The organism is Nostoc sp. DSM 114161 (assembly GCF_052692665.1).
The window spans coordinates 3,464,816-3,522,486 of the sequence record NZ_CP195141.1; the positions used below are offsets into that span (position 1 = coordinate 3,464,816).

At 40.9% G+C, this 57,671-nt stretch carries 39 protein-coding genes and 1 pseudogene (2 of these 40 running past the window's edge); 19 read left to right on the top strand and 21 right to left on the bottom strand.

Annotation, left to right across the window (positions count from 1 at the left end; all coding sequences use genetic code 11):
• From NSTC745_RS15190 to NSTC745_RS15215, 6 genes and pseudogenes are all read right to left on the bottom strand, one after another.
• Positions 1-3,261 (bottom strand): annotated as a pseudogene (locus tag NSTC745_RS15190) (trifunctional serine/threonine-protein kinase/ATP-binding protein/sensor histidine kinase); it reaches 2,460 nt to the left of the window's first position.
• A gap of 676 nt (positions 3,262-3,937) precedes the next feature.
• On the bottom strand, positions 3,938-4,273 hold the full coding sequence (gene petJ / locus NSTC745_RS15195) for a cytochrome c6 PetJ (RefSeq protein WP_096542438.1): 336 nt from the start codon (positions 4,271-4,273) through the stop codon (positions 3,938-3,940).
• Between the two features lie 193 nt (positions 4,274-4,466).
• Positions 4,467-4,739 carry a XisI protein gene (locus NSTC745_RS15200; RefSeq protein ID WP_445638610.1) on the bottom strand — a complete coding sequence of 91 codons (273 nt, stop codon included), beginning with the start codon at positions 4,737-4,739 and terminating at the stop codon, positions 4,467-4,469.
• Between the two features lie 56 nt (positions 4,740-4,795).
• On the bottom strand, positions 4,796-5,206 hold the full coding sequence (locus NSTC745_RS15205; RefSeq protein ID WP_445637878.1) for a XisH family protein: 411 nt from the start codon (positions 5,204-5,206) through the stop codon (positions 4,796-4,798).
• 177 nt (positions 5,207-5,383) lie between these two features.
• On the bottom strand, positions 5,384-5,875 hold the full coding sequence (locus NSTC745_RS15210; protein WP_445637879.1) for a GNAT family N-acetyltransferase: 492 nt from the start codon (positions 5,873-5,875) through the stop codon (positions 5,384-5,386).
• Between the two features lie 280 nt (positions 5,876-6,155).
• Positions 6,156-7,328, bottom strand: coding sequence for an RpoD/SigA family RNA polymerase sigma factor (locus NSTC745_RS15215; RefSeq protein ID WP_445637880.1), 1,173 nt, complete (start codon positions 7,326-7,328; stop codon positions 6,156-6,158).
• Between the two features lie 784 nt (positions 7,329-8,112).
• Here NSTC745_RS15215 and priA point away from each other — a divergent pair.
• A complete protein-coding gene (priA, locus tag NSTC745_RS15220) occupies positions 8,113-10,863 on the top strand; it encodes a primosomal protein N' (RefSeq protein WP_445637881.1) in 2,751 nt (916 codons plus the stop codon).
• Positions 10,864-10,929: 66 nt separating this feature from the next.
• On the opposite strand, the gene NSTC745_RS15225 is transcribed toward priA, so the two are convergent.
• From NSTC745_RS15225 to NSTC745_RS15250, 6 genes are all read right to left on the bottom strand, one after another.
• Positions 10,930-16,338, bottom strand: coding sequence for a Calx-beta domain-containing protein (locus NSTC745_RS15225; RefSeq protein WP_445637882.1), 5,409 nt, complete (start codon positions 16,336-16,338; stop codon positions 10,930-10,932).
• Positions 16,339-17,185: 847 nt separating this feature from the next.
• Positions 17,186-20,896, bottom strand: a complete 3,711-nt coding sequence (locus NSTC745_RS15230; protein WP_445637883.1) for a beta strand repeat-containing protein — start codon at positions 20,894-20,896, stop codon at positions 17,186-17,188.
• 557 nt (positions 20,897-21,453) lie between these two features.
• Positions 21,454-22,128 carry a response regulator transcription factor gene (locus NSTC745_RS15235; protein ID WP_096540584.1) on the bottom strand — a complete coding sequence of 225 codons (675 nt, stop codon included), beginning with the start codon at positions 22,126-22,128 and terminating at the stop codon, positions 21,454-21,456.
• A 149-nt stretch (positions 22,129-22,277) separates the two neighbouring features.
• Complete coding sequence (locus NSTC745_RS15240; RefSeq protein WP_445637884.1) at positions 22,278-23,363, bottom strand: sensor histidine kinase; 1,086 nt, start codon at positions 23,361-23,363, stop codon at positions 22,278-22,280.
• Between the two features lie 356 nt (positions 23,364-23,719).
• Positions 23,720-24,007, bottom strand: a complete 288-nt coding sequence (locus NSTC745_RS15245) for a hypothetical protein (RefSeq protein ID WP_445637885.1) — start codon at positions 24,005-24,007, stop codon at positions 23,720-23,722.
• 205 nt (positions 24,008-24,212) lie between these two features.
• Positions 24,213-25,052: a prephenate/arogenate dehydrogenase gene (locus NSTC745_RS15250; protein WP_445637886.1), complete on the bottom strand. Its 840-nt coding sequence runs from the start codon at positions 25,050-25,052 to the stop codon at positions 24,213-24,215.
• A gap of 72 nt (positions 25,053-25,124) precedes the next feature.
• Here NSTC745_RS15250 and NSTC745_RS15255 point away from each other — a divergent pair, with 72 nt between their 5' ends.
• The 3 genes from NSTC745_RS15255 (at position 25,125) to NSTC745_RS15265 (ending at position 28,414) form a co-directional block, all read left to right on the top strand.
• Complete coding sequence (locus tag NSTC745_RS15255) at positions 25,125-26,699, top strand: pentapeptide repeat-containing protein (protein ID WP_445637887.1); 1,575 nt, start codon at positions 25,125-25,127, stop codon at positions 26,697-26,699.
• Between the two features lie 169 nt (positions 26,700-26,868).
• Complete coding sequence (locus tag NSTC745_RS15260) at positions 26,869-27,462, top strand: DUF1517 domain-containing protein (protein WP_445638611.1); 594 nt, start codon at positions 26,869-26,871, stop codon at positions 27,460-27,462.
• Positions 27,463-27,538: 76 nt separating this feature from the next.
• Entirely contained in the window at positions 27,539-28,414 is an 876-nt protein-coding gene (locus NSTC745_RS15265) for a hypothetical protein (protein WP_445637888.1), read from the top strand.
• Between the two features lie 1,496 nt (positions 28,415-29,910).
• Here the strand turns inward: NSTC745_RS15265 and NSTC745_RS15270 are convergent.
• The 6 genes from NSTC745_RS15270 to NSTC745_RS15295 form a co-directional block, all read right to left on the bottom strand.
• The gene (locus NSTC745_RS15270; protein WP_445637889.1) at positions 29,911-30,999 is read right to left on the bottom strand and encodes a sensor histidine kinase; all 1,089 of its coding nucleotides are present in this window, start codon (positions 30,997-30,999) and stop codon (positions 29,911-29,913) included.
• 5 nt (positions 31,000-31,004) lie between these two features.
• Complete coding sequence (locus tag NSTC745_RS15275; protein ID WP_096540566.1) at positions 31,005-31,715, bottom strand: response regulator; 711 nt, start codon at positions 31,713-31,715, stop codon at positions 31,005-31,007.
• Positions 31,716-31,852: 137 nt separating this feature from the next.
• Entirely contained in the window at positions 31,853-32,548 is a 696-nt protein-coding gene (locus NSTC745_RS15280; RefSeq protein ID WP_445637890.1) for a LabA-like NYN domain-containing protein, read from the bottom strand.
• A 601-nt stretch (positions 32,549-33,149) separates the two neighbouring features.
• Positions 33,150-34,229: a fatty acid desaturase gene (locus NSTC745_RS15285; RefSeq protein ID WP_445637891.1), complete on the bottom strand. Its 1,080-nt coding sequence runs from the start codon at positions 34,227-34,229 to the stop codon at positions 33,150-33,152.
• 305 nt (positions 34,230-34,534) lie between these two features.
• Complete coding sequence (locus NSTC745_RS15290) at positions 34,535-35,587, bottom strand: fatty acid desaturase (protein ID WP_445637892.1); 1,053 nt, start codon at positions 35,585-35,587, stop codon at positions 34,535-34,537.
• A gap of 264 nt (positions 35,588-35,851) precedes the next feature.
• Entirely contained in the window at positions 35,852-36,670 is an 819-nt protein-coding gene (locus tag NSTC745_RS15295; RefSeq protein WP_445637893.1) for an acyl-CoA desaturase, read from the bottom strand.
• 85 nt (positions 36,671-36,755) lie between these two features.
• Between NSTC745_RS15295 and NSTC745_RS15300 the strand changes: the two genes are divergently transcribed.
• A complete protein-coding gene (locus tag NSTC745_RS15300; RefSeq protein ID WP_445637894.1) occupies positions 36,756-37,988 on the top strand; it encodes a methionine gamma-lyase family protein in 1,233 nt (410 codons plus the stop codon).
• Between the two features lie 42 nt (positions 37,989-38,030).
• Complete coding sequence (locus NSTC745_RS15305; protein WP_445637895.1) at positions 38,031-38,435, top strand: GxxExxY protein; 405 nt, start codon at positions 38,031-38,033, stop codon at positions 38,433-38,435.
• A 34-nt stretch (positions 38,436-38,469) separates the two neighbouring features.
• On the opposite strand, the gene NSTC745_RS15310 is transcribed toward NSTC745_RS15305, so the two are convergent.
• The gene (locus NSTC745_RS15310) at positions 38,470-39,669 is read right to left on the bottom strand and encodes a Coenzyme F420 hydrogenase/dehydrogenase, beta subunit C-terminal domain (protein ID WP_445637896.1); all 1,200 of its coding nucleotides are present in this window, start codon (positions 39,667-39,669) and stop codon (positions 38,470-38,472) included.
• 54 nt (positions 39,670-39,723) lie between these two features.
• On the opposite strand from NSTC745_RS15310, the gene NSTC745_RS15315 reads away from it, so the two are divergent.
• The 8 genes from NSTC745_RS15315 (at position 39,724) to NSTC745_RS15350 (ending at position 46,954) form a co-directional block, all read left to right on the top strand.
• The gene (locus NSTC745_RS15315) at positions 39,724-39,930 is read left to right on the top strand and encodes a type II toxin-antitoxin system HicB family antitoxin (protein ID WP_445637897.1); all 207 of its coding nucleotides are present in this window, start codon (positions 39,724-39,726) and stop codon (positions 39,928-39,930) included.
• Positions 39,927-40,139 carry a type II toxin-antitoxin system HicA family toxin gene (locus NSTC745_RS15320; RefSeq protein ID WP_445637898.1) on the top strand — a complete coding sequence of 71 codons (213 nt, stop codon included), beginning with the start codon at positions 39,927-39,929 and terminating at the stop codon, positions 40,137-40,139. The genes NSTC745_RS15315 and NSTC745_RS15320 overlap by 4 nt, the downstream gene beginning before the upstream one ends.
• A 164-nt stretch (positions 40,140-40,303) precedes the next feature.
• Positions 40,304-40,513 (top strand): hypothetical protein, encoded by a 210-nt coding sequence (locus NSTC745_RS15325; RefSeq protein WP_445637899.1) that lies wholly within the window; start codon positions 40,304-40,306, stop codon positions 40,511-40,513.
• 20 nt (positions 40,514-40,533) lie between these two features.
• Entirely contained in the window at positions 40,534-40,665 is a 132-nt protein-coding gene (locus NSTC745_RS15330; RefSeq protein ID WP_445637900.1) for an HNH endonuclease, read from the top strand.
• Between the two features lie 164 nt (positions 40,666-40,829).
• Positions 40,830-42,614, top strand: a complete 1,785-nt coding sequence (locus NSTC745_RS15335) for a DnaJ domain-containing protein (protein WP_445637901.1) — start codon at positions 40,830-40,832, stop codon at positions 42,612-42,614.
• Positions 42,615-43,277: 663 nt separating this feature from the next.
• Positions 43,278-44,732 (top strand): glycoside hydrolase 100 family protein, encoded by a 1,455-nt coding sequence (locus NSTC745_RS15340; RefSeq protein ID WP_445638612.1) that lies wholly within the window; start codon positions 43,278-43,280, stop codon positions 44,730-44,732.
• Between the two features lie 305 nt (positions 44,733-45,037).
• Positions 45,038-46,474, top strand: a complete 1,437-nt coding sequence (locus NSTC745_RS15345) for a 16S rRNA (cytosine(967)-C(5))-methyltransferase (RefSeq protein WP_445637902.1) — start codon at positions 45,038-45,040, stop codon at positions 46,472-46,474.
• A 57-nt stretch (positions 46,475-46,531) separates the two neighbouring features.
• A complete protein-coding gene (locus tag NSTC745_RS15350; protein WP_445637903.1) occupies positions 46,532-46,954 on the top strand; it encodes a tellurite resistance TerB family protein in 423 nt (140 codons plus the stop codon).
• A 145-nt stretch (positions 46,955-47,099) separates the two neighbouring features.
• Here NSTC745_RS15350 and psb35 read toward each other — a convergent pair whose 3' ends face one another.
• Both psb35 and NSTC745_RS15360 read right to left on the bottom strand, forming a co-directional pair.
• Positions 47,100-47,327: a photosystem II assembly protein Psb35 gene (gene psb35 / locus NSTC745_RS15355; RefSeq protein WP_096540538.1), complete on the bottom strand. Its 228-nt coding sequence runs from the start codon at positions 47,325-47,327 to the stop codon at positions 47,100-47,102.
• Positions 47,328-47,554: 227 nt separating this feature from the next.
• Positions 47,555-49,819 carry a transglycosylase domain-containing protein gene (locus tag NSTC745_RS15360; protein WP_445638613.1) on the bottom strand — a complete coding sequence of 755 codons (2,265 nt, stop codon included), beginning with the start codon at positions 49,817-49,819 and terminating at the stop codon, positions 47,555-47,557.
• Between the two features lie 809 nt (positions 49,820-50,628).
• On the opposite strand from NSTC745_RS15360, the gene folK reads away from it, so the two are divergent.
• The 5 genes from folK to NSTC745_RS15385 form a co-directional block, all read left to right on the top strand.
• Entirely contained in the window at positions 50,629-51,099 is a 471-nt protein-coding gene (gene folK / locus NSTC745_RS15365; protein ID WP_445638614.1) for a 2-amino-4-hydroxy-6-hydroxymethyldihydropteridine diphosphokinase, read from the top strand.
• A 451-nt stretch (positions 51,100-51,550) separates the two neighbouring features.
• Positions 51,551-52,099 carry an NUDIX hydrolase gene (locus NSTC745_RS15370; protein ID WP_445637904.1) on the top strand — a complete coding sequence of 183 codons (549 nt, stop codon included), beginning with the start codon at positions 51,551-51,553 and terminating at the stop codon, positions 52,097-52,099.
• A gap of 7 nt (positions 52,100-52,106) precedes the next feature.
• Entirely contained in the window at positions 52,107-52,940 is an 834-nt protein-coding gene (locus NSTC745_RS15375; RefSeq protein ID WP_445637905.1) for an ADP-ribosylglycohydrolase family protein, read from the top strand.
• Between the two features lie 196 nt (positions 52,941-53,136).
• Positions 53,137-53,946 (top strand): prohibitin family protein, encoded by an 810-nt coding sequence (locus NSTC745_RS15380; RefSeq protein WP_445637906.1) that lies wholly within the window; start codon positions 53,137-53,139, stop codon positions 53,944-53,946.
• Positions 53,947-54,711: 765 nt separating this feature from the next.
• A protein-coding gene (locus tag NSTC745_RS15385) for a PAS domain S-box protein (RefSeq protein WP_445637907.1) crosses the window boundary here: on the top strand, positions 54,712-57,671 show its 5' portion. It continues 1,993 nt past the right edge of the window; only the first 2,960 of its 4,953 coding nucleotides appear in the window; the start codon lies at positions 54,712-54,714; its stop codon lies beyond the right edge, outside the window.

Sequence of the window (57,671 nt, forward strand, 5' to 3'; positions counted from 1 at the left end):
GTAGGATTCTAATAAAGGTTTTAATGTTTCTTTAACATGTTTACGCCAAATCTCAATTAGAGAATAAAATCCTTGCATAACTCTAGCTTTTATCTCTTTAGCACCAGATTTAGCCAATAAATTTAAAGCTAGCCTGCCAAATTGATAACCAGATTCAAAATCTTTTAGGACTCCACAAAGTACTACTCCATAAACAACATAAGCATAAGCAGACAAGGAAGAGTTACCATATTTTATTGATAAATTTATTTGCTTGAGACAAATAAGTAAGAACAACTCAGCAGCAACTTGATAAGCAACCGGAGCAGTACTAGACAAAATACGCATAGCTGCTAATATTTCAGGCTGCTTCATCTCTGGGAGATTAATTAATTCCTGAATTTGCTTTCCAGCTAGATTAGATGTTATTTCTTCCATCGCTAATTGCACATCAAGCTGGTTTGGGGAATCCGGAAATTCCACTCCCAATAATTTCAAAAAGCTTAGGGAAGTATTAACAGATGCTAATGCTTTGTTTTGCGCTCCATCAGCTTGAATTTTTATTTCATAAACCTTTACTTTTTCCAGTAGTGTTTTTGCTTGTGCTAATACTACCTCTATTAATTCCTCCATTTTTTCAAAGTTACCGCTAAGGTATGCAGCCTCCGCGGCTGTTTCATACAAAGCAATACTTAGCTCATATTTTGTCTGCCAAGTATCATTCGCTAGTAGTTCTATACCAGTACTTAAATACTTAGTTGCAGCAAGATAAGCAGTGGAGGCTATGGCTTTACGTCCAGCAACTAAGTTCATCTGAGCTAGTTCATCGCGTTGAGTTCTATCTGTGATAATTTCAACTGCAATATTAAACTGATTTACTAACTGAAAAATCTTTTCTTCTCGTTCTGCAACTGAGATATTTTTTAATAGTAGTTGCCCAATTCGCAAATGAATTTGCTTTTTTTGGTCTTGAGGAATGAGAGAATAAGCAGCTTGCTGCACTCGATCGTGGATAAATTTGTATCGAGGGTACAGAAAGTTATTCAGCGGTAATTTTTGCGGTTTTTGACTATCATAATATTCTACTGAAAAGCTAGCATTTTGAAATAATTTATAAGCTTCAGTTTGAGGTAAAACTAGCCCTTCATATAAAGCTTTCCATATTTCAGATGCTGTATCTACCGCAGATCTTTCGTTGATTATGGCAAGAGTTTTTAAATCAAATTCATTGCCAATACAAGCTGCAAATTTTAAAACATCTTGTGTTCTTCTGGGTAGCTTATCTATTTGAAGCGCCATAAATTCGACGACATCATCTGTGAGGGCTAATATTTGTAAGTCAGCAAGGTTATATTCCCAACAGCCAACATTATAATTAAATTTAATAATATTATCTTTGTGTAAAGACTTCACAAATTGAATTCCAAAGAAGGGATTACCTTTAGTTTTCGCAAAGACCATTTGGGTGAGAGGAACAGCTACATCTTGTTGGCAAAATAAAGTATCAGCTATTAAATAATTTAAATTACTTTGAGTTAAAGGTTTGAGGATAATATAATTAATAGATATTCCTGCTTTTTCAATTTCCTGTATTGTCAAATAAAGCGGATGTGCCTGAGAAACTTCATTATCACGATATGCACCAATCAATAATAAGCTACTTTCACTATTATCGAGATTTTGGGTGCGATCGCCTTCCCACTTTTCTCCATCAAAGTTAGGAATCCATAGATTTTCTTGACTTTCAATAGAAGATAAAATAGATTTTTTAGTTTCTACATTATTTTGGCTCATTAATAATTGAATAAACTTCAAAGATGTTGTATCTGCCCATTGCAAATCATCCATAAAAATTACCAAAGGATGTTCTTTGCTAATGAATACCTGAATGAATCTCTTAAATAATAAATTGAAGCGATTTTGGGCAGCATTACCAGAGAGTTCGGCAAATTTTGGTTGTTTGCCAATAATCTGTTCTAGTGCAGGAATCACATCAGTAATTATCTGAGCTTGTTCGCCTAGTGCTGCAAGTATTTTCACCTTCCAACCTTGAATTTCAGCCTCAGTTTCTATCAAAATTTGCCCGATTAAGTCGCTAAAAGCTTGTACTAATGCCGATAAGGGAATTTCTCGCTGAAACTGGTCAAATTTACCTTTAATAAAGTAACTACGTTGTCGCGCAATCGGTTTGTGAACTTCGTTAATTACGGCAGTTTTGCCAATACCAGAAAAGCCTGCGACCAAAACCATTTCTGTTTTTCCCTGTGTCACACGGTCAAAAGCTGCAAGAAGATTTGCTACTTCTTCTTGACGACCATAGAGTTTTTCAGGAATCACAAAACGGTCGGAAATATCTTTAACTCCTAACTGAAAAAGTGGAATATTGCCAATTTCTTCCCAGTGCTTGTAACACATCTCTAAATCATGCTTAAGTCCGTAGGTGCTTTGATAGCGGTCTTCGGCATTTTTGGACATTAATTTAATTACAATATCGCAAATTACTTGTGGAATCTCCTCATTTGTGAATTTGGAATTTTTAATTTTCAATTTGTCTGGTTGTTTAGCAATATGAGAATGGACTAACTCCATTGGATCGTTACTAGTGAATGGTAATTGTCCGCTAAGAAGTTCAAAAAATGTGACTCCTAAAGAATAGAAATCGCTACGGTAATCAATACCACGATTCATTCTTCCAGTTTGTTCGGGGGAAATATAAGCTAATGTTCCTTCTAAGACGTTAGGATTAGTAAGAAATTGAATTTCTCTTGGTAGTAGGGTAGCGATGCTGAAGTCAATAAGTTTGACTTCGAGAGTACTAGGATTAATCAGAATATTCGCGGGTTTGATGTCTTTGTGAATAATGCGTAGGCTTTGCCCGCCGCAGGCATCGCGATGTAATTCCTCTAGAATAGATACTATCTGTATGGCAATCTGAAAAAACTCTCCTAAACTGACAATATTTTTTTCTTTCCTCTTTGCCCAATCTTTGAGGGATATGCCGCTAAAGTCTTCCATCACTAGGGCATAAGAATTACGGTAATTCTCTAAGCTCAGAGGCTTAACTATCCCCTTCAAATTGAGGTTTTTAGTGATTGTATATTGATTGCGGAATTGGGCAATTTCATGGATCGTAGGATACTCATTCCGCATCAGTTTGATGACCACTGGCTTTTGGTCTTGTTTTCTGATAGCTCGATAAACTAAGGTTTTACTACCTGAATAAATTTGCTCTGTGATGCGATATCCAGAAAGCGGAAGTATATCATTGGATAATACAATCATTGCAGTGCTATTTATAATATTGTGATTTAGCCTTAGTATTCCCCTGTACGTATTCTTAATATCAGTTTTCGTAGATATAGTTATGAATTTGCTCGAAAACTCAATTATTTACCTATAACAGGCAACAATCTGGAAAATCTGTTAATGTCAGGGTTTATTCGATTAGTTTATGTCCTAAACTATGCTTAAACTGCTATACCAGAGATTTTACTTAATTAAATCTCAATCTAAGTTAAAATCTGCGTATAAATATCACAGCATAGTCAGTAATACTGATATTCATCTCAAATAAAAGTACGACAGATATTTAGAGGTTGTTTGAAAAGTGGTTGGGTGTGATTTTTGGCACTTATCGATCCCCCCTAACCCCACTTAAAAAGGGGGGAACAAGAATCAAAGTCCCTCTTTTTAAGAGGGATTTAGGGAGATCTAGAACGTTCTGCTACCTACAAGAGGACTTTTCAAACATGCTCTTGAATAGGTGCGTACATCTGTATGCTCCTACTAGGATAGATGATATGAAAATTTCAGCAGCAATAAAATTAGCGAGGCAATAAGACTCGCTAATTGATAATTCTTGAAGTTAGAGTAGTTTGCAATTAAATTAACTACAAAATCTCAGATTCCAAGCCAGGTATAAAGACTATTTTACTTCTGAATTCTGATGAGATCGCTTCTACTTCCAGTCTTTATCTGCTTGTGAAAGCACATAAGCAGCAACATCTTCAATTTTTTCAGCTTTTAAACGTCCGCCAAAAGCAGGCATAGCATTTTTACCGTTTGTAACTTGAGCAATAATCGCTTCTTGTGAGTACAAACCATACTTTTCCAAAGCGTCCTTCTTCAGGCTCTTTTCAGCTTTAACTAAATTTTTACCGCCTGCATGACAAGAAGCACAATTAGCACTAAATACTTTGGCTCCACTAACAGTATCTGCGGCAAAAGCTGGACTACTGAAGGCAAAGGTGAAGATTGCTATGCCTAGCAGCATGACTTTAATAATTTTTTTCATTTCGCGTTCCCTCTGCAATAACAGTTGATTCGATGAAATATCCTCCATAATTGTCAGTTGAGATGCTGCTATAGTCAAATGACAAGCTGTCAAACTAGCCTTAAAATTTTTGGAATTATTTTTTGAATTAAAAATTATTAGCTAGCATACCATCAATCTTTAGATAATATATTTTTGAATTCTACAATATTTCTTAAGTTCCAAATCCAGTAAACTGACGTATGTAGGGTTCGTGAAACGCTAAAATAATGTCTTGTTTGGGTACTCCCATTTCAACCAATCGATTGGCAATTCCTTCTTCTGTACCATCGTGTTGAATCCATATTTTGCCATCTTTAATATCAAGATGTAAGATACACCCAAAATCGCGTTTATTTCCACGCCAGCCAACATAAAGTAATTGATAGTGGTCTTGCTGTTCGTCAAAAATTGTTTGCACCTCATACTCTTCGGCATTTCGTGACATTGAGGCTCGCTTTTGCCGTTCGGAGAGAAGATGTCGAATATATTGCCGATATTTTTCTATAGCCATTGACTAATAACCTCCTCTTGTACGTCATAAATCATCAATCGTAATTGATATTTAGCAATTGCCGATGTAATAAATTTACGTTGAAAAAAAGTTTGAAAAATCGGTAACCGAACAGCTAAATAAAGTTGACGCTCTGGTTCAATTTTTTCTAATGCATCTCGATAGTTTAAAAACTGTCCCAAGGCTGTATGAAATTCTGAAACATTCGATGGACTGATAAAGCTTTTAATTTCTACTGCTATTTTTTGTCCTTCTCGCTCTGCTCCTAAAAGTTGCTCTGCTGCCAAATCAATCTCAAAATCTACATCATCGACATTGATTTCATAAGGATCGGCAGTAATTTTCCAGCCGTCTTTTTCTAAAGCATTTCTGACAATATTATGAAATCTATCTTTTGCCATAGAATTTTAATATACTAAAAATTAAGCTGGTTAAAAGTAAATAATAAATATTAGCTAATCAATGTTTTTATAATTTTTTTAAATCTCGCTCCGTTCAACATGCCGTTCTTAAGTTTGGTTCACCCTTGACAATGGCTTTGCGATTACCAAGAGCAAACGAACTCGTCTGTTGAATTATTACACAGCACCTAACTTATTGAGTGCATCTTCTGTAACGCGACAAATTCGCCAATCATCTAATATCGCAGCTCCCATGCTACGATAAAAGGCTTGGGCTGATTCATTCCAATCCAACACGCTCCATTCTAACCGTCCACAATTGCGTTCTACGGCTATCTGAGCTACTTTCGTCAGGATAGCTTTACCAATACCTTGCCGACGATATTCTGGCAAAACAAATAAGTCTTCTAGATATATTCCTGGCTTGGTTAAAAAAGTTGAATAATTATGAAAAAATAGGGCGAAACCAACAGCTTGACCGTCAGATTCTGCTAATATTGCTTCTATATATCTGTGCGAACCAAATAAATGTTCCTTGAGTTCAAGAGCATTGCCAGTGACTGCATGAGATAACTTTTCATACTCCGCAAGCCCTTCAATTAATTTAAACAGTACGCTGTAATCAGCTGGCTCGGCAAAACGCACAATCAAATTGCTACTCGAAGTCATGAGTTTATAGTCTATAGTCCATAGTCCATAGTCTATAGTTAACTGTGCAATTTTTGCGATTAATGACTAGACCAAAGCTGAAAAAAGGTACAAAACACCCGGTTTTTGTAGTTGGCGATCGCCCCCATCAATAAATGTTTCGTTATCAGAGATAATTAGGTCAGGTATCATACCAATTTGGGATTTTAGATTTGGGATTTTAAGCCTGTAATAAAGGCTTTTCCAAGAATCTTTATATATCCTAAATTTGGTATTAGGTCTTGATTGCCGAGTTAAATATTTAGATCAACCAACCTTTTAAGCGTTTGGCTATGTGAGGACGCCGCAATTTTCGCATGGCTTTACTTTGAATTTGTCGCACTCGCTCGCGCGAAAGATTGAACATATTGCCAACTTCTTCCAAAGTACAGGGTTCGCTAGTTGTCAAACCATAGCGCAAAGAAATAACATCTTTCTCTCGTGGAGTCAACACGTCACCCAATACCTCCCAAATCTCCTGACGCATCATGTTTTCGTTCATTTTTGCTTCTGGAGACAAGTTATCTTCATCTTCTAATAAATCCATTAACTCCGTGTCTTCTTCTTTACCAACACGGTGATTTAAAGAAAGTGCTTGACGACGTAATTGTTGCAGCTGGCGTAGTTGTTGGACGCTAATTTCCAACGCTTGGGCCATTTCCGCTTCGGAAGGATTTCGAGAGAGTTTTTGCTTGAGTTCTCGTTGTGCTTTTTTGAGTTTATTAAGTTTTTCAACAATATGAATTGGTAGCCGGATGGTTCGCGCATCATTAGCGATCGCTCTAGTAATCGCTTGTCTAATCCACCAATAGGCATAGGTAGAAAACTTATATCCTTTATCTGGATCGAATTTTTCTGTAGCGCGATTTAAACCCATTGCTCCTTCCTGAATCAAATCCAGAAAAGGCACTCCCCGATTTAGATATCGCTTCGCAATCGAAACTACTAATCTCAAATTCGAGCGAATCATTTTACGTTTCGCTACCCTACCTTGATACAAGCGACTTTCTAATTGCTTTTCCGTCATTTCTAGTTCAGAAGCCACTTCTAATTTGCTAGGTTCATGCCCCAGTTTTATCTGCAAATTAGCTTGTAATTCCCTAATTTCTTCAATAAACCTAACTCGCCGCGCTAACTCCACTTCTTCATCTGGCTTTAGCAGCGGATAACGCGCCATTTCCTTAAAAAATGCCCCTACAGCATCATCGTGTTCGGTCTTATTGTATCCCGAAGGACGAGCCGCAGCCATTTCATCTCCATCCCGTTCGTCCGATTCCAGATTTTCTACTAAAATTGGAGACTCTTCATCAACTACCGCATCTAAATTTTCCAGCAATAGTTCTTCACTATCACCAGTATTCTCCAGTATTTCCATTTTTCCCAATTCAACAATATTCATAGTTTCCTTTAGGGATTGTTGCTTTGTTTGGTACATAATTTACTTACAGCTACTCCTTTGAGGCTTGGTAGTTTTCCCTAAGGGACGAATGCACCCGTTTATATAGCCAAATACAAGCTTATGCTAATTTCTCTTGCCGAATAAAAATTGCCATGTACCTACAAACTAAGGGTTACAGTTAGATACAAGCTATAACGTAAGTGACCTTCGCACCCAACAAGACTTACTTTTCAGGTTTACAACACATATATTCTTCATTTTTTTCTTAATTCCCAAATATGTCAAACCCCCTCAAACTTTCTCAACTTAAACAAATATAAAAATCTCAACTAATTATCCAGATTTCTTAAATCTTCATATATCTTTCTAAATATTTTTAATGTTTAGCTAGCGTAAGTCACTGGATAAAAAGAAAACTTGGTGTTGGGGTTATGCATTCCCGAGCGCAACTTACCCTGATAATACAATTTACAATGATGGGAGCCTAATTTCGGGATATTCTTATTTGTATAAAAGCATCTCATAAGCACAAAGGGTTGAATATCTATCAATAGGCGGAAAAAGGCTACTCCCTATTTAGTAGATAGAGCCACTTTTACAGTGATAGCCAAAATGCTTTTATTTGTATAGAGAACACCCAATATTTATTGCATGTAAAGTTGATACGAATTTGTCTAGTAGATTACATAAGAGGAAACTTATCAAGTATTATGAAGAATAACAGTATTGAGAAATACCATTTATGTTTAAGAAAACAAAAACTAAAGTTGAGTTAGCAGCGGTTAAGTGAGTAAAATATCTAACTATTAAGTCAGCAACTATGTATATTAATAACCTACATTTATCTCCTTTAGTGGTAGCAGAACCAGGAGAATCTTATCAGTCAGGCGCAACTCTTAATCGTTGGGTTGAAGTACTGGTAGACTGTCCAGGAACTGCAACAGAAACAGAAAAAGGCCCAAATCTTTACCTTTATCGGCTGCCAACCGGGTTAGAAGTAAAACCTGGAGATATTTTGAATGTACCATTTGGCGCACAACATCTAACGGGAGTAGCTATTAGATTGCTTTTCAAACCTCCAGCAGACTTACCGCTAGAAAAAATTCGGGATGTGGAAGATGTTATTCAAAAGAATTTTTTCCGCGATAGTTACTGGACTCTAATGGAACGAGTATCGCAGTATTACTACACACAAATAATTCAGGTAATACGTACAGCACTACCACCAGGATTGTTGGGGCGATCGCAACGTCGTATCCGCTTAACTGTAGCTGGCGCAGCAGTATCTACTAACACTAATATTAATGCTTTATTAGATACACCTTTGATGCGTGTTGTTCGCCAATCTTATTCTTGCCTAGTTAGGTTTTATTTACTTAATGCAATTGAAAATAATTATTTGATTAAAATTTTGGCTTTATTAAACTTTCAAAGTTTAGTAGCCAAAGTGAACAATAAAGATGCTCATAAAATTTTGCAACTCCTACAGCAACAATCAGACGGTGACTATAGCTTTCGGTACTTACAGAATCAAGTCCCACGAGCTTACCAAGCAGTGCGCGAACTGTTGCGACGAGGTTTAGTAGAAAGTTACTTAGAACCGCCCCAACTGACTAAACCGAAATTTGAAAAAGCAGTGACGCTAGTGGCGAGTACATTTGAACGTGACTTAACAACTCGCCAACGAGAAATTTTGGAAGTGCTGCGGCGGCGTGGTGGAGAGTTGTGGCAAAGTGAATTATTGCAAATTTGCAATGCCAGTTCCTCAATTGTGAAGACACTGGCGCAAAAGGGTTACATCGTTGTTGAAGAACGGGAAGTATTGCGAACAGAACAAAGCCCAGCATTAGCTCAAGATCGACCAAAGACATTAAATGCAGCCCAAGCTAGCGCCCTAGAAACAATTCAGACATTAAATGGATTTGCTCAAGTTTTGTTGCACGGCGTCACAGGTTCCGGAAAAACCGAAGTATATTTGCAAGCGATCGCCCCTCTACTCCAAGTCGGCAAATCTGCCCTGGTTTTAGTCCCAGAAATTGGACTCACGCCCCAACTAACCGACCGTTTTCGCGCCCGCTTTGGCAATAAAGTTAGTGTATATCACAGTGCCCTCTCAGAGGGCGAACGTTACGACACCTGGCGACAAATGCTTGCAGGAGATCCCCAAGTTGTCATAGGTACGCGCAGCGCCATTTTCGCTCCTTTGCCCAACTTGGGTTTAATAATCTTAGATGAAGAACACGACAGCAGCTTCAAGCAAGACTCACCGATCCCCACCTACCACGCCCGCACCGTCGCCCAATGGCGAGCCGAATTAGAAAATTGCCCCCTGGTTTTAGGTTCCGCTACCCCTTCGTTGGAAAGTTGGCTCAGTGTTGGGGAGCAGAGGAGCAGGGGAGCAGGGGAGCAGGGGAGCAGGGGAGCAGGGGAGCGGGGGAGCAGGGTAGCAGGGGAAGAATTCCTAACTCCTCACTCCTCACTCCCCACTCATTACCTCCCCCTCCCCGAACGCATCAACTCGCGCCCACTACCGCCAGTAGAAATAGTGGACATGCGCGAAGAATTGCAGCAGGGAAATCGTTCTATATTTAGTAGATCCTTGCAAGAAGCTTTGCAACAGCTCAAAGAAAGACAGCAGCAAGGAATTTTATTTATCCATCGCCGGGGACACAGTACGTTTGTATCTTGTCGCAGCTGCGGCTATGTGTTGGAATGTCCCTACTGTGATGTGTCGCTGGCATATCACCACACCGAACAAGGTGCGCCAGAATTATTGCGGTGTCATTACTGTAACTATACGCGATCGCATCCCAAATTCTGCCCCGATTGCAGTTCCCCTTACTTGAAATTCTTCGGTAGCGGTACTCAGAAAGTCACCCAGGAACTAGCGCGACAGTTCCCGCAATTACGTTTAATTCGGTTTGATAGCGATACCACCCGCAACAAAGGCGCACACCGTACCTTACTTACGCAGTTTGCCAATGGGGAAGCAGATTTATTAGTAGGTACGCAAATGCTCACCAAAGGTTTAGATTTACCGCAGGTGACACTTGTGGGCGTCGTCGCCGCCGATGGTTTGCTAAATTTATCAGATTATCGCGCCAGCGAACGCGCATTTCAAACCTTGACTCAAGTCGCTGGACGTGCTGGGAGAGGCGACGATCCGGGGAGAGTTATCGTACAAACTTATACCTCAGAACATCCAGTAATTCAAGCAGTGCGATCGCATGATTATCAGTCCTTTTCTCAGGCAGAATTAGAGCAGCGCCAAGACCTTAATTATCCCCCCTACGGAAGGTTAATTTTGTTGCGCTTAAGTAGTCTCGATCCCATTCAAGTGGAGAATACAGCCCAAATCATCGCTACAGCTTTAAGTGATAATGAAGAATTAGAGATATTGGGGCCAGCACCAGCAGGTATTTTACGAGTTGCGAATCGTTATCGCTGGCAAATATTAATTAAATTTGCTGCTGATGAATTGCCGCAATTACCAGATTGGGAACAAGTGCGATCGCTTTGTCCTCAATCTGTTAGTTTGACAATAGATGTAGACCCATTAAATATTATGTAGTCAATTGCCCGAAAATATCTTTCTGTGCATCAGCTTTTCATATTTTGAAATCAGCAACACCAGATTTCAAGAAAAAGCGTTAATATCATCATTTATGATAGTACCGACTCCTTGATGATTAGCAAACGTAGCATTTGCCGCACCATAGAGATTGACAAAAAATGTTTCGTTGGTTTCAACTTTACTATCACCTCTGACACCAATACTAATAACTTTGCTGGTTTCGCCAGGGTTAAAAATAGTTGTCCCCAGTCCAGAATTATAATCGGAGTCAGAAACTTTAGCAGTGCCATCACTTGTACTATAATTTACAATCACTGGTTGATAAAATTTACTGGAGAGAGTGACAACAAAATTAGCATTAGTTATCATCCCTGTGATGCCTTCTTTAAGCGATACATCTGCAATACTAATAGAGGGAGGTAAGTCATCATTGATGATAGTAGCAACTCCCAAGCTATCAGCGATCGCAGCGTTTGTAGCACTCAATAAATTAACAAAAAATGTCTCGTTGGTTTCAGCTTTATCATCGCCAATAATACCAATACTAAGAGTTTTACTAGTTTCACCAGCATTAAAAGTAATCGTTCCGGAAGCAGAATTGTAATCAGAATCAGAAACAACAGCAGTACCATCACTCGTGTTGTAATTTACAGTTACTGGGTGATAGCTGGCATTAGAGAGAGTGACGGTAAAGTTAGCATTAGTTGTTGTGCCTGTGTTACCTTCAGCAACGAAGACATCAGAAATGCTGACAGTTACTTGGTTGTCATCATCAATGATGCTAGCAACTCCTAAATTATGTGCAATTGTCGCATTTGTAGCACCTAAAAGATTAACAAAAAATGTTTCGTTGCTTTCAATATTATCATCGCTGATGACACCAATACTAAGGGTTTTACTAGTTTCACCAGGATTAAAAGTAATCGTTCCTGAAGCAGAATTGTAATCAGAATCAGAAACAACAGCAGTACCATCACTCGTGTTGTAATTTACAGTTACTGGCTGATAGCTGGCATTGGAGAGAGTAACGGTAAAGTTAGCATTAGTTGTTGTGCCTGCGTTACCTTCAGCAACTGAAACATCAGAAATGCTGATAGTTGGTTGGTTGTCATCATTAATGATAGTACCAACTCCTAAACTATCTGAAATTGTCGCATTTGTCGCACCCAAAAGATTGACAGAAAATGTCTCGTCAATTTCAAATGTGTTATCGCCGATGACGCCAATACTAATAACTTTGCTAGTTTCGCCAGGATTAAAAGTAATCGTCCCCAAAGCAGAGTTGTAATCTGAATCAGAAACAACAGCAGTACCATCACTCGTGTTGTAATTTATAGTAACTTGCTGGGAAGTAGGATTGGAGAGAGTTATAGTAAAATTAGCATTAGTTGTTGTGCCTGCGTTACCTTCAGTAACAGAGACATCTGAGATACTGATAGTTGATTGGCTATCATCATTAATGATAGTGCCAAGTCCTAAACTATCTGCAATGGTGGCGTTTGTTGCGCCTAAAAGATTGACAGAAAATGTCTCGTCGCCTTCAGTTTGGTTATCGCCTATGACGCCAATACTAATAACTTTGCTAGTTTCGCCAGGATTAAAAGTAATCGTCCCATTAGCAGAATTGTAATCCGAATCAGCAACAGTAGCAGTACCATCACTTATGTTGTAATTGACATTAATTTGCTGATAACTAGGATTGGAGAGAGTTATAGTAAAATTAGCATTAGTTGTTGTGCCTGCGTTACCTTCAGTAACAGAAACATCAGAAATGGTGATAGTTGGTTGGGTATCATCATTGATGATAGTAGCGACTCCTAAACTATCTGCAATGGTCGCATTTGTCGCACCTAAAAGATTGACAGAAAATGTTTCGTCAGTTTCAAAGTTATTGTCGCCAATGATGCCAATACTAATAACTTTACTAGTTTCGCCAGGATTAAAAGTAATCGTTTCTGCACCAGAATTGTAATCGGAATCAGCAACAGTAGCAGTGCCATCACTCGTGTTGTAATTGACAGTAACTTGCTGATAACTAGGATTGGAAAGAGTAACAGTAAAGTTGGCATTAGTTGTTGTGCCTGTATTGCCTTCATTGAAGAAGACATCCGAAATGCTGATACCTGGTTGAGTGTCATCATTGATGATGCTAGCAACTCCCAAACTATCTGCAATGGTCGCATTTGTCGCACCTAAAAGATTGACAGAAAATCCTTCGTCAGTTTCAAACTTGTTATCGCCGATGACGCCAATACTAATAACTTTGCTAGTTTCACCAGGATTAAAAGTAATCGTCCCAAAAGCAGAATTGTAATCGGAATCAGCAATTTGAGCAGTACCATCGCTAGTGTTGTAATTTACAGTAACCGACTGATAACTAGGATTGGAAAGAGTAACAGTAAAATTAGCATTACTTGTTGTGCCTGGATTGCCTTCAGTAAGTGAGACATCCGAAATACTAATAGTTGGTTGATTGTCATCGTTGATAATGTTTACTGTCGCCGAACTGTTAGTAATTGTGGAATTTTCCGGCGCAGCTGTGAGATTTGGGTTACTCAGAGTAAGAATAATATCTTCATTGATTTCAAATATGTTGTCGCCCAAAACATCGACTGTAATTATCTTTGTCTTTTCCCCAACAGCAAAGTTTAAAGTTCCAGATGGAGTAGTTCCTCCATTTGTAACTTGAATATTGTTATAGTCACTGCCAAAACTTGCCGCACCACTAAAAGCATAATTTATGGTACTAGCCACCCCAATACCACCGCTACGAGTAACCGTGAAGGTAACAGCTTGAGTACCGCTATTACCTTCGGTTAAAGTTGAGGTGGCGCTAGATACTGTATATAAGATCGAATCATTAGCAGCAATATTTAGAGTAGTTTCAGTTATTGTTCCTAAATCAGCCCCTGTTAGCGTGCCGAAGTTGAGTACAACTGTTTCAGCGTTCTCAGGTAAATCGTCTGGATTAATAGTAAAAGTAATTAGCTGTGTTAAATTTGAGCCTGTTGCACCAGCAGCAAAAGAGATAGTAGTAGGGGAAAAACTGTAATCGTTGCCATTACTAGCCGTGCTACTACTTTTAATAACAATAGGAACTGTAACAGTCGTTTCAGGAGAAGCATCTAAGGTAACAGCAATACTTACTATAGTGGCAGCACTATCTTCTGTTGTATTGTACGTAGCAGCACCAAAGCTAACTTTGGGAAGCATATATTCAAATGCTCCAATGTCAAGTCTGCCACTTTCAATACGGTTAAAGCCTGTGCCCCGTTGGTCGGTAGTTAAGCCCCCGCTATAAGTGGGATTGCCAGCATTCCTGGCAGGACTGTTAGAGTTTAGGGCGTGAGTTTGTGTAGAACCACCATAATTTCCTAGCGGTTTAAGTCCAGGGTTGGGATTAATGATATCTGTACCTGTGCCCAAAGTCCCGGATAATTTACCAGCAATTTTGCCAATTAGGTTGTAAGCATTACCATTTAAGCTGTTACCATAGACATCAGCTCCTTGATTACCTGAGTCAATATTGCCAGCAATAATGCTATTGCTGATGTTCACGGTACCGCTAGATCTATAAATCCCACCACCATTACCTGTATTATTATTATCACTATCAGCAGTATTGCCAAAAATAGTGCTATTGCTGATTGTGGCATTGGTGCTGTGAATGCCACCACCGTTACCGATCGCAGTATTGCTAGAAATAGTGCTATTGCTTAAGCTGACATTACTAGTGCTGTAAATGCCGCCGCCGTTAGTGTTTGCTGTGTTGCCAGAAAGAGTACTATCGCTAACTGTGATATTGCTGCTGTAGATGGCGCCGCCGTTAGTGTTTGCTGTGTTGCTAGAAAGAGTACTATTGCTGAGTGTGACACTACTGGTGCTATAGATGCCGCCGCCGATGTTCGCACTGTTGTTGGAAATGATGCTATTGCTGAGTGTGACACTACTGGTGCTGTAGATGCCCCCACCGTTGTTACTTCCTGCATTTCCTCCAGTTATCTTCAATCCATCAATAGTAAGGGACGCACTAGCATTAAAAATCCGAGAAGTATTGTTACCACTAATGGTAAGTTTATTAGCCCCAGTTCCTTGAATTATCACTCCTTGAGTAATATTCAACTCCCCAGAAGTCAAGGTAATGGTATCGGGGGTAGCATCACCGAATATCCCAGTCACATCAAAGACGATTGTCTCAATCCCTGGATCGTTATTGGCATTGATAATAGCTTGTCTTAAAGAGCCAGCACCGCTGTCATTAGTGTTAGTTACTGTATAGGTGGTGTTATCTACTTTGACAGATACATCGTCGATCGCTAAACCATGATCGTTGTTGCTATCATCTATGTCTTCCCAACGCAATATAATCTCTTCACCGTCAGCTATTGGGGTAGCTAGGGTAATTGTTAGAGGTGTAATGACAACTCGATTGGCGCTTTGATTGCCATTTAAGGCAGCTGTGGTTGTAGTTGCAATTGGACTGGTGAAATTTAGCAATGTGACAGGCGTCCATGTTCCTGTTGTTAAACTTGTGAGAGTTGACCCAGTTTGATAACTAAATTTCAACTGTTGCGGCGATGTATTACCGCCATTACGCCATTGTTCTCCTGTGTAACCTACTTGCAACTGAGTAATTGATGAACCTGTGTTGTTTTGGAGGCGCAACCCATAATAAATAGTTCCTGTAGTACCAGAAGCGACAGAACCAAGCGCCCGATCGCTGACAGTATTACCAAAACTGTACAATCCACCCGTATTATTAGTGCCAGTACCAGGGTTGTAACTTGTTCTTGTGGTATACCAGCCGGAAATGGTTGAATCATCAACCCAAGAAATCGATGTTCCAGAACTTAATAATGAGTTAAAGTTTTGAGAGTATGTACCAGTAAAACTAGCAGGCAAAATAGACTGGTAAGCTTGTATGACTTCAGGTTGAAATGCCAGAGAAGTTTCGATTTTCCCTGTCTGCACCTCAAAATTCCAGTCGCCACCTAAAGCTGCACTTCCTGTTTTATTAGTGGAAGCGGCAACATCTGTCCCAGTAATTCGGCTAAGAACCTGCACAAATTCCATGCCCGAACCGCTGGCTACATCACACCCATAAAGTAGGATGTCAGCTTTATCAGTTAAAACACTGCCCCACTTTCGTAACTGATTTGCATAGCTATTGAGGTTGCTGAGGCTAAGGTAAGTCGATCCCAATTGCAAACTCCCCTCACTGCCGTGGGAGACAATATGAATCGATTGAACTGAGTTAGATTTACATCCTGCAAGAAACTCGCTAATTTGTGTTAAACCATCTTTATTGGGGTCAAGGATAACAACTTCACTACCAAGTGCTATCCCAGCTATCAAGCTTTGGTAATCAATAACTGCTGTATCTATAAAAACAATATTTCTGCTTGCTTCTAGTAAGTGTTTAACAAAATTATTTTGGTTTTCCATATGGCTATTTTTTGGTTGTTTAGTCATAATTTTTCTCCTTTTATAAAGCTTTTGGTTGATTTAGATATTTATCAGAAACTTGAATTACAAACTTATTTGTCATTCATTAATTTAAATATTGATATAAGCTGTGGTAAAGCTGATTAAAATTGCATAAGTTTTGTGATTGTCTGATGCCTAAATTTTTAATTATTCTTCAAGCAATTTTCTGTTAATCAACAATTAAGAAACCCGATTTATCTAGATAAACCGGGTATAGTTGTTCTATTAACGCTGGGCTGTATTAGTGAATTATAAAATGGCTAGCGTTCATAGAGCAGGATATCAGGATTATCTATTAAAACACTTGCCCTTATATAAGAAATAAATGCTTAGACATACGTTTTCATAGGTAAATAAAATGGGCAGTTTAACCTCTTTTTATTGAGGTACAACAAAAAAGTTTAAGATCGTAACTCAGTACAAAATTATGCTAAAAATATCGTAATTACGACAGTATTTTTACGTAAATAAACAAGATGTCCTGAAAATGGTATTAATGTGCTAAAAATAAAAGGCTTGGTTCTCATCATTTCTGATTGTGGCAATCTTTCGACTATGAGCGATCGCAACATTCATCGCACTATATAGATTGAAAAAAATTGTTATCAGAATCGAGTTTCGCTTGGCTAGCGGATGTTATGCGTAGATTGTTTCTCTGGAAAGATACGCTCAACCAAACCTAAAAAATTGTGAAGGTATAGCAGTTGCCAGCTAGATTAGGACATAAATCAATCGTAAAACTCCCACACTAAGAGAATTTTAAGCCTGTTGCCTACTATGTGTTGGGAGCAAAAATTTACTAACCCGATTTATTGAGATCAACCGGATATTGTTAGTAAACAATGAAATTACTAGCATTTAAAGTTGATGCCGTAATTCCAGTTAAAGAAGCAAGATTTTGGTTATTAGAAATATCCTTAATTAAGGTATTGCTGCCACTTTGAGTAATAGACAAACCAGAGTAGGTTAAACCACCTGATAAGGCAATCAAATCTTCACTAGTATTGAAGTCTTTGATCGTATCTGTACCTTCACCCTTAGCAAGCACAAAGATATCATTACCTGCACCGCCTGTGAGATTATCACTACCTACACCGCCGTAAAGTCGATCGTTTCCTAACCCACCCACAATTACATCATTACCAGCAAAGCCAAAAATCAGATCGTCTGAGCTAGTTCCCTGCAATGAGGTATCACCTTTGGATGAACCTGTGATAATACTATTAACTTGATTGCCATTTTGAATGTTAACGACATCTATATCGCTAGGATTGAGATTGTTATATTTAACATCACTACTAATTGCTGCACTAGTAATGATTTGGTAAGCAATATTATCGTCTGCAACACTATCATCAACACCTGTAACTGTGACTGTTTGAGGGGTATTCCAGTTAGCTGCGGTAAATGTGACGCTAGAAACTGAGACAGTGCCTTCACTGATTTTGGAACTACTCAAATTGAAGGTGACATCAGCAGTGGGTTGACTAGTAAGTTGAATACTGAAATTAGCTGTGCCACCGGCTTCGGTAGTTACTAGTCCATTGGTAGCAGAGATCGTGAAACCTGCTGTATCATTGTCAGTAATATTACCATTAGCTTGGTTATCAGAAATAGTAGCATTGGTAGGGTTTGTGAGATTGACAAAAAAGCTCTCACTGCTTTCGGCAACGAAATCGTCAAGAATTGGTACGGTGATTGTCTGAGTCGTAATTCCAGGATTGAAAGTCACCGTTCCTGTGACAGGGGTGTAATCAACTCCAGCGATCGCAGTATTATTGCTGGTATTGTAATTAACTGTGATGATATCACTGCTGGGGTTGGAGAGTTTGACGGTGAAAACAAAATTACCACTATTTTCGCTACCGCTTTTATCTACGATGGAGATAGTGGGTATGTTGTCATCATCAACTACGGTAATTGTACTAGGAGCGATCGCTGCTGTTTGGTTGGGGTAACTCAGGTTCAGATTAATGGTTTCATCAGCTTCAGCCACCTTCTCACCCAGAACGTTGAGTGAAATAGTCTTTGTTGTTTCCCCTGCGGCAAATTTTAAAGTCCCGGATGTAGTAGCTGTTGTAGCTCCAATTTTAATGGTGTTGTAATCGCTGTTAAAGGTTGCTGTACCATCAAGAGCATAATTTACAGTCGTGGCAATGGCAGTATTACCACTGCGAGTTACCGTGAAACTAACAGTTTTGCTACCACTATTACCCTCAATTACAGTTGGTGTAGCAGTTGAAATTGTGTAATTAAGATCGGCACTAGGAATAAAGTTAATATCACCAATGTGATTCAATGGTTGTTCGGCAAAGCTTCCAGGTGAGGTGTTAGCAGCAATACCTAATGTAAAATTTGGCGCTGTCCCAGCAATTACACTTCCTACCCAATCCGAGGCTGTTGAACCTGTGGTGTCACCCGAACGTCCTACATATCCAGGGGTAAACGAGGTATTAACAACTGTGGCATTCGTTGGAACTGAACCGCTGGTAGAACCTTTTCTAAATACAATCGACCCATAAGCTCTGTCTGTAGTAGATGTCCCATCTAAAACCGAAACTGAATCCAGTACACTCCAATTTAAGTAAGTACTACCATCAGCAATACCATCATTATTTGAGTCAATATCATTGGCCAAAGTGGGTGCAGTACCAGTTTGAATCAACAAAAAGCTAACAGACCCATTTTCGATATCAGTTGCGTTTCCCTGGCCAATGTGACCGATTGAACTTGAAGTTCCAGTTCCCCATCCGGCTCCAGTTCCAGTATTACTTACTACATTTGCATTTGGGTTGACTGCATAAGTATTACCTTTTTGCAGAAGAACCAGCAACCCATTGCTACCAAACTGCTTACCAGACAAATCAAAAATATCTTGAACATTACCAGGATTAGAATTGGAATTACCCTCAATACCAACTAAATAAGTTCCAACTGGTATGGTCGTGCCGGGAGTACCACGCAGTTCGATGTATTCTCTGGGGCTATCTGTACTTGGGGGATCGAACAAAATTTCGTTGATGAGTGCCGATATAGGGATAACGGGATTATTGGAATTATTGAGATTATTAAATAGCAATGAGACATTTTTAGATTGGCTATTTGCCACTGCCAAATCAGATTTACCATCTTTGTCGAAGTCGCTTGCAGTGACAGAATAAGGTGTTGTCCCTACGTTAAAGTTAGTGGCATTTCCAAAGCCACCGGTGCCATTTCCCAGCAGCACTGAAACTGTGTTGGAGTCTGCATTCGCCACTGCTAGGTCAGAGTTACCGTCTTGATTAAAATCGACCGCTGTCACCGATACAGGATTTAATCCCACATTAAAGTTGGTGGCAACCCCAAACCCCCCACTACCATTGCCTAACAGCACGGAGACATTATTAGAGCCTGAATTCGCCACTGCCAAATCTAATTTGCTGTCTTTATTGAAGTCGCCTACGATGACAGAATTAGGATTTGTTCCCACATCAAATTGAGTGGCTGAGTTAAAAGTGCCGTCACCATTTCCCAAGAGTATTGAGACGTTATTGAAGTAAGAACTCGTTACCGCTAAGTCAGATTTACCATCCTTGTTGAAGTCACCTACACTAACAGAAGTCGGACGGCTAGGGACTTTAAAATTTTTGGCAGTTGCAAAACTACCAGTACCATCTCCCAACAGCACTGAAATATTTTGAGAGGCATTGTTTACCGTTACTATGTCAGATTTTCCATCCCCGTTAAAATCTTTGACTGCAACAGATACTGGGCCTGACCCCGACCCTAAACCAAAATTGACAGCAGTCTGAAAGGTGCCATCACCTTTACCCAACAACACGGAAATGTTATTTGAAGTATTGTTTGCCGTTACCAAATCTAATTTGCCGTCTTTGTTGAAGTCGGCTACAGCGAGAGAATAGGGACTTAATCCATTGAACCCAACCGTACTAAAGTTACTAGCAGGCTTAAAACTACCATCACCCTTCCCCAAAAGTACCGAAACAGTTTGAGAAGACTTGTTTGCGGTTACTAAATCCGTATTTCCATCTTTGTTAAAGTCGCCGACAACGATGGAATAGGGGCTTAATCCTACAAGAGGTAAAATTGAAATACTAGCAGTCTCCGTAGCAGTACTGTAGGCTGTTGTGCCACCACCAACACCAGAGTTTACGCCAGTAGTGCCACTGGTTAGACCGTCTGAAGTATCCCAAGCGCGGAAGGTGATATTAGCCGTACCGTTATAGCCAGGTTTAGGGACAAAACGAACTTTTTCTGTATCTCTAAGCAAGGTTGCAGAAGTGTCAGATACAGCAAAATTAAGCCAATTGTTACCGCCATTTATAGAGTATTGCCAAGTGCCGTTGATATTATCTACGCCAATGACGGCAATTCCTTTCACTGCACCTGTATCTACATCTGTAATGGGATTGCCACCTGCACCTGTGGCAATGATGTCAGAAACTAGAGTGCCAAGATTGTCGGCATCCGTTATATCTTGAGTAATAGCAGCCAATGTGGGATTGCCTGTGTTGTCCAATGTTGGCGCTGTATTAGTTGGCATTTACAATTCCTCTACAAAATTAGGTTAGGTATAAGAAGCTTTGTTTTCTTGCAGTTGCACTTTGATTATTGTTAGTAAATAAAATTTGGCAACTTGTAACTGTTAACTCGAATCGATGATTTTATAAATACAGCACTAAATAGGAAGCTAATACTTAGATATACGCTTCCGTGCCTAACGTAAATGAGTAATTAGAACCTCATTTTTTGAAGAAAAACACAAAAATAATATGATAATTCAGTACAAAATTATGCTAAAAATATCAAACGTACTACTGTATTAATACTGTAATAATTCAGCTATACTAAAAGTTTAAATTTGCAATTGATTTATGAAGTAAATCTGAAGGAGCCAGATGATGCGATTTTCTTGGCAAAAAACTGAGAAACCCGATTGATTTAGCGATCGCTACATTCACAACGCCATAAAGATTGATAAAAAATATCTTCTAAGCTTCAAATTTTCAATCGTATGTGATACAGAAGCAAATAATTTCCAAAGTTTCGCCAGAAGTCAAAATGGCTGACTAATATCAAGATACTATTTACATATTTTTACTATTTGATTAATAATTCTGGTGCTACCAATCCTTTTTGGATAGCTAAGACTGCGGCTTGAGTGCGATCGCGTACTTCTAATTTCTGTAAAATTGCATGGACATGAACCCGGACTGTACCAGGGGCAATGTAGAGAATTTCCGCAATTTCTTGATTGCTTTTGCCAGCTGCTACCAGTGCTAAAATTTCTTGTTCGCGCTTTGTTAAGGGATTTTCTATAGTTTCTTCAGTTTTTGTGGGTGGCATCGTCGTAGAATTACCCTCAAAAGCTGCCCTAATTTCTGTTGTTGCCGTTTGATCCCACCAAGAAGCCCCTGCTGCAACCGATCGCACTGCTAAAATCAGAGACTCAGCGGGAATACCTTTAAGGCAGTAGCCTTGTGCCCCGGCAGCAATTAACCGCGAAACAAGAGGTTTTTCCGAACGAGAGGTTAAAACGAGAATGGGCAAAGTTGGGTGGTTCTGCTTGATTTGACGGCAGGCTTCAATCCCGCCAATTCCCGGTAAACCAATATCCAGCAAAACCAAATCCAGAGGATATTGATTGGCTAATTCTACAGCTTGTTCTCCGTCTTCTGCCTCTGCAACAATCTCCAAACTAGCTTCTTGTTGCAACCGCATCCGCAAACCAAGCCGAAATAATTCATCATCTTCAACAAGTAAGATTTTTGTCATTTGTCATTTGTCATTGGTCATTGGGCATGGATCGTGGGGAAAGGGGTAAGGGGAAAAGGGGAAAGATTAAATTTATTCCTTTTCCCTTTTCCCTTTAACCTTTTCCCCTGCTCCCCCTGCCTCCCCTGCCCCCCTGCCCCCTTTGCCCGTCAACTCGGCGGCGGACAAGCAGGGAGTCGGAAACCAAACACAGCGCCTCGTAGTAAGCGATTCTCTGCCCAAATTGTACCTCCATGAGCTGTAATAATTTGTCTGGTTAAATAAAGCCCTAGTCCCGATCCAGAGACGTGGCGATCGCTATCTCCTTGATAAAATCTCTCAAATAAGTGGGGTAACTCTTCTTCGGTAAAGCCGGAACCTGTGTCGAGTATTTTTACCACTTGCTCGCTAGAATAACTTTCAAATACTACTTCCACTTTACCGCCACGGGGAGTATGGTTAATGCCATTACTCAATAGATTGGTAAAAACTCGCCCCAGTTGCAATGAATCACCGTTTACCCAAACAAAGCTGCGAAAATCTGATTCGCCATAGTGCAGAGAAATATAAACCTGGCGTGTTTTTGCTAATTCCATCAGAGTCGCTATTACTTCTTCTGCCACAGTTACTAAGTTGATAGGCGATCTCTGTAGTTTCAGCCCTTCGGCATCGTTGCGATAAACATCTAAAAGAGTTTGGACTAATTGCAGCGTACTGCGATGACTACGAGCCATTGTTTGCAAGACTTTTGCTTGCATTGGGGTGACTTCACCAAATTGCTCGTTTTGAAAATATTGCAGCGTTTCAATTGCTCCAAGTAGAGGAGTTTTCAAGTCATGAGTGAGGGTAGAGATAAAATCTTCACGCATTGCAGCTAGTTGTTCTTGGGAGCGTAGTTGTGCTTGAGTATGAGCGATCGCTTCTTCATTGCGACGGTTGCGTTCGCTTAAAGTTGCAGTTACCACTAACGCTAATACTGCAATTAACCTATTTGCCAAGGTTGGAAGATTAATGATTTCTCTTCCTGGGACAAACAAATTTAATAATGTTAATCCTGTTGCCGCAAGAGTCACACCAAGTACTGCTCGTCGATTTAATCTCGAATCTGCTAATAAAATAGTTGCTGTGTAGAGGTAGCCGAATACGTACTCAGGCGGTGTTATGTATTCTAAAACTATGACTATGATAAAGGCGATCGCTATTAGCAAATATGTCTCAGTACGTTCTTTAATCGATTTAACATAATTTTTAATCATCGCCAGTAATGCTAAAAAATAATTTATAAATTAAACTTTTATATTATTAATAAATTGCTAAATCGAATTTTAGTTAATTCATCACTCACAACCATTTTTTCAACTATTATTGATTGCTTAAAAAAATAAATTATGTATGTCTAAGAAGCTGATTTTATATTCGCGTACAGGCACGATTAATCGCGTTTTTAGTTTTTGGAGAAAATTTCAAAATTAAAAGAGTATTACTATATTGTATCTCCTGGATTATAACTATTAATTAGGTAGTTATGTTTCCACGTTTAAAAACTTAGAAACATAGCTACCTTTTGCTTTCAAGATAACTACCTTTCTTTTGGCGAGGAGTGGACAAAAGCTTAACTTTCAGATTCCTCTGAGATAGGCTCAGATTCGGTTTCCACTTCTTTTTGGACTTTAGCTGGAGGTTTAACGGGTTTTGGGCCGCGCATTAATGCAGGATTAACAGGTGGCCTATTTTCATCCGCAAACGATCCTTTTTTCCCTTTACCAGACGAGCGATTGCGATCGGGTTTTGAGCTTTTGGGGTTGGATTCAACAGGAGGTGTGGAATCCAATTTTTCCAAATTGTTGTCAGTATTTGCTTGGGCCTGACGTTCTGATTTTTTGATTGGGCGTTCTACCATTGTTTATTTTGATAAATTTACCGAAGAAGAATTCAGAATTCAGGAGCCAGAATTCAGCTTGGGATTTAAATTTACCAATTCTGTCTTCTGACTCCTTCTCATAGAATTCATCAACTACTGAAAAAGCATTCACAACAAATCAGCAATAATTTTACTAAATGTAGTAATGAGTGCGTTATTAATAGCGTAACGTACTCTATTACCACTACTCAACAAAATTAGGTCGTGCCTGTTGTGTTGATTTCAACTTTGACTCTAAAACTGCCCAATTTTCCTGCTCAATTAAGTTAGTCAACTCATCGAGATTGTGGCGATACTGGTGCAGGGATCGCAGCAATGCTTGACGATTATACCGCGCCATCATAATCCCCAACTCTGGATTCCCGCCACCCACACGGCTGGTATCCCGAAAACCCGAACTAGCTAGGTTTTGGGCTAATTGCAGAACCTCTGGATCGGTTTCACTCAAACAAGCAGCAATTAACGAGGAACTAACCATCACAGGTAAATGAGAAATCCAACTCACAGCGCGGTCATGTTGTTCTGGTTGACAATGGTAGATATTCGCCCCCAGCGATCGCACTATTTCTTCGACAATTGTAATTGCAGTGGTTGGTGTTGTGGTAAGGGGTGTAAGTACATAAGGTTTATGGGCAAATAAATTCCGTTGTGCGGCTTCTATGCCACTGTCTGTTGTTCCCGCCATTGGATGACCCCCGATAAAATTCTCCCAAAGCGGAAAGATCGCTTCGACTATTTGTGCTTTGGCTGAACCTACATCAGTCACAACTGTAGTAGGAGACAAATAAGGGATTAATTGTGTCAATTGGGGCACAATAAGCGCTAAGGGCGTACAAATAAATACAACTTCTGCGGCACTTAAGAGGCTCAAATCAACTGACGCGCGATCGACACTGCCAATGGCAACTGCCTTTTGGCAGGTGGATTCGCGGCGACTCACACCTAAAATGTGATGTCCTTGCGATCGCAAATCAAAACCCAAAGATCCGCCAATTAGTCCCAGTCCTAAAATCCCAATATTCATTCTTTAAATTTTGACATTTTATTTTTTCCGACTTTACAACTATATAAATTTGGCATCCCAGAGGTAGCATCGATGAATGTAGAGGAATTGCTGGAACAGTACGCGGTAGGAGTCTTAAACTTTGGTGGTATTGAACTGTCTGAAGCCAATCTGAGTGGGGCTAAACTCAGTGGCGTGAATCTGAGCGATGCTAATTTGAGTATTGTTAACTTGAGCGGTGCCAATCTCAGCGAAGCTAACTTGAGCAATGCCAAGTTGAATGTAGCAAGATTGAGTGGTGTGAATCTATGCAGCGCCGTCCTCAACAACGCCAGTCTCAATGTAGCTAATTTGATTAGAGCAGATCTCAGCCGCGCTCAACTTAGAGGAGCTTCCCTCATCCGTGCCGAATTAATTCGCGCCGATCTCAGTCGTGCTGACTTGTCCCAGGCTAACCTCACCAGCGCCGATCTGCGAGAGGGGACTCTGCGCCAAGCGAATCTCCGTAACGCTAACTTGGGCGAGGCTGTGTTGAGAGGCGCTTCCCTCACAGGAGCCAACTTAGAAACCGCTAACTTAAACGCCGCCGATGTGAGTCGTTGTGACATCACCGGCGCGAATTTGCGAGATGCTGAACTCAGACAGGCAAATCTTAGCCATGCTAACCTCAGCGGTGCAGATTTGAGCGGGGCAAACCTGAGGTGGGCGGATTTGAGCGGGGCGAACCTGAGGTGGGCAGATTTGAGCGGGGCAAAATTGAGCGGTGCAAATTTAATTGGTGCAGATTTAAGCAATGCCAATTTAACGAATACGAGTTTAGTACACGCGAATTTAACTCAAGCAAAATTAATTAGGGCGGAATGGATTGGTGCTGACTTAACCGGAGCAACTTTAACCGGTGCAAAACTTTATGCTACTTCTAGATTTGGTTTAAAAACCGAAGGTATGACTTGTGAATGGGTAGACCTCAGCCCCACAGGCGATCGCTCAATTATCCAAAAATTTCATTCCGACGATTCACGAGATTTTTTTAATGAAACGCCCCCAACAATTCGGATTATTATTGATGCAGCCCTAGAACACGAAGCTAACTTTGCCCTTGCTGGAGCCTACTACCAAATTGCTCAAGAATACCGGGGACTAAAACAACCCCCAAGTATGGAAAGTGGTCGCCGCCGCACTATTTTCACCTTCCGTGTAGATAGCGACGAAGCATTATTCCCCACCGCTTATATTGCAATCCTTCCATTTCTAGATGCGGTATCTACCCAAAAGAATATTTCCCAGATGGTGGAAATGATTAATACTGAAGTTGTAGCAAACCCAGATTTAAAAGATTTTAAATCTCCAGATATGGTAAAACAATTAAATATACTTTTAGAACAAGCTATAAGTAAAGCTGCAACAATCAAAGAAATCAAAAAAAATCTTGAAGTAGCTGCTAAGTTAAATTTTTGTAAAGCTCCAAGTCAAATAATTTTAACAAATTCTAGCGCCCAAACTTTGATAGTACATGACAATCCAAACTTTGGTAAAAGATTTATTAATCGGTCTTCTATCAATAGTTCAATTTATGACGAAAAATCTAGTGAATCAACAAAATATATATTACCTTCATCAAACATGGTTATAGATTTTGTTAAAGGGTTTCACTATATTAGTCATTGAACATAGGGCATGGGGCATAGGGCATGGGGCATAGGGCATTGAATATTAAGTATTAGTTATTCGAGCAAGCGACCAATGACTAATGACTAATAACTAATAACTAATGACCAATGACCAATGACTAATGACCAATGACCAATTGACTGATGATAAAATTCTGGAGGGAAAAATGCGCGACTCATTTAATAGAATGATTGGTCGAACTCGCTATGTGGTCTTTCGCCTATTTTTACATTTAGGGGGAGGTGAAGTAGCGCCAGTGTTGGGAGTATTAAATAGTAGTGCCCGCGATGCGATCGATGCTGATGGCGAGTTAGAAGTTTTGGGAGAAGGATTGGTAGAAATCTGCGAGACTCTACTGCGATATGATGAGTATTGGCTTTCAGCTTCCAATCAAGGTGACATATTTTGGGACGAAGGTGAAGCAGCAGGGTATGTAGATGAATTATTTACTGATTCTGCCCAAAGATTTCTCAGCCAACCAGATGGAAGTTCTGCCTCTGGGTTTGATGAACCTTTATCTGTACCCGTAACTCGCAACGTTGTTGTGATGATTACAGTCGCTTATGAAGGAGAAGTACCAGACTTAGAAACTGACCTTTCTAACGTTCAGGGGCTAAAGGAAGGTTTGAAAGCCTTAATCAATTTGCATTACCAGCGTAAATTACTGGAAATTTACGTGCATTTTGCACCAGCACAGTTAGGCGATGAACTCACTAGCGATCAGATGTTGCAACATTATCCAGAATTAATTCCTTTGTAATTGGTTGGGTAGTCTCTACTTACTCCTCGCACCGAGAAATTGTTAAGCTCAGAGATAGGATAATCATGCAACGATCATGACGATAGTACGTAAATTTACAGCCTTTTTTTTAGCACTGAGTTTGTGTCTAACAACTGTTGCTTGTGGGGGTGGAGAGCAAGCTAACCCTCCAGCTAGGAACGTTAGTCAAAATTCAACTAACACCAAATTAAGCGACGGTGAGTATCAAATACAACAAGCTACCTATGACGATGCAACTGGGGAGTACAGCCTGTTTTTACTCAACAACACACCCCCAACCTTTGTAACTGAGAATTTACAAATGGCACGTCTAACTGATGACGAAATTAAACAGGGTAAAAAAAGCTATCTAAAGGTACAAAATGGACAGCCAGTTTTATATCTGACAGAAGATTTTAAAATTGCCTACGTCCACAACGTTACTGAGAACAGAACTAATCCGCAAACTGGAAGGCAAGAAACAGTCGTAGTCCGCCAAGAAAATAGCTTTTGGACGCCCTTTGCTGCGTCTGTGGCTGGTAACTTAGCGGGTCAAGCCATTGGTAGTCTATTGTTTAGACCCCAGTACTATGTGCCCCCTGTTTATCAACCAGGAGGACTGGCTGGCTTCGGTGGATATGGTAGCAACTATAACCAAGCAGTTCAAAGCTATCGAACTCGCTATAACGAACCACCCGTAGTGGAGAGAAATCGCACTGCTTTCCGCACTACAGGGACGGTTAGAAGGTCATATCCTGGTAGTTCAAGTGTACGGACTACACCGCGTCCAAATACTGGTAGTCGCTCAACTGGTTCCGGTTATGGCGGCGGCGTATTAAGACGCTCTGGTAGCTCTACTAGGACTAGAACTGCTCCTAGTAGTGGTAGTTTTGGTAGTGGGCGTAGTTCAGCACCCCGGCGCTCGACTGGCTTTGGCAGCAGACGGCGCTAAGATAGTTAGCAGTTTTGAGTGCTGAGTTTGAGCTGAATTAAATACTAGATAAAAAGGCAAAAGTGTTTTACTTTTGCCTTTTTAGCAAAAATATAGACCAATACAGTTCAGATAAGATCCCCCCGCCTGCGGCGACCGCCTTAAAAAGTGGGTAAGTAGAAGGACTAAATTAAACCTAACTCGATCTCGCCGGGTTTCGACTGCGCGGAAGTTGAGCGTAGTCGAAACTCAACCCTCTTAGAATAAGCTTACCGAGCATTGAGCGTACCCTACCCTGCGGGAACGCCAAGGGCGAACGGGATCTTGCTTGGCGTAGCGTCTCCCCTTGGGAGAAGTCGAAATGCGTCTTCTAAATTAAAGATATCTCAGCGAACTAGATTACATTTTAATTTTTATCCAAGTTTATCAAATCCAGAAAATGCCTAAGCGATCGCACTAATTTAATTTGAGAAAAGCTTTGCTATAATGAATTGAAAAAGTTTAAATTTAATACTCAAATTTCGGATTTAAAAAGGTAGGGCAAGTAAGTTTAAACCGATAAAGTTTTTACTATTAAATTCTCTAAGAAATGCTTTAATTTAATCGTAGTAAATCAGGACGAAATCTCTGTTACTAATACTAAAGATAGCTTAGATAATAAGAAATACTAAACACAAATATTGTTAAAATCACAGGAATTATTTTATTAATATCTATTTTCTTTTTATTAAACATTTCTAAACAAGACATGAAAATCATCAAAGGCCAAAAGATAATTGTTGTCAAAAACATCACAAAGGACAAAAATTTATCTTCTGGAGCAGAAGTGGGATGACGTAGGGAAAATACTAACCAATTTGTCAAAAAATAGCATGTCATTAACAGGTAAGCAATAGTTAAACTTAATTCTATCTGATTCACTCTGTGTACTCCTTGAGTTATATGAGATTCACCAAACATCGTCCGTACAATGTTATAACATACTTTTCTCAAGAGTCAGTCAGACTTTTATCTATTCTAGATTGTGTAGTAATAAGAGTTTTAACAAAATGTAAATTGTTAAAACTAATACGCTTAATTAACCGTAAGTCTTTAAAAGAAAATTTAGCGATCGCTTATGCCTTTTCCCATGACGACATATTAATCACGAGCAGTTGTATAAAAATCAAAAACAAAAAGAGAGCAAAGATACCAATATTTTGATACGTGCTCAGTCCTGAGAACGATTTTGAGGGAATAGGTAGGCGATCGCGGCGTAACCAGATACGGTGAGTAAACTAACCAAAAAAGCCGCCAGAACAATATTAGGCATACGATCCACAATGCCAAATTAACGTTATATTAAAAACAAATTCCAAATCTTGACCCACTTCAAAAACCAAGAATTTGGATACTTTCAAACTAGCAATTGGGTATGACACCGACGTGACTACCTGATGTCAATTTGTTGTATTGCAAATGTTGGGATTGGGAATTTGAGGCGCCAACCCAAAATCTAAAATCCAAAATTGCTTGCCTTAAGCCAAAGGTAGAAAAAAACGAAACGTACTGCCAACTCCCAATTTGCTTTCTACCTGAATCTCACCGCCTTGTAGTTCAATCAAACGGTGGGAAATCGTTAAGCCAATACCAGTACCTCCGGAATGGCGATCGCGTGATTGATCGGCTCGCCAGAAGCGTTCAAATACGTGGGGCAAATTTTCTGCCGCAATACCAATACCTGTATCTATGACTGCAATCCAGAGTTTAGATGCTTCAATCTCAGTACGAATAGTAATTGAACCTTCCTTGGTGTAACGCACTGCATTACCAAGGAGATTAACCAATACTTGTTCTGTGCGATCGATATCTGCCAATACAGGAGGCAGCACAGGCGGACATTCCAAGTGCAGACCCGGCCCATCTTCCAACAGCTGGTCGGTAAATTTCTCTACTAATGACTCTAACAACGGACGCAGATTTAACCGTTGTATCTTAATTGGCAAATAACCAGCTTCTGCCTTCGACAGTTCTTGTAAATCATTCACCAATCGCTCTAAGCGCCTAGTTTCTTTAGCTAAACGTCGATAAATTTCTGGAGACGCTTCAATTTCTCCATCAGCCAGTTCTTCTAAATAACCGCGCACAACTGTTAACGGTGTCCGTAGTTCGTGGGTCATATCGCCAATCACTTCTCGTCGCCGCACTTCCACCCCTTCTAAACTAGCTGCCATCCGGTTGAAACTAGCACCTAATCTATTAAGTTCTGGAATGTCATACGTTGGTAATCGTGCATCCATCTGACCAGCAGCAAATTTTTGGGTGATTTGTTCCATCTCAGTCAACCGCAGCATAATCCTTCTGGACACCCAGTAACTCAATCCTCCAGCGGCGCTGCTACCAACTAAAACTGACCAAATAGTACTTCGCTGCCAAGCAATTTCAAATCCTGTCACTAATTCAGTGCGAATATCGATTAAATCGAACCCCCGATTTTCTAGTCGTTCCAAATGCAAGACAAAGAATCGGGGAGAAGAAACTTTGCTGATAATGACTAGACTAGCTACCCCCACTATCATGACTACCAAGTGAGAAAAAAATAGTCGTCCTCTCAGCCCCATCTTCATAAAATTTACGCCATCGGGGAGTCTTCAAATTTATAGCCAACCCCAACAACAGTTTTAATAAAAGTAGGATTTGCTGGGTCAGGCTCAACCTTTTTTCGCAATCGAGCCACATGGGTATCTACCACGCGTTCATCACCAAAAAAGTTATCTCCCCAAAGTTTATCAATTAGTTGGGTGCGATTCCAGACTCGACCAGGATTGCTGACAAAGGTAGTTAGCAAATTAAATTCTAGGGTAGTTAAGTCGAGAATTTCAGGTTGCTGGGAATTCATCTGCCGGCTGGCAGTGCGCTGATCTACATCTACTATAAAGTGTTGGGTACGATTGACTTGATGTTGTCCCCCTTGCCGGAGACTACGCCGCAATAGCGCTCGTACTCTAGCTACTAACTCTCTGGGGCTAAAGGGCTTCACCATGTAATCATCAGCACCAGTAGATAAACCAATGACGCGATCGATTTCCTCGCCTTTGGCGGTGAGCATCAAAATATAAGGATCTTTTGCGCCTGGTTTTTGGCGAATTCTGGCACAAACTTCCAATCCATCCAAACCAGGAATCATCAAATCTAGAATGATTAAATCGGGTGGCTGCTCCTGAAACATCCGTAGAGCATTGATACCATCGCGGCTAATGCGACAGAAAAATCCTTCTTTCTCTAAAGAGAGTTGAATTAAATGAGCAATTTCTGGTTCATCTTCAACTATTAAAATATCCATCCAAATTAGCGCCGAGTAAAATACGCAGATTTAAAAAGACGCATGGGCATGGGGTATTGAGGTGGTGGGGAGATGGGGTGGTAGGGTGAAATTTTCTCCCCATCTCCCCATCTCCCTATCTCCCCACTCCCTCTCACTTACAGGTTTGAATTTGTTGTGGTTCGGTAAGTATAGCCAAGATTAGAGTCTTTTTGAATGTATGCTTTAATGCTATCTATGTCAATAAAACAGTCAGCAACATCAATTAAGCTTTCGCTAGTAGTTGTTTGCAGACTAACAACTTCCACTCTAACCCCCATTCTGCTGACAGCATTCACAGCATAAGCTAGATCTCCATCGCCGCTGACTAAAACCGCTGTATCATAGTAAGGGGCTAAAGTGATCATGTCTACAGCAATTTCTACGTTCAGATTTGATTTTTTAAAATTATCTTGCGACGCAACGAGGTCTTTTGCTACTACACGATAGCCATTACGACGCATCCATAGTAAAAAACCCTGTTGCTTCTCATTGGTGATATCAACCCCAGTATAGAAAAAAGCACGTAGCAGTCTCGAACCGTTGGTTAAATGACAAAGCAATTTAACGTAGTCAATTTCTATGCCGAGTTGTAAAGCTGTATGAAATAGGCTTAAGCCATCAATAAAAATGGCAACTCGACCGCGATTCAAGGTATTCAAAATGGAAGTATCAGGTGCAGTATCTCGCATCTTGGTATCTTTACCTTTGACAGCAGTATCGCTCAAGTTTTGCCCTTGCCAGTGTGGTTTAGCTTTGAGTACTTTAGATTCATTTAATTCATTTCTTTGTTTGCTAAAATTAGTTATAATCATTGATACCTCTGAATTTTAAATCTGAAAAGGGTTATTAGCTAAATTGTCTATAGTATAGTCTCTGCTGATTTATAACCCTAGCAGGAAATTGACTGAAGTCACTAGATGCAAATAAAGTTAACTCATCCTTAATAGAGCCTAAAATGCTTTTAGCAAAAGTGTTTCATTGGTTTTAGGTTGATTTAACGAGATATCATCTCTGAACATAGATATGCTAGTCTTTAGCCAATACAACTGCAACAGTCGGAAGAAAATATCTTCCTCTAAGCCTATAACCTTAAATCATGTATAGTCGGGTGTCATCGAACTATTTTTATTTTACCTCTGTATTTTAATCACCCTACAGCCAGGAAAGTTTTGAATTTTATTCTCTAGGATTTACTTGTAGCTGTGACGCTCAAATTTTAACAGAGTTTGCAGCAATAATAATGTGCGAGCGCCTCCAAAATAGAAGTTATATTAAGCTATTTCGTTAATCTTTAAATGCACCTTTTATAAAATTTTATTTTAATGACAAAGTATCTTTGATTGGTAGTCATGAATCATTAACAACTGATAATACAAGATTTGCGACTTCTTTAAGAAGTCGCAAATTTCATGCTTAGGGTTTAGCTAGCTTGTTGTTGGATGTGTAGTAAACCTTACTTCCAGTATCGGGTACAAAATGGCAGTTCGCCCAGGAATTCCATAATGATTTCCAAATTGGTTCCTCTGATTTCCGGAAGTACTCACCCATTACTGGTTTGATTGCCTCAGTGGCCTTCAGCAAATTGTAATGAGGGATGTTAAGGAATATGTGGTGAGCAACATGAGTGCCAATATCATGATGGATATGATTAATCAAACCATAATCGCGATCGATACTGGAAATTGCACCTTTTAAAAAAGTCCACTCTTCTCCACGATACCAGGGAATATCTGGTTCAGTGTGATGCAAAAATGTTACTAAATCAAGCCAAATTACGAACACAATGTAAGGTGCAGCGTAATACTTAAGCAACCACATCCAACCCCATAGATAGGTAAGGTAGCCAAGCAAACCTACCATACCAATGCAAAGAACGGTACTAGTGATGACATCCCATTTTTCTGAGGGTTTAAATAGCGGGCTGCTGGGTAAAAAGTGGGAACCTTTTTTATTGGGAGAACGCTTAAATAAGTACAAAGGATAAGCCAATAAAAAAGCATAATATCGGACTATCTTTTGTTCTAGCGGCATTCGCTTATAGTCCGATTCGTTTAGAGGATACCAGCTTTCATCATTATCGAGATGGCCGGTATTTTTGTGGTGAGTTCTATGGCTGATTCGCCAACCATGATAAGGAACAAGTATGGGTGTATGAGAAAGATGTCCAATCAAATCATTCAGCCATTTATGCTTAGAAAAAGATTGGTGTCCGCAGTCATGTCCGACTACAAACAAAGCCCAAAACATTGTTCCTTGCATTAACCAAAAAATCGGAAAGAAAAACCAAGAATCCAGGTAATAAGCAACTGCATAAAGCAGACTAATAATCAGAATGTCGCGAAAAAAGTAAAACAGTGATTTTGTTGCATTGGGCTGAAAGCATTCAGCGGGGATCGCAGCTTTTAAATCCTGAAGAGTAAAAGGCAGTTTGGTAGTCTCCCCAGATAATTCAAGATTCTGAGGCTCGTTGAGTGTGATGATATTTGATTGCACTGGCTGGATTCTTTTGTTGAAGATAAATCGGAACTTTATTTGAGGCAAGATAATCTTACCCCACATAGCAAAAGTAAACAGGAAAAAACCAAAATAAAGATGAAGTCAAGACTTATTTTTATTTTTGATTTTTTACTTCACTAGTATGCCCAGAATACTAACTCTCGTAACATCCAAGCGTAAATGTTCTGGCAATTTACCTAACAATATTTAATAAGTCAAGAATTGCCAGATTGTATTAAAACCCACGCAAAGATAAACGCTCTCGTGGAGTTCAAGAGCGTGAAGAAAGTTTGCAAAGCGGTTTATCGTTCTGCGTAATATTCGTCGAAAGTCTTATAGCCGACATCAGTTGTGTACAGTTGACATTGGTCTGTAATCTGCTTCATTAAAGACCAAGAAAACTGACATTCATCATGTAGATAAGGCCCCCAATTTTCTTTGATGCTGCTGTAAGCTAGCCGCAAATTATAAGAAGGAATGGCGGTGGAAATATGATGAGGGACATGAACATTGATGTCGTGGCAGAGGATTTCTACCCAACGGGGATAATCGCAATGAATGGTACCAAATAGTTGAGCTAGAGCTTCGTTCCACTTGTTTGCTCCTACAAAAGGAACATCTGAAGCAGTGTGGTGAACGATGGTAAAAGTACTCATCCAAAAGTGGTAGACCAACCAGGGCACTAACCAAAACTTGACAAATCCCCAGATACCTGTAGTGGCAATCAGGGCTGGGAAAGCGATCGCAGCAAATAATACCACCACAGCTACAGAAAGCTTGATGCTGGATTGGTCTTTAGTTTTGAAATTCCGCCAATCAAAATGCACAACTGCCCAATGTCCAATGGAACCTACCCACCAGAAGCGTTTGCGAATGAATAATTCAAAAGCAGACTGTCGGGTTTTATCCCACTTTTCAAACACTTCTGGTCTGATAGGATGCCAAGCATTGTCCTCATCGAGCTTGTTGGTATGAGTATGGTGATAATTATGCTTAATCCGCCAACTGTGAAACGGATAAATTAACGGCGCCATAAAAAAGTGGCCTACCACATCATTTACCCAACGACGTTTGGCAAATGACCTGTGACCACAATCATGACCAATTACAAAAAAACCTGTTAAAGCGGTACCTGTAAAAACCCAAGCTAGGGGCAAAAGAAACCAAGGAGCGATCGCCAGACTGTAGTAGCCCAAAGCAACTGCCGAGACACTGAGTATTACTTGTGTCCAAGCCTTGCGACGGCTTTGCTGAAAACATTCTCGTGGCAGGGTTTTGACAATATCTTTGAGCCTGAAGTTAGAATTGGCAGACTCGTCACTTAGTTTCTGGGTATTAATTATTGATGTAGTCATGAACACCTGAAATACAACAAACTCCTCCACCAAGTCATCAAAAAATAACTTGCCGTAAAGTTGCTTAATATTAGCGTCTCGGATTATAGCAACCTAACCTATACAAGCGCACCCGTAAATAATTTTTAAAGGCAATTTTAGAATTGGCGCACGTACTTGGTTGCACAGAAAATTCTTTGTCATTAGTCACTGGGCATGGGGCATTGGGCATTGAGTAAAGAACAATGACCAATGACTAATGACTAATGACAAAGGACAAATAACTTACTGCTTTGTTGGAGCTAGCTTCACATTAGTAGCCAGACCAACTGCTTGCAGCAATTGAATTGTCATCCAAGTTAAATCAATTTCCCACCATTCCAGCCCGTGACGAGCTGAATATTGAAAAGCATGGTGATTATTGTGCCAGCCTTCACCGAAAACTAGTATGGCTACCCACCAGCAGTTAGTTGAGCGATCGCCAGAATCATGGCTTTGATAACCAAATTTATGAGTAGCGCTGTTTACCAACCAAGTGCAGTGGTAAACCCAGACAATGCGAACAAAAATTCCCCAAATAACAAACGGCCAGCCACCTATAAGCAAAAGCAATACGCCCAGAGCAATCTGGAGCAAAATGAAATATTTTTCTAAAAACTGATAAACTGGGTCTTCGGCTATATCTTTGGTGAAACGAGGAACTTGAGCCTGAGAGGGACAAAAATGAATCAGCCAACCCATGTGGCTCCACCAAAAGCCTTTATTAGAATCATGGGGATCGGATTCAGTATCTGAGTGTAAATGATGGATACGATGCGTCCCTACCCATTCGATTGGGCCTCCTTGACAAGCGAGTGTTCCGAAGAAAACCAGGAGATACTCTAGCCACTTGGGAGTTTGAAAACTGCGGTGGGTAACGAGACGGTGAAATCCTAGAGTAATGCCTAAACCACCACTCACCCAGTAGAGCAACAAACCCACGCCAACTGCCGTCCAGCTAAAGTTACCAGGAACAAAGGCAAACAGCGCACCGATGTGCAGACCAATGAAAAACAGGGTATTAACCCAGTTGATTTGAGGTTTAGTTGAAGTAGCAATTGTCATGCAGTAACCTGAATTGGAATTGTTCGGCCGAATTTGCGCGATCTGAAAATCGGCATATTTATAATTTTTTGTGAACGAGGAACTAATGAACAGCTTGGAACAGCTGCGGCAAGCAGAACACGCACTGTTAGAAATTTTTTCTGGTATTGACACTCAGGTCAAGCATAATCTAAAACGAGTGCTAGATGCCTTTCGTAATCACCGTGTCGGCGCACACCATTTTGCTGGTGTAAGTGGTTATGGCCATGACGATCTAGGGCGAGAAACTTTAGATAAAGTTTTTGCCGAAGTTATGGGTTCCGAAGCCGCAGCAGTGCGAGTGCAATTTGTTTCGGGAACTCATGCGATCGCTTGTGCGTTGTTTGGGGTACTCCGTCCTGGAGATGAGATGTTATCAGTAGTCGGTTCTCCTTACGATACGCTTGAAGAAGTCATTGGTTTGCGGGGTCACGGTCAAGGTTCCCTTATTGAGTTTGGCATAAAATACCGCCAATTAGAGCTAACCCCAGAAGGAGGGGTGGATTGGGAAGCTTTAAGCCATGCAGTGCTTGACAAAACTCGTTTAGTCACGATTCAGCGCTCTTGTGGCTATTCTTGGCGTCCGAGTTTATCAATTGCCGATATTGAAAAAATCATCCATATAGTTAAACAGCAAAACCCCAACACAATTTGTTTTGTAGATAACTGCTATGGCGAATTTATCGAAACCAAGGAACCCACAGCCGTAGGTGCCGATTTAATGGCGGGGTCGTTGATAAAAAATCCTGGTGGCACGATTGTCGTTGCTGGCGGTTATGTCGCCGGCCGCGCTGACTTGGTGGAAGCCGCTGCTTGTCGCCTCACTGCTCCGGGTATTGGTAGTTATGGCGGTGCTACTTTTGACCAAAATCGTTTGTTGTTCCAAGGGCTATTTCTCGCGCCCCAGATGGTGGGAGAGGCGATGAAAGGGACATACTTAACTGGTTATGTATTCGATAAACTCGGTTATCCCGTGAATCCTCCCCCGTTAGCGCCGCGTGGAGATGTGATTCAGGCAATTAAACTGGGTTCTGCTAAAAAGTTAATTGCTTTCTGTAAAGCCATACAACAGTATTCTCCCATCGGTTCCTACTTAGACCCCATTCCAGATGAAATACCGGGGTATGAGAGCCAAGTGGTGATGGCTGGGGGGACGTTTATTGAGGGAAGTACTTTGGAATTGTCGGCGGACGGGCCGTTGCGCGAGCCGTATGTGGTTTATTGTCAAGGGGGGACACATTGGACTCATGTGGCGATCGCTTTGGAGGCGGCGATCGATGCTGTGGGGAGGGGGGAGTGAGGGTTATATAAAGAACATGGGTTAGGACGATCTCACGCAGAGATGCAGAGGCGCACAGAGATGAATGAGGATGAGATAAATGAGGTTTCGGGGGCGGTTGTGGATGCGGCTTATATGGTTCATACGAGTTTGGGGTCTGGTTTGCTGGAATCGGTTTATGAGACGGTGATGGATTTTGAGTTGCGGAAGCGAAAGTTACGGGTTCAAAGACAAGTGATGATTCCAGTGGTTTATGGAGGGGTAGTTTTAGAGGAAGGCTTTCGTGCTGATTTGATAGTCGAAAATCAAGTAATTGTTGAACTCAAATCAGTAGAATCTATTCATCCAGTACACAAAAAGCAACTACTAACCTACCTCCGCCTTGCCGACAAACGAGTTGGATTACTCATCAACTTCAACGTCTCACTCATCAAAGACGGTATCTCCCGCGTAGTCAATAACTTCTAAAACTCTTTGCGCCTCCGCGCCTGTGCGTGAGCTATTACTCCGGCAACTCATACTGCCCAACAATACGCTTAGCATACTCCGGAACATGCTCCTCTAACTTCTCCGGGTGATTCCGCTTCACATACAAATAATTCCGAGTAAAGTGCGAATCAATGGAAAACCGCGCATATTCCAAACCCTTAGGGCCGATTTTCTCAATCACCACACCCATCAATTTTGCAGCCCACATCGGCAGAGTCACTCCTTTATCGTAAGCGGGAATGCTTTGCTGTACAGCTTCCTTACGATTTCCTTTAGACATCACCGCCTGTGTATCTAACTGGTCTTTTACCAAATCCAGCATTTCTTTACCAGTGTCATTTCTAACTACAATCCACTGCCAGCCGAATGGTGCGCCCATGTAGCCGACGACTAAATCTGCTAGAGAATTGACGTAATCAAAGCAACTCATACAAGATGGGGCAAAGACATCTTTGAGTTTATTTGTTTTCAAACCAAAGAAAGGTACGGTTTCTGTTGAACCATCTTCGTGTTTGAAGTGAACCCGAAAGTCTTGCATGAATTCGTAATGTACAACTGTGTCAGGCGATCGGCTAGTAGTTTCTAAGAATTTTTGCAGTCCAGCGCGGTTAACATTATCTACGCAAGGCGTACCCAAAACATACAACTTTTCTAAACCAAGTTGTTTTTCTACAGCTCGTAATGCTTGAATTTGGCAACCAACACCAATTACTAATAGTCGCTTCAGTCCTGATTTTTCTATTTGTTCCAACACAGAAAGATTAGGCGAAAGTGTTGGTTTATTTACTCTGGCTGCAAGTATTTCTTCTGGGGTGCGGGCAATAATGGGCATCGGTTGAAAGCGGTCTTCTTTGGTATTTTGGACGCAGACAACACCTTCAACTAAGCCGCGATTGAGCATTTCAATGGCAATGCTGCTAACAATTCCCGTCCATTGTGCGCCTTCTATTGGTTGCTGTTTTCGCGCCGCCATCATATCTTGATGAACGCCAAAGTATAGCTCATCTGGGTTGTCGAGATTGCGCGATCGCCTATGCGCTTGTTCTTCAAGTTCGCCTATTTGCTGATTAAGAAAAGCGCAAGCTTCCTTGACATAATGAATATAGTATGTGTCGCACAGTCCGCACTCGCTACAAAGTTCTTTAGCAGGGCGACGGCTAGTAGGTTTGAGGGCTTTAGCTTTTTTATGCTTGCTAGAATCAACTGAGGTCATATAAACTTTTTGTTTTATTCAGGAATCGCTTTTATTACAATACCTTCACTCGCTATGAACTTCACGATAGAGATTGAACGAGAAGAAGATGGACGCTTCCTAGCTGAAGTGATTGGTTTTCCTGGTGTACTGACTTACGGCCAGACACGAGAAGAAGCAGTTGCTAGAGTTCAAGCATTAGCATTGCGTGTCTTGGCAGATAAGCTCGAACATGGGGAAGTAACTCCAGAGCTAGTAAGTGTTTCATTTGCCGCAAGATGAGTGAATGGTCTAGCACAAAGGCAAAGCGTGTCCTAGCTGCTTTGCTGCGTATTGGTTGGGAGATTAAACGCCAGTCAGGTTCCCATAAAATTCTGACACGCCATGATTGGCCTGATTTTGTGTTTGCCTTTCATGATGGTGAAGAAATTGGGCCTCGGATGTTAGCAAGAATTGCCAAAGTGACAGGATTAACACCTGAAGATTTGTAATAACAGTTTGAATTTTATATCAAGAAGCTTGGTGAATATAAGTATTGTCACTTTTTCTGCTTTAGGAAAACTTAATTAAAGTTTTAAGTAAAAGTACAAATGCAGTTTAGAAAAAGCTTCTGTTAGTTTTTTAATAACTAAAGTGAGTGGAAGTAAATAAGGCAATGGCTAAAAAACATAAGGAAAAGGATGCTCAAGAAGCAGCAACATTCGCAGCAGGTGGAGCAGTGGCGGGTGCGGGAGTAGCTGCAACAGTTGGAGGTATGGGTTTAGCAGTTGGAGGAACGGCTGTTGCTATTGGTGCAGCACCAGTTGTTGCAGCTGGCGCTGTTGTAGGCTTGGCAGCTTACGGTTTGAAGAAACTTTTTGAATAACGTAGAGACGATAAATATAAATGGATAAAGACGATAATAATCTTTTAGGTGCAATAGCAGGGGCGGTAGGTGCTGCTGCTGGTGCTAACGATATGAGTAACTTGCAAACGTTGTGTTTTGAGTGTAATCGTGGCAAGGGTGCGAATAGCTAAATATAAACAGTAAAACTTTCCTCCAATTTTATAAATAGCCCTGCGGTGGATTTACCAAGGGGCTTTCATTATTTAATGGTTTCAACTATTCATTTCGCATCAGCAAAAATTTACCAATTCTCAACTTTAACTAACTTAAATTCAACCATTAGCGACGAAAACCAGTGACACAAAACTCTAAAACAGGCGCAGCATTCATCGCTGGCGGAAGCATAGCAGGCGCTGGTGTTTCCGCAGCGGTAGGTGGGATGGGATTAGCTGGAGGATTTGGTGCAGTTGGTATTGGGACAACTCCTGTAGTTGGTGCTGGTGCTGTGGCTGGTGCAGCTGCTTATGGTGCATTCAAAGCGATCGCAGAAGGAGATGCTGCTGCTTTTGGTGCAATGGGAATTGGTGCAGTTGGCGGTGCTGGTGTTTATAGCGTTGTTGGTGGTATGGGTTTAGTCGCACCGAAAGTAGGGCTGGCATTTGGTATTGGCGCAGTACCGATGGCGGGAGTTGGTGCAGTGGTGGGACTCGCTGCCTATGGTATTGCCAAGCTGTTAGATGAATCTGAATTTAGGGAAACTCCAGCACAGCTTTTTGAGCGAATGGAAGAAAAAGTCTTACAGATGGACTACTATTGGGCAGCAGTAGCGGAATTAGAAGCATTTTTATGTGGTGAGGATCTCAACCAAAAATTTGCTGCTTTGGAAGTTGAAGATGAATTACAAGCACTTAAAGCTCAATTAAAGAAAGAATCAGAATTTGTTAATCCTCAAACTTCTACTGCCAATATTGAATCAAAAACAATAACTGTGACAAGTCAGCTATCTGAAACTTGGAGATGTGTACGCACGCTCAAGGGTCACTTAGCGGCGGTTAATGCGATCGCCCTGAGTCCTGATGGTACCACGTTAGTTAGTGCTAGTGATGACAAACAAGTTAATCTATGGGACTTAAAGACAGGAAACTGGCTTTACACTTTTTCTGGACAAGCAGAAGCAGTTTTATCTGTTGCTATCAGCCCTGATGGAAAAGAGATTGCAAGTGGCAGTGTTGACCGCAAAGTCAGCACTTGGCAGATGGACACAAAAAAATTTCTCCACACATTATTTTATTTAAATTCTCCCTACAGTCATAATGGCTTTGTTAATTCAGTTGCATATAGCCCTGACGGCAAAATATTAGTTAGTGCTAGTGCTGATAAAACTATTAGAATTTGGGGACGTTACACAAAAACATTAAAACGTACTTTGAATGGACACTCAGATGCAGTTTTGTCTGTCGCCATCAGTCCCGACAACACAACTCTTGCAAGTGCTAGCACTGATAAAACTATCAGACTTTGGGATTTAAAAACTTGGCAACAACGCTGTGTTCTAACTGAGCATTTGGCAGCAGTGAATACAGTTAGTATTAGTCTTGATAGTCAAACTCTTGTTAGTGGTAGCACAGACGCCACAATTAAACTCTGGAATCTTCATACTGGAAAATTAATCACTACTTTGGTTGCACACTCAACAGCAGTTTTGTCTGTTGCCATCAGCCCCAATGGTAAAATCCTTGCTAGTGCCAGCCAAGACGGTATTATTAAACTTTGGAACCTACATACTGGAAAATTACTACAAACTCTTTCTGGGTGTAGTCCCGTTAGTTTCAGTTCTGATAGCAGCACCTTGGTAAGTGGTGGTAATGGTGGGAGCATCAAATTTTGGAGTCATATGCGAAGCTTTAATAACTTGGAACTCGACACTGTACTATCAGGGGAATGGTGGGAAATATTAGGCGTAAATCAGAGTGATGATGCCAATGTTGTCAAATTTGCCTATCGTCGATTAGCCAGATTGTATCATCCTGATGTCAACACTTGTGCGATCGCAAAAGCGTCAATGCAAGCAATTAATCAAGCTTATCAAGAGTTTCACAAGCAATTGAATGCTCAAAATTATACAAACTTTGATAAATAAGCTACCAACTCAATTCAGATAACAACAGCATCTCTACGCATCTTTCCATGTCTTTCTCTACCCTCTGCGGGGGACTTAAATCTTAGTTCTGTTTACTTTCCCCCACCTCCTCAAGCACTTTATATCATCTATCAATAGGGTAAAATATATAGCCCTCCAGAAGTATTGACATATTAAATTCTTTAACCATTTGTCTTGCATATTATGACAAAACGTTATAAATTATTATGTTATAGGGGAATAATCTGACTTTTAGTGTCAAAGACTAATCCTAATTAAGTAAAAATACTGTAACCAGTTTTAACTTCACACAAACCTTAAACAGCACTGAAGATATGTTTTTGTTTGGTAAAGCAAAGATTCCGGGTACAAAAACGGAAAGGCAAATAATCTAAAAATATATCTTATGTCACTGTTTGAAAATTAAATTAGTGCTTGCAGTGAAGAACAACAATCGTAATGTACTGACAGAATAGTTGATTAGAAACAAATTAACTATTAATAAAGTTGCAAACATATCAGCAGCTTTATTGGTTTTTATTTGATGATTTGGCTTTATATTTGCTATTCAAAAATTCGTCTTTGTGATGCTGAGAATAGCAAAAGTAATCAATAAAGATGTATCTACCACAAAATCACAACCTAAATGGAGTTATTCTGGCGATGCAGTTAAACGAAATAAAAACAAGTGAAAATTCAAAAGAAGTAGCACAAGGATGGGAGGCGCTGGAAAAGTCAATTATCTACTATCAAGGACGCCCGATTGGTACGGTAGCCGCTTATGATTTCTCTGTAGAGGCTCTTAATTATGACCAATGTTTTATTCGAGATTTTGTGTCTTCGGCTATAATTTTTCTGATTAAAGGTAGAGCTGATATTGTTCGTAATTTCTTAGAAGAAACCTTAAAGTTACAGCCCAAAGACAGAGCTTTGGATGCCTATAAGCCAGGTAGAGGATTAATACCAGCTAGCTTTAAAGTATTATCTGAAAATGGACAAGAATATTTAGAAGCAGACTTTGGCGAACATGCGATCGCCAGAGTTACACCAGTCGATTCTTGTCTGTGGTGGATTATTTTGTTGCGTGCTTATGTAGTCGCCACCGAAGATTTTTCTCTAGCTCATCAACCTGAATTCCAAAATGGCATCAGGTTAATCATGGAGATTTGTTTGGCGAATCGTTTTGATATGTACCCAACGCTATTGGTTCCAGATGGCGCTTGTATGATTGACCGCCGTATGGGTATCTATGGCCATCCTTTAGAGTTGCAAGTTCTTTTTTACATGGCCTTGCGTGCAGCTCGCGAACTGCTAATTTGTCAAGGTAATCAAGATATCGCCATTGCAATTGATAACCGCTTGCCTCTTTTATGCGCTCACATTCGCCAACATTATTGGATAGATATTAATCGCCTGAATACGATTTATCGCTTCAAAAGTGAAGAGTATGGTAAAACTGCTGTCAATTTATTCAATATATATGCAGACTCAATTCCCTATTATGAATTAGATAAATGGCTGCCGAAAAAAGGCGGTTATCTTGCAGGTAATGTTGGGCCGTCGCAGTTAGATACTCGCTTCTTTGCAGTGGGAAACTTAATGGCAATTGTTTCTGACTTAGCTACCGAAGAACAATCACAAGCAATTATGACTCTCATTGAAGAACGATGGGATGACTTAGTGGGAGATATGCCCATGAAAATCTGTTTTCCAGCTTTAGAAGATGAAGAGTACAGAATTGTCACTGGATGCGACCCGAAAAATATACCTTGGTCTTATCATAATGCGGGTAGTTGGCCAGTCTTAATGTGGATGCTGACGGCGGCGGCGATAAAAACTAAGAGAACAAATATTGCACAAAGAGCAATTGAAATTGCCGAAGCACGGCTGTGTGATGATGAATGGCCGGAGTATTACGACGGTAAAAAGGGGCGATTAATTGGCAAACAAGCCAGGAAATATCAAACTTGGACAATTACAGGGTTCTTATTAGCAAAAGAGTTGATAGCAACTCCCGATTCTTTACCATTAATTACCTTCGGTAAATTACCAGCAGAAGTAGTTTCTAGAGCATGTGAATTTGAAATTGCTAGTGTAGATCCTCATATGCCTCGATAGTAAGAGACGCGATGAATCGCGTCTGTACAAGAGGGATTTAATGTAAGAATTCAGGAGTCAGGACTCAGAATGGGCTACGCCCCGCTGCGCTAACAGAATGATTGGCAAAACAAGGTTTTGATAGCTTGTGAATTTTATCCAAATTATTAAGCTTATGTTTCAAAGTATTCTCAACTCTGAATTCTGGATTCTGAATTCTTACGATTTAATTTTGGATTTTGGATTGAAGAAAAAATCCAAAATCTAAAATCGCCCAAGTGAGGAGTTAGAATACAAAAGCTTTGTAACTCCTGATTTGTGTTTACATGACAAATGCTCGTCAACTAGCTTTTATCGCCCTGCGAGATGTTCATAAGGGGGCTTATGTTGATGTTGCCCTAGATAGAGTGCTGCAAAAAGTTAATTTGGCTGATAGCGATCGCCGTCTAGTGACAGAATTAGTTTATGGCAGTGTCAGAAGGCAGCGCACCCTAGATACTCTCATTGACCAACTCGCCCAAAAGAAATCTCACCAACAACCAAAAGACCTCCGCACCATCCTACATCTAGGCTTATACCAACTCCGCTATCAAGAGCGTATTCCCGCTTCAGCTGCTGTTAACACCACCGTCCAATTAGCTAAAGAAAACGGTTTTTCTGGACTCACGGGTTTTGTTAACGGTCTATTACGCCAGTATCTCAGGAAAGCAGAGGGGCAGGGGAGCAGAGGAGCAGAGGAGCAGAGGAGCAGAGGGGCAGAGGGGAAAGATTCTTTGTTGCTCCCCCAGTCCCCAGCCCCCCATTTTGACCCGCTACAACTCCCAGAAAACCCAGTGCAACGGCTGGGGATTTTACACAGTTTTCCTGATTGGATTATTCAAGTTTGGTTAGAACAACTGGGTTTGGTTGAGACAGAACAGCTGTGTGAATGGATGAACCAGTCACCAACAATCGATTTGCGGATTAACCCACTTCGCACCTCAATTGAAGAAGTTGAGACAGCTTTGCAATCTGCTGGTGTTTTGGTGAGACGGGTTCGTCATTTGCCTCAAGCGTTACGATTAATCGGTAATGCCGGGCCCATTCAAAAATTACCTGGTTTTCAAGAAGGTTGGTGGACTGTACAAGATAGCAGCGCCCAATTGGTAAGTCATTTGCTCGACCCCCAACCAGGTGAAGTGGTAATTGATGTTTGTGCTGCACCTGGGGGGAAAACAACTCACATCGCTGAGTTAATGCAAGATAAAGGAAAAATTTGGGCTTGCGATCGGACTTCTTCTCGTCTTCGCAAACTCCAAGAAAATTCTCAACGCCTAAATTTAAAATCTATTCAAATTTGCACTGGCGATAGCCGCAATTTTACCCAATTTCACAACACCGCAGACCGCGTATTACTCGATGCTCCCTGTTCTGGCTTGGGAACTATGCACCGTCATGCTGATGCTCGTTGGCGACAGACACCGGAATCTGTCCGGGAACTTTCGATGCTCCAAAAAGAACTAGTATCACATACATCTACTTTTGTCAAGCCAGGAGGTGTATTAGTTTATGCCACCTGTACGCTGCATCCAGCCGAAAATGAACAAGCGATCGCGGCATTTTTAGCTGAGTCACCGAATTGGCAAATCGAGTCTCCCAAGAGCCTTAATTTTCTTGACTTTGGGCATATTACGCCTGAAGGTTGGTTTAAACTCTGGCCTCATCGAGAGGACATGGATGGCTTTTTTATGGTGCGCTTAAGAAAAACCAATAATTCCGAATGATTACTGTTTGGGATTGTACGATTTGGTGGAAGCCTGAATCTAGCAGAGGAGGCAACAATGGTTACCAATTCCAATGTGAAAAACTTAGTTAAAATCCTGATTGGAGCCGCTTGGCTCGATGGCAGAATTCAACCAGAAGAACGGCAATATCTACGCGAAATAGCTCAAGCAAAAGGTTTGGCTAGCGACCCAGAAATAAAACCTTGGCTGTACGAGTTAGTTCCCGTACAGCCAAAAGAGTGCTTTGAGTGGGTTAGGGAGTATTTAGGCGATCGCCCTAGCCTGGAAGAATGTGAAAATTTGATAGAAGCCATCAGTGGCTTAATTTATAGCGACGGCGATGTTGCGATCGAAGAAGCTAGACTATTGACCGAATTGCAAGATATAGCAAAGCCGAATGGGTCAGCCCAACCCGCCCACACTCAGCTTCTCAAACAAATTCAAAAACTTTACCGCCGTTGGGTTGAAGTTCAAAACTAACAGAGAATTTCGAGTTATGAGTTAGGGAGTTGGGAGTTGGGAGTTGGGAGTTGGGAGTTAGGAGTTTTTTAACTCAGCACTCATCACTCATCACTCATCACTCATCACTCATCACTCAGCACTCATCACTCATTCTCATCACTGTTTATGACTTCGGTTCGCCCAGACCCGGAGTTTCTTCTTTATTAACCTTAGGCACAAAATCAGGACGCTCTTTACTTTCCCAACCTGCGGGGCGTTTTGAGTTGTACCAAGCTATTGAACCAATGGTGACAGCGGCAATAAAACCAACGACATATACCAAGGTAAAAGCATAGGGAAAATGAGGGGCGTTTGCTGCGGCTTCTGCTGCTGTTTGCATCAATAAATGCATGGGTATGTTCTCCAAGGTCAGGTAACACTATTTTTAAGACAATATAAAACCAGCGTATCACCTAACATCCCCCTGTAGTTTGAGCAACTCGATCTTGCAGAGGGAAGAGGGGCAGAGGGGCGGAGGGGCAGAGGGGCAGAGGGGCAGAGGGGCGGAGAGGAAAGAACTTGTAAACTCTCCCCTGCTCCCCTGCTCCCCATGCCCCATGCCCCATGCCCCATTCCCAATTATTGAGAAGGTCTGAGTCTATCTCGCCACGATGGTTGTGACGATGAAGAATCTGAAGAGCCAGAACTATTGGCGGGAGATGAAGATCGCCGAGTTCTTCGAGGTGGAGGAGAATCTGATTCTACTCTTCTATAGCGCCGCCGCGGACGAGATGACTCTGAGGAGGAATTACTGGAGCTTGATTCTTCAGTACTGCGATAACGTCTTCTCCGTCTTGGGGTATAGTCACTAGTTGATTGCTGTTCTTCTTGAGAATATCTCCTCCTGCTTCTGCGCCTCCTGGATGAACCACTGTTATCTTCAGAATTTCTGTAATTTTCCCGTTCTGAGTCATCGTCATCAGAGGAAATAGAGCGATTGAGTACTTGTTTGGGCTTGATTGACTGTGCTTTGATGGTGCCTTTGCGACCTTCTAACTTTGGTCGTTTGGGAAACTTTTCTACAGGCATTCCTTCCACGGCTTTTTCCATGAACTCGTGCCAGGTGTAAGCTGCGCTGCTACTGCTGCCGTATGTGGGGCGGTTATTATCGTTACCTAGCCAGACCCCTGTTACCAGTTGGGGAATGTAACCAATAAACCACAAATCGCGGGCTTCGTCGGACGTGCCAGTCTTGCCAGCAACTGGTCTATTATCTAGTTGGGCGGCGCCACCAGTTCCGGCTTCCACAACATTGCGTAGCATCCAAGTCATGATAGCGGCGCTGTCAGCATCAAGAACCCGTTTTGATTTGAAATTAGCTGACCAAATCACTTTGCCTTGGCGGTTAACTATCCGGGTGATACCATGAGGATCTGCGTGCAATCCCTGGGTGGCAAAACTGCCGTAGGCGCTGGTCAATTCCAGTAGATTAACTTCATTCGAGCCGAGAGCTAGGGAATAAGTAGGCTTAAGTTCAGATTTAATCCCCATATCATGGGCTAGTTTAATCGTTGGTTTAAAACCTACGTCAATCAACACCTTCACCGCAACGATATTAACAGAACGGGTGAGGGCATCTCTCATGCTCATGGAGCCGCGGAAGCTTTCACTATAGTTTTTCGGTTCGTAACCGTCTACGACAAAGGGTGCATCCTCATAAGTATCGTAGGGGCTTTTACCGGTGGCGATCGCAGTGGCGTAAACAAATCCTTTAAATGTCGATCCCGGTTGCCGCTGTGCTTGGGTAACTCGATTAAACTGGTTTTTGCCGAAGTCTTTCCCCCCAACCATTGCCTTGATTTCCCCGTTGCGGGGATCGATAGCCACCATTGCCGCTTCTTTAAAGTTCTCCCAGCGTCCCTGATTTCGCAAAGTTTTAGCAACCGCTTCTTCTGCTGCTTTTTGCCAAGTGGGGTTGAGAGTAGTTTCCACTACTAAACCTCCGCCAGACAACACATCAGCAGGAACGTATTTTGGCAATTCTTTCTGGATGTAGGTAGTAAAGTAGGGTGACTCTACTTGCAGTCGCTTGGGTAAACTGGTTTTCAGGGTTAGCGGTTCTTGGGCGGCTGCCTGCCTTTGTTCTGGCGTAATAAATTTTTCTTCTTGCATCCGCATTAATACCAAGTTCCGCCGCTGTTTGGCAGCTGTTGGATTCTTGTCTGGAGCGTACAAGCTAGGTGCAGGAGCTAGTCCAGCAATGGTAGCCATTTCGGCTAGAGAAAGTTGGTCTGGGGATTTACTAAAGTATACCCAGGAGGCATCTGCAACACCGTAAGCGCCAGCTCCCAAATAAACCAGGTTGAGGTAACGCTCTAGAATTTGATCTTTAGTTAACTCTGACTCGATTTTTTGTGCTAGGCGGATTTCCTTGAGTTTGCGCCAGATTGTCTGCTCTTGTTTCAAAAACAGAATCCGGGCTAGCTGTTGGGTGATGGTGCTACCACCTTCTACTACACCTTGCGATCGCAAATTATTCAAACCCGCTCTCAGAATGCCTTGAGCATCGATTCCGTTGTGTTGCTGAAATCTTCTATCTTCTGAGGCTATAAAAGCTTTTTTTAAATTATCTGGTATTTGCTCTAGCTTTAGCTGTTCTCTAGTGGCTTCACCTTGTTGTTGTAATATAGTGCCATCCGCAGCTTTGATGGTCAGTGTTTGTTCTCTAACAACAGCATTGAGTTCGGCTTTATCGGGCAAGGTGCGATCTATTACACTGACGCCATAGAGCGAGGCAAGTATCCCACCACCCACACCCAGGCCTGCCCAAAACCAGATCCGACGATAGATTGGTTTATTCCTAGTTGCCCGTTCGGGCTTCATTCTTGATGGTAAAATTTTCATTTTGCTCAGTAACTGCCTCGCCTGTGGCACATGTGCTGGTGGTAAGCTTTCATTTGTTGCGGATTCCTCGTGTCGATGATGATTACCAGGTGGCAATCGTGGTTCTTTGTTAGAGCCACTCAAATTAGTTGGTCTTGGTTTGAACCAGGAGGTCAGCTTCCCCACGTCAGTTCCTCGATCGAAGTAGTAGTAACTACTTAACCACCATCAATAAGCTTTGGGGTTATAGCACCACATTGTGTTAGTATACTATCCTATTAATAATTAACTTAATTCACTATTAAGAAGAATTCAAAACTCAGACTAAAGAAGTATTTTATTATACCAATAAATAATTGTAACTGGGTAAGCCGAAGGGCTGGGATATTAGACCTCTTGCAAAAATAACTTTTGCAAGAGGGGAAAAGGGAAAAGGTTAAAGGGAAAAGGGTTTTTATGAGCCGCTTTCCCCTTTACCCCTTACTCTTTTCCCCAATAAAAGCAAGAAGTCTATTGAAGCTTATATAAAAAATATCCAATTGTTCCTGTGGGGTGCAGATCTTGTCTGCCCTTTGTTACAGGCGGGCGAGACGCCCATCCCACAAATACTGGTAATTTATTGCTAATCGGTGAGCGTTGGCGGCCGACTTATGAATTATTGTTGAAAAATAATGTTTTTTCGATTCAATGAATTGGATTTTGGCAAAATACTGCAAGATTCAAAAGTCTTCGGAATATCTAAACTCTTGAAATTTAGCAATGGTGCGGGGGAGTATCCGCAAAAACAATTCCAAAACGATCGCCAAACGGTAAAGCGTGCTAAAACGGCCATTGCCCTTGGTAGTAATATGGGAGATTCCCAGGCAATTTTAGAAGCAGCGATCGCAACTTTAGCTCAAACCCCAGGCATTTTTTTAGAAGCAAGATCCAATTGGTATAAAACCAAAGCCGTGGGGCCGCCACAACCAGACTACTTAAACGGTTGCGTCACATTGCAAGTCGAAATGCTACCCCAGGAGTTATTAGAAAATTTACTCAAAATCGAACGGCAATTTGGGCGCGTGCGTCAAGAACGGTGGGGGTCGCGAACCCTGGACTTGGATTTGTTATTATTTGATGACTTGATTGTGGATACACCAAATCTCCAAATCCCTCATCCTGGAATGCGGGATCGCGCTTTTGTATTAGTACCACTTGCGGAAATCGCCCCAGATTGGGTAGAACCAGTTTCTGGACGTGTCATTAAAGAACTGCTCAAAGAGGTAGACTGTTCAGATGTACATTTATTGGCGGGCAATTAAAATTACCACCTATAAACGTCAGCGATTAGCTTTAAAATTGCACAGTTACTCATGCTATTGAGTGTTGACGGTTGACAGCCAACACAAAAAAACGTGCTGCGTTAAATGTTATCGGCAGCTTACAACAGTGCTAGTTTTAGCTCTTTATTGCAAAACTTTGCGGATTGTATAGCCAGAAGTTGTAAAATATAGATATATTCCCACAGCTAATCACTTAATCTAGTTTGCAAAAAGTACGAGTTCTGTAGCTTCTTCCTTCATTAACCTCTAGTCTAAAAATAGCGAGGTAATCAAACCAGGAATTTGTCAACAACAGTAGTTTTGAATGCATTCTTGATATGGGATAGAAGTTGTTTAGTTCAGCTATGAAACTAAAACTTCTAAGCTAATGAAATTGGATATTTGTCCATATAATCTTCAACTATTTACTGAATAATTCAGATTTTTTACTATGCCATTAGGTAGAGAATTACCACAACTGTTGAAACAACGCTTGTTTCATAAAGGACGCAAGTTTGATTTTGAAGTCAATCGCTTACGCTTACCCAACAAATCAGAAGGAGAATGGGAGTGTATTCGCCATCCCGGCGGCGCTTTAGCTGTGCCTGTGACACCAGAAGGTAAACTTGTACTCGTGCGCCAGTATCGTTTTGCAATTCAAGGACGGATATTGGAATTTCCTGCGGGAACTCTAGAACACAATGAAGATCCTTTAGCAACGGTACAACGGGAAATTCAGGAAGAAACTGGCTATAGTGCCCAAAAATGGCGAAAACTAGGAGAATTTTTTCTAGCGCCTGGTTATTCTGATGAAATTATTTATGCTTTTCTGGCTCAAGATTTAGAAAAGCTGGAAACTCCACCACCTCAAGATGGAGACGAGGATATGGAAACTGTATTATTGACTCCGGAAGAATTAGAAAAAGCTATTCTGGATGGAGAGCCGGTAGACGCTAAATCAATTTCTAGCTTTTTTCTGGCGCGTCCATTTTTAGTGTAGTACCAATATGCTGCTAGAGTTAGCAATCGCAGATGCCTACGGTGCAGGCTTTGAATATGCTGACGAAATGCTCGTTAACAACGATTTGAGTCGATACGTGCAACACCCACGTTTTCGACTCATTCCTGGTAACTACACCGATGACACCCAAATGAGCATTGCCATTGCTGAAGTAATTGTTGCTCAAGCACCGTGGACGCCAGAAGTTTTAGCCGAAAGCTTCGTTAGAGCTTTTAAACGCGATCCCAGACTAGGATATGCAAGAAACTTCTATAATTTTCTCTTAGAAATCCAAAATGGGGAAGAATTAATCGCAAAAATTCGCCCTGACAGCGACAAAAGCGGTGCGGCGATGCGTGCAGCACCCATTGGTATTTATTCCACACCAGAAAAAGTCATCGAAGCGGCAACAATTCAAGCTGCAATTACTCACAATACACCAGATGGAATCAACGCCGCTGTTGCCGCAGCCTTGATGTCGCATTACTTTATCTATCGGCTGGGGCCAAAACGCAAATTAGGCAAGTTTTTAGAAGCTTATGTATCTGGGCAGTGGTCTAAACCTTGGCAAGGTGAAGTAAAATCCAAAGGCTGGATGAGCGTCAGAGCAGCCATCACTGCCGTCATGGGAAATGATAGCATGAGCCAACTTTTACAAGATTGTATAGCTTTTAGTGGTGATGTGGATACGGTGGCAGCCATCGCACTAGCCGCCGGTTCTTGCAGCGAAGAAATTACCCAAGACATTCCCAACCATCTCATCGCAGGTTTAGAAAATGGGACTTACGGTCGAGATTACCTCATTGGGCTAGATCGACAGTTGATGAGTTTAGTCATTTAAAGGCAAATTTAGCTTTTCAAATACTACGGCTTTTCGATAATATTACAGTATTTTAAATAGACTAAAGCTACCTAGTCCTGTTAAAGTAACTTATAAAATCTTAGTTCTGGCTATAAAATCTCTGCGTTCTCTGCGCTGTGGTTAGAGGATATTTGAAAAATCCTCTTGATGCAAGATGCATAAATGTTTCAGACAAATGACAAAAAATACAAATTTTAACCGTGCAGGCAAACTGACTGCTCTTTTGTTCTTGATAACTCTCTTGCTCACGCCTTGCATAATTGTCAATGCAGGAGAACGTGGCGTTTTAATGAAATTTGGCGAAGTCCAAAACCAGATATTAGGAGAAGGAATACACTTCATTATTCCTGTATACAATACTGTTAAAAAATTGAGCGTGAGAGTCCAAAAGCAGGAAATTTCTGCGGAAGCTTCTTCCAAAGACTTACAAAATGTTTTTACAGACGTAGCTCTAAATTGGCATATTATTCCTCAGGAAGTAAATGCCATTTTCCAAGAGATTGGAGACGAACAAAATGTTATTGACCGAATCATTAATCCAGCAGTTGAAGAAGTATTAAAAGCCGTTATGGCAAAGTATACTGCTGAAGAAATAATTACTAAACGAGGAGAAGTTAAAGCTGAAGTAGATGATGCTTTAACTACACGCTTGAATAGTTATCACGTTTCAGTCGATGATATTTCTCTTGTTCACATCCAGTTTTCAGAAAGATTTAGCGAGGCTGTAGAGGCAAAACAAATTGCCGAGCAAGAAGCAAAAAGAGCAGAGTTTATTGCATTAAAAGCAACAAAAGAAGCCGAAGCACAAGTTAATTTAGCAATAGGAGAAGCTGAGGCACATAGATTATTACGCGATGGTCTAACTCCACAAATATTACAAAGGCAAGCAATACAAAAATGGGATGGGAAGCTGCCGTTAATTGTCAGTAAAGATGCTCCAAAATTAATGAATATAGGTGAATTTTTAAAACTCAATCAAAATTGAAATTACTTTTGACGGAAAAATATTATAATTTCGGAATTTAAAACCAATCCAGTATTATTGGTATATCAGATCTAGCTTGAAAATAGGGACTGGAGACACTTCGTTGAGCTTCAGTGCATCGCTGGGGACTGGGAAAGCAAAATTTCGTTTAATTTGTTGTGTTATTTATTACATGAGTGTTTAAATTAAAAATGAGATATTGCTGGCTGGCGGTAGGGCTTAATTGATGTTCGTGTTATTATTGTGTCATTTATTACCTTGTTCTATGCTGAAAATAGAGAAAGGTTATATAGCGGTTCCCAATCACATGAAGTACAGAAATTTGTAGGGGCGCATAGCTATCATACGTGTCAACTTAAGCTCGAACGCTTAATTTACCGTGGTTTTAGATCCCCCAACCCCGATAAATTGGGGGCAAAAGGCGCCCCTACCTTGTACCTCACGCTTATCGAGAAATGCTATAAACGCGCTTAATCGTATGCGTGGCGGAATAAGCTATTACGCTTTTAAATTGCACGCTTACTCATGCTGTTGGTGGTTGATAGTTAGCTGTCAACCGTCAACAGCCAACACGAAAATATGTGCTGCGTTAAATGCGCGACTTAGATATTCTTATCTTCGTTGTCCTTTTCTTGAGTACAGTTAGCGCTGATTTGTTTATTTTTTATGTGAGATAAATATTTTTTATCTAACGTTTAATTGTTGATTTATTATTAAGTTTGATTAAAAAATTATTTTTAATTAATAATTAATTTAATCCCTAATATGGATGCTCCAAAAATCAGAATTTTATTAGTTGATGATAACTTAGATAATTTAGATTTTTTATCAGATATCCTTCAAAATCAAGGTTATCAAGTGCAAAGTCTTCTTTCTGGAAAATTAGCGGTCGATAAGGCGATCGCTTCTCCTCCCGATTTGATTTTGCTAAATGTTATCTTACCAGACATGGATGGTTATGAAGTTTACCATGACTTGAAAAATTACCAAAAAACCGAAAATATTGCCATAATTTTTTTTGGCGCTTCAGATGAATTATTTGCCAAAGCCAAGGTCTATGATTTTTCCGATTTTGATTGTATTATTCAACCATTGAAAAATCAAGAAGTGTTATTACGCGTACAAAATCAACTGACTATCAAAAGGCTAAAAAAACAGTTAAAAGAAGAGATTCAAGAACGCCAACGTCTGAAATTTGAGTTAAATATTCGCCAGAGGCAAACACAAGATATCTTACCAGAAATTAGCTTTAACAAAGATTTAACAACAAATTTTAGAATAGTAGAAGAAAGTGCGATTAAGCTCCGCACTCATAATTTAGTACTAACGCGATTAGCGCAAAATCAAACCCTTTACCAGGGTGACTTAAAAGCAGCGTTGAGCGCAATTACAGAAACTGCTACCCAAAATATTGGGGTGGAACGAGCCAGTGTTTGGCTATATGACGATAAAAGGACGAAAATCCAATGTTTTGATTTATTTCAGGCGAGTCTGAATCGACATAGCGAAGGAATTTCCTTATCAGCAGCAGACTATCCAGCTTATTTTGCAGCTTTGCAGCAAGACCAGATAATTGCCGCTGATAATGCCCACATCGATCCCAGAACGAAAGAATTTTCGGCGTCTTACTCAAAATTAAATATCACTTCCGTACTTGATACACCAATCAGGCTGGAGGGAAAAACAGTAGGAGTTTTATGTCTGGAAGCGGTGGGTGGCGTTCATTCTTGGACATTAGAAGACCAAAATTTTGCTCGTTCTTTGGGTAATTTAGTTTCTTTAGTACTGGAAGTACGCTCTCGCCAACGTGCAGAAGCGGCGCGACGCGCTTCTGAAAAAAAGTTAGCATCGGCTTTTCGGTCATCTCCTGACCCCATTGCTTTAATTACTGTTCCTGATAAACGCTATATCGAAGTTAACGACAGTTTTTGTCGGTTTTTTGGTTATTGTCGCTCTCAAGTTATCGATCGCACCGATCAAGAATTGAATATTTGGGTGAATCCAGAAGAATATAATTTGGTTACTCACACCCTGCGACAAACTAAAGCTATTCGCAACCACGAAGTTGATTTTCGCATTTGTTCTGGAGAAATCAGGACGACCTTATTTAGTGCGGAAATGATCGACATCGACGGACAATGGTATGTACTGGGCACCGCCAAAGATATCACTGAACGCAAACAAGCAGAAAATGAAAGCCGTTTGCTGCTGTTGACAACCCAAGCCATCACTCGCGCCAGTGATGTTAACAACGCCTTAAGAGTGGTTTTGCGTTTAATTTGTCAGACCATTAGCTGGGATTTTGGCGAGGCTTGGATACCCAATGAAAATAACATTGTTTTAGAACACAGTCTGGGTTGGTATGCAGAAGAAGACAGCTTAGAAGAATTCTGCCGTCAAAGCAAAACTGTTACATTTGGTTTCGGAGCGGGACTACCAGGGCGAGTTTGGCAGAATCAGGAGCCAGAATGGATAGAAGATGTTTCCCAAGTAACAGAGCCGATTTTTTTGCGATCGCTACAAGCTGCAAAGGTCGGATTAAAAGCTGGTTTTGGCGTTCCCATATTGGCTGGTAACCAGGTATTAGCTGTTTTAGTATTTTTTAAGCGTAGTGCAGTATTAGTAGACCGGCGTTTGCTTTTATTGGTGAGTGCTGTTGCTACTCAGTTGGGTGGGTTAATTGAACGCAAACGCGTTGAACAAGAACTCGGTTTAGCAAACGAACGCCTACAGTATCTGCTCACTTCTAGTCCTGTAGTGATTTATAGCAGCAAAACATCAGGAGACTTTAGCACTACATTTATTAGTAAGAATGTTAGAGCAATGGTTGGCTACGAAGCCGCACAATTTCTTGAGAATCCCACTTTTTGGTTAGATCGCGTCCACCCAGAAGATTTTAAATTGGTCTCAAGAAAATTTAGTAAGCTAGTTGAGCAAGAATACAATTCTTACGAGTATCGCTGGTTACATGCTGACGGAACTTATCACTGGTTCTACGAAAAGATGAGGTTAATTCGTGACGAAGTTGATGAGCCAATAGAATGCGTTGGTTATTGGGCAGATATTAGCGATCGCAAACTGGCAGAATTCGCTGTCCAAGAAGGGAGACAACGATATCAACTTTTAGCAGAAGCTTCCCCTGCTTGTATTTTTTATACCAACACTAATGGTAGTATATTATACTTTAATCAACGCTGGAGTGAAATTACTGGTTGCACCGTTGAAGAATCTTTGGGGATGGGTTGGGTAAATGCTGTGCATCCAGATGATTTAGAGCAACTGTTAATCGCATGGAATCAAGCAACAACATCCGGCAGCAAGTATAAGTACGAACATCGCTTTTGTCATGAGAATGGCTCAATTGTCTGGGTAATTTGTCAGGCTTTGCCGGAATTTGCAGAAGATGGAGAAATTAAAGGTTATATCGGTATGATTACCGATATAACAGAGAGAAAATTGGCAGAAGAAGCCCTGCGTGAGAGTGCAGAACGGGAAAGAGCGATCGCCCAAGTGATTCAAAGGATGCGCCAAACACTGGATTTAGAGACTATATTTGCAGCCACAACCCAAGAATTACGGCAAGTATTGAATTGCGATCGAGTTGCTGTCTATCGTTTCAATGCCAACTGGAGCGGCAAATTTATCTCTGAGTCAGTAGCAGACGGTTGGATTTCGCTGATAGAAGAACTGAAAAATGACCCCCATTTGACACAAGGGATGATAGA

What these genes read in the sequence shown, in the direction of transcription:
- petJ (WP_096542438.1), bottom strand. Translation starts at nt 4,273, where the DNA reads ATGAAAAAAATTATTAAAGTCATGCTGCTAGGCATAGCAATCTTCACC.
- NSTC745_RS15200 (WP_445638610.1), bottom strand. Translation starts at nt 4,739, where the DNA reads ATGTCACGAAATGCCGAAGAGTATGAGGTGCAAACAATTTTTGACGAA.
- NSTC745_RS15205 (WP_445637878.1), bottom strand. Translation starts at nt 5,206, where the DNA reads ATGGCAAAAGATAGATTTCATAATATTGTCAGAAATGCTTTAGAAAAA.
- NSTC745_RS15210 (WP_445637879.1), bottom strand. Translation starts at nt 5,875, where the DNA reads ATGACTTCGAGTAGCAATTTGATTGTGCGTTTTGCCGAGCCAGCTGAT.
- NSTC745_RS15215 (WP_445637880.1), bottom strand. Translation starts at nt 7,328, where the DNA reads ATGTACCAAACAAAGCAACAATCCCTAAAGGAAACTATGAATATTGTT.
- priA (WP_445637881.1), top strand. Translation starts at nt 8,113, where the DNA reads ATGTATATTAATAACCTACATTTATCTCCTTTAGTGGTAGCAGAACCA.
- NSTC745_RS15225 (WP_445637882.1), bottom strand. Translation starts at nt 16,338, where the DNA reads ATGACTAAACAACCAAAAAATAGCCATATGGAAAACCAAAATAATTTT.
- NSTC745_RS15230 (WP_445637883.1), bottom strand. Translation starts at nt 20,896, where the DNA reads ATGCCAACTAATACAGCGCCAACATTGGACAACACAGGCAATCCCACA.
- NSTC745_RS15235 (WP_096540584.1), bottom strand. Translation starts at nt 22,128, where the DNA reads ATGACAAAAATCTTACTTGTTGAAGATGATGAATTATTTCGGCTTGGT.
- NSTC745_RS15240 (WP_445637884.1), bottom strand. Translation starts at nt 23,363, where the DNA reads ATGATTAAAAATTATGTTAAATCGATTAAAGAACGTACTGAGACATAT.
- NSTC745_RS15245 (WP_445637885.1), bottom strand. Translation starts at nt 24,007, where the DNA reads ATGGTAGAACGCCCAATCAAAAAATCAGAACGTCAGGCCCAAGCAAAT.
- NSTC745_RS15250 (WP_445637886.1), bottom strand. Translation starts at nt 25,052, where the DNA reads ATGAATATTGGGATTTTAGGACTGGGACTAATTGGCGGATCTTTGGGT.
- NSTC745_RS15255 (WP_445637887.1), top strand. Translation starts at nt 25,125, where the DNA reads ATGAATGTAGAGGAATTGCTGGAACAGTACGCGGTAGGAGTCTTAAAC.
- NSTC745_RS15260 (WP_445638611.1), top strand. Translation starts at nt 26,869, where the DNA reads ATGCGCGACTCATTTAATAGAATGATTGGTCGAACTCGCTATGTGGTC.
- NSTC745_RS15265 (WP_445637888.1), top strand. Translation starts at nt 27,539, where the DNA reads ATGACGATAGTACGTAAATTTACAGCCTTTTTTTTAGCACTGAGTTTG.
- NSTC745_RS15270 (WP_445637889.1), bottom strand. Translation starts at nt 30,999, where the DNA reads ATGAAGATGGGGCTGAGAGGACGACTATTTTTTTCTCACTTGGTAGTC.
- NSTC745_RS15275 (WP_096540566.1), bottom strand. Translation starts at nt 31,715, where the DNA reads ATGGATATTTTAATAGTTGAAGATGAACCAGAAATTGCTCATTTAATT.
- NSTC745_RS15280 (WP_445637890.1), bottom strand. Translation starts at nt 32,548, where the DNA reads ATGATTATAACTAATTTTAGCAAACAAAGAAATGAATTAAATGAATCT.
- NSTC745_RS15290 (WP_445637892.1), bottom strand. Translation starts at nt 35,587, where the DNA reads ATGACTACATCAATAATTAATACCCAGAAACTAAGTGACGAGTCTGCC.
- NSTC745_RS15295 (WP_445637893.1), bottom strand. Translation starts at nt 36,670, where the DNA reads ATGACAATTGCTACTTCAACTAAACCTCAAATCAACTGGGTTAATACC.
- NSTC745_RS15300 (WP_445637894.1), top strand. Translation starts at nt 36,756, where the DNA reads ATGAACAGCTTGGAACAGCTGCGGCAAGCAGAACACGCACTGTTAGAA.
- NSTC745_RS15305 (WP_445637895.1), top strand. Translation starts at nt 38,031, where the DNA reads ATGCAGAGGCGCACAGAGATGAATGAGGATGAGATAAATGAGGTTTCG.
- NSTC745_RS15310 (WP_445637896.1), bottom strand. Translation starts at nt 39,669, where the DNA reads ATGACCTCAGTTGATTCTAGCAAGCATAAAAAAGCTAAAGCCCTCAAA.
- NSTC745_RS15315 (WP_445637897.1), top strand. Translation starts at nt 39,724, where the DNA reads ATGAACTTCACGATAGAGATTGAACGAGAAGAAGATGGACGCTTCCTA.
- NSTC745_RS15320 (WP_445637898.1), top strand. Translation starts at nt 39,927, where the DNA reads ATGAGTGAATGGTCTAGCACAAAGGCAAAGCGTGTCCTAGCTGCTTTG.
- NSTC745_RS15325 (WP_445637899.1), top strand. Translation starts at nt 40,304, where the DNA reads ATGGCTAAAAAACATAAGGAAAAGGATGCTCAAGAAGCAGCAACATTC.
- NSTC745_RS15330 (WP_445637900.1), top strand. Translation starts at nt 40,534, where the DNA reads ATGGATAAAGACGATAATAATCTTTTAGGTGCAATAGCAGGGGCGGTA.
- NSTC745_RS15340 (WP_445638612.1), top strand. Translation starts at nt 43,278, where the DNA reads ATGCAGTTAAACGAAATAAAAACAAGTGAAAATTCAAAAGAAGTAGCA.
- NSTC745_RS15345 (WP_445637902.1), top strand. Translation starts at nt 45,038, where the DNA reads ATGACAAATGCTCGTCAACTAGCTTTTATCGCCCTGCGAGATGTTCAT.
- NSTC745_RS15350 (WP_445637903.1), top strand. Translation starts at nt 46,532, where the DNA reads ATGGTTACCAATTCCAATGTGAAAAACTTAGTTAAAATCCTGATTGGA.
- psb35 (WP_096540538.1), bottom strand. Translation starts at nt 47,327, where the DNA reads ATGCATTTATTGATGCAAACAGCAGCAGAAGCCGCAGCAAACGCCCCT.
- NSTC745_RS15360 (WP_445638613.1), bottom strand. Translation starts at nt 49,819, where the DNA reads ATGAAAATTTTACCATCAAGAATGAAGCCCGAACGGGCAACTAGGAAT.
- NSTC745_RS15370 (WP_445637904.1), top strand. Translation starts at nt 51,551, where the DNA reads ATGCCATTAGGTAGAGAATTACCACAACTGTTGAAACAACGCTTGTTT.
- NSTC745_RS15375 (WP_445637905.1), top strand. Translation starts at nt 52,107, where the DNA reads ATGCTGCTAGAGTTAGCAATCGCAGATGCCTACGGTGCAGGCTTTGAA.
- NSTC745_RS15380 (WP_445637906.1), top strand. Translation starts at nt 53,137, where the DNA reads ATGACAAAAAATACAAATTTTAACCGTGCAGGCAAACTGACTGCTCTT.